General features: G+C 64.0%; 49 protein-coding genes, 1 tRNA gene and 1 pseudogene (2 of these 51 only partly in view). 30 read left to right on the top strand and 21 right to left on the bottom strand.

The annotated features are described in order from the left end of the window. A protein-coding gene (locus tag THIX_RS22295; RefSeq protein WP_112488562.1) for an MFS transporter crosses the window boundary here: on the bottom strand, positions 1–112 show its 5' portion. It extends 1,229 nt beyond the left edge of the window; only the first 112 of its 1,341 coding nucleotides appear in the window; its start codon is at positions 110–112; the stop codon falls past the left edge of the window. A 135-nt stretch (positions 113–247) separates the two neighbouring features. Between THIX_RS22295 and THIX_RS22290 the strand changes: the two genes are divergently transcribed. Beyond that, positions 248–985, top strand: coding sequence for a helix-turn-helix transcriptional regulator (locus THIX_RS22290; RefSeq protein ID WP_094159768.1), 738 nt, complete (start codon positions 248–250; stop codon positions 983–985). 40 nt (positions 986–1,025) lie between these two features. On the opposite strand, the gene THIX_RS22285 is transcribed toward THIX_RS22290, so the two are convergent. After that, positions 1,026–2,201 (bottom strand): YbfB/YjiJ family MFS transporter, encoded by a 1,176-nt coding sequence (locus THIX_RS22285; protein WP_013123620.1) that lies wholly within the window; start codon positions 2,199–2,201, stop codon positions 1,026–1,028. A 125-nt stretch (positions 2,202–2,326) separates the two neighbouring features. Then, on the bottom strand, positions 2,327–2,827 hold the full coding sequence (locus tag THIX_RS22280; RefSeq protein ID WP_013123621.1) for a nuclear transport factor 2 family protein: 501 nt from the start codon (positions 2,825–2,827) through the stop codon (positions 2,327–2,329). 111 nt (positions 2,828–2,938) lie between these two features. On the opposite strand from THIX_RS22280, the gene THIX_RS22275 reads away from it, so the two are divergent. Further along, entirely contained in the window at positions 2,939–3,820 is an 882-nt protein-coding gene (locus THIX_RS22275) for a LysR substrate-binding domain-containing protein (RefSeq protein WP_013123622.1), read from the top strand. Positions 3,821–4,069: 249 nt separating this feature from the next. Here THIX_RS22275 and THIX_RS22270 read toward each other — a convergent pair whose 3' ends face one another. Continuing rightward, on the bottom strand, positions 4,070–4,990 hold the full coding sequence (locus THIX_RS22270; protein ID WP_013123623.1) for a LysR substrate-binding domain-containing protein: 921 nt from the start codon (positions 4,988–4,990) through the stop codon (positions 4,070–4,072). Between the two features lie 951 nt (positions 4,991–5,941). On the opposite strand from THIX_RS22270, the gene THIX_RS22260 reads away from it, so the two are divergent. Further along, a complete protein-coding gene (locus THIX_RS22260) occupies positions 5,942–6,802 on the top strand; it encodes a GyrI-like domain-containing protein (protein WP_112487940.1) in 861 nt (286 codons plus the stop codon). Positions 6,803–6,831: 29 nt separating this feature from the next. Here THIX_RS22260 and THIX_RS22255 read toward each other — a convergent pair whose 3' ends face one another. Beyond that, positions 6,832–7,770 (bottom strand): LysR family transcriptional regulator, encoded by a 939-nt coding sequence (locus THIX_RS22255; protein WP_112487939.1) that lies wholly within the window; start codon positions 7,768–7,770, stop codon positions 6,832–6,834. Between the two features lie 96 nt (positions 7,771–7,866). Here THIX_RS22255 and THIX_RS22250 point away from each other — a divergent pair, with 96 nt between their 5' ends. From THIX_RS22250 to THIX_RS22240, 3 genes are all read left to right on the top strand, one after another. Beyond that, positions 7,867–8,286, top strand: a complete 420-nt coding sequence (locus tag THIX_RS22250) for a 4-oxalocrotonate tautomerase family protein (protein WP_013123627.1) — start codon at positions 7,867–7,869, stop codon at positions 8,284–8,286. Positions 8,287–8,586: 300 nt separating this feature from the next. Continuing rightward, positions 8,587–9,906 (top strand): OprD family outer membrane porin, encoded by a 1,320-nt coding sequence (locus tag THIX_RS22245; protein ID WP_158540984.1) that lies wholly within the window; start codon positions 8,587–8,589, stop codon positions 9,904–9,906. An 11-nt stretch (positions 9,907–9,917) separates the two neighbouring features. Then, entirely contained in the window at positions 9,918–10,979 is a 1,062-nt protein-coding gene (locus tag THIX_RS22240; RefSeq protein ID WP_112487937.1) for an ABC transporter ATP-binding protein, read from the top strand. Between the two features lie 42 nt (positions 10,980–11,021). On the opposite strand, the gene THIX_RS22235 is transcribed toward THIX_RS22240, so the two are convergent. Continuing rightward, the gene (locus THIX_RS22235) at positions 11,022–12,059 is read right to left on the bottom strand and encodes an IS630 family transposase (protein ID WP_112488561.1); all 1,038 of its coding nucleotides are present in this window, start codon (positions 12,057–12,059) and stop codon (positions 11,022–11,024) included. 63 nt (positions 12,060–12,122) lie between these two features. On the opposite strand from THIX_RS22235, the gene THIX_RS22230 reads away from it, so the two are divergent. The 7 genes from THIX_RS22230 to THIX_RS22195 all read left to right on the top strand — a co-directional run bounded on the left by THIX_RS22230 (position 12,123) and on the right by THIX_RS22195 (position 18,541). Continuing rightward, complete coding sequence (locus tag THIX_RS22230) at positions 12,123–13,109, top strand: ABC transporter substrate-binding protein (RefSeq protein WP_112487936.1); 987 nt, start codon at positions 12,123–12,125, stop codon at positions 13,107–13,109. 39 nt (positions 13,110–13,148) lie between these two features. After that, entirely contained in the window at positions 13,149–14,768 is a 1,620-nt protein-coding gene (locus THIX_RS22225) for an iron ABC transporter permease (RefSeq protein ID WP_158540983.1), read from the top strand. A gap of 180 nt (positions 14,769–14,948) precedes the next feature. Continuing rightward, positions 14,949–15,518: an NADPH-dependent FMN reductase gene (locus THIX_RS22220; protein WP_112487934.1), complete on the top strand. Its 570-nt coding sequence runs from the start codon at positions 14,949–14,951 to the stop codon at positions 15,516–15,518. A 528-nt stretch (positions 15,519–16,046) separates the two neighbouring features. Then, on the top strand, positions 16,047–16,661 hold the full coding sequence (locus THIX_RS22210; protein WP_112488560.1) for a gamma carbonic anhydrase family protein: 615 nt from the start codon (positions 16,047–16,049) through the stop codon (positions 16,659–16,661). Continuing rightward, on the top strand, positions 16,648–17,193 hold the full coding sequence (locus tag THIX_RS22205) for a MarR family winged helix-turn-helix transcriptional regulator (RefSeq protein WP_158540982.1): 546 nt from the start codon (positions 16,648–16,650) through the stop codon (positions 17,191–17,193). Before THIX_RS22210 ends, THIX_RS22205 begins: the two co-directional genes overlap by 14 nt. A 243-nt stretch (positions 17,194–17,436) precedes the next feature. Then, the gene (locus THIX_RS22200) at positions 17,437–17,982 is read left to right on the top strand and encodes a DinB family protein (RefSeq protein ID WP_112487932.1); all 546 of its coding nucleotides are present in this window, start codon (positions 17,437–17,439) and stop codon (positions 17,980–17,982) included. After that, positions 17,975–18,541, top strand: coding sequence for a DUF2867 domain-containing protein (locus THIX_RS22195; protein ID WP_112487931.1), 567 nt, complete (start codon positions 17,975–17,977; stop codon positions 18,539–18,541). The genes THIX_RS22200 and THIX_RS22195 overlap by 8 nt, the downstream gene beginning before the upstream one ends. 139 nt (positions 18,542–18,680) lie before the next feature. Here THIX_RS22195 and THIX_RS25045 read toward each other — a convergent pair. The 8 genes and pseudogenes from THIX_RS25045 to proC all read right to left on the bottom strand — a co-directional run. Then, positions 18,681–18,807, bottom strand: a pseudogene (locus THIX_RS25045) (Tn3 family transposase); the annotation flags it as partial. Between the two features lie 111 nt (positions 18,808–18,918). After that, complete coding sequence (locus THIX_RS22185; protein ID WP_112487929.1) at positions 18,919–19,530, bottom strand: LysE family translocator; 612 nt, start codon at positions 19,528–19,530, stop codon at positions 18,919–18,921. An 84-nt stretch (positions 19,531–19,614) separates the two neighbouring features. Next, entirely contained in the window at positions 19,615–19,827 is a 213-nt protein-coding gene (locus THIX_RS22180; RefSeq protein ID WP_371412976.1) for a hypothetical protein, read from the bottom strand. A gap of 118 nt (positions 19,828–19,945) precedes the next feature. Continuing rightward, positions 19,946–21,244 (bottom strand): hypothetical protein, encoded by a 1,299-nt coding sequence (locus THIX_RS22175; RefSeq protein WP_013123638.1) that lies wholly within the window; start codon positions 21,242–21,244, stop codon positions 19,946–19,948. Further along, on the bottom strand, positions 21,223–21,663 hold the full coding sequence (locus THIX_RS22170; RefSeq protein WP_013123639.1) for a hypothetical protein: 441 nt from the start codon (positions 21,661–21,663) through the stop codon (positions 21,223–21,225). The genes THIX_RS22175 and THIX_RS22170 overlap by 22 nt, the downstream gene beginning before the upstream one ends. A gap of 346 nt (positions 21,664–22,009) precedes the next feature. Further along, positions 22,010–23,188, bottom strand: coding sequence for an integrase arm-type DNA-binding domain-containing protein (locus tag THIX_RS22165; protein ID WP_013123640.1), 1,179 nt, complete (start codon positions 23,186–23,188; stop codon positions 22,010–22,012). 160 nt (positions 23,189–23,348) lie between these two features. Next, a tRNA-Ser gene (locus tag THIX_RS22160) sits at positions 23,349–23,439 on the bottom strand. A 62-nt stretch (positions 23,440–23,501) separates the two neighbouring features. Next, positions 23,502–24,314 (bottom strand): pyrroline-5-carboxylate reductase, encoded by an 813-nt coding sequence (gene proC / locus THIX_RS22155; RefSeq protein ID WP_112487928.1) that lies wholly within the window; start codon positions 24,312–24,314, stop codon positions 23,502–23,504. A 343-nt stretch (positions 24,315–24,657) separates the two neighbouring features. Here proC and THIX_RS22150 point away from each other — a divergent pair, with 343 nt between their 5' ends. The 6 genes from THIX_RS22150 to THIX_RS23255 are packed head-to-tail and all read left to right on the top strand — an operon-like array spanning position 24,658 to position 31,601. Further along, positions 24,658–25,122 (top strand): type IV pilin protein, encoded by a 465-nt coding sequence (locus THIX_RS22150; protein WP_112488558.1) that lies wholly within the window; start codon positions 24,658–24,660, stop codon positions 25,120–25,122. A gap of 1 nt (position 25,123) precedes the next feature. Then, positions 25,124–25,630 carry a GspH/FimT family pseudopilin gene (locus tag THIX_RS22145; protein ID WP_112487927.1) on the top strand — a complete coding sequence of 169 codons (507 nt, stop codon included), beginning with the start codon at positions 25,124–25,126 and terminating at the stop codon, positions 25,628–25,630. Then, positions 25,627–26,151, top strand: coding sequence for a pilus assembly protein PilV (locus tag THIX_RS22140; RefSeq protein ID WP_112487926.1), 525 nt, complete (start codon positions 25,627–25,629; stop codon positions 26,149–26,151). Before THIX_RS22145 ends, THIX_RS22140 begins: the two co-directional genes overlap by 4 nt. A 1-nt stretch (position 26,152) precedes the next feature. Further along, positions 26,153–27,433: a PilW family protein gene (locus THIX_RS22135; protein WP_112487925.1), complete on the top strand. Its 1,281-nt coding sequence runs from the start codon at positions 26,153–26,155 to the stop codon at positions 27,431–27,433. Then, positions 27,421–28,032, top strand: a complete 612-nt coding sequence (locus THIX_RS22130; RefSeq protein WP_112487924.1) for a hypothetical protein — start codon at positions 27,421–27,423, stop codon at positions 28,030–28,032. Before THIX_RS22135 ends, THIX_RS22130 begins: the two co-directional genes overlap by 13 nt. Then, positions 28,029–31,601, top strand: coding sequence for a PQQ-binding-like beta-propeller repeat protein (locus THIX_RS23255; protein WP_146748661.1), 3,573 nt, complete (start codon positions 28,029–28,031; stop codon positions 31,599–31,601). Before THIX_RS22130 ends, THIX_RS23255 begins: the two co-directional genes overlap by 4 nt. 63 nt (positions 31,602–31,664) lie before the next feature. Here the strand turns inward: THIX_RS23255 and THIX_RS22115 are convergent, their stop codons facing one another. Beyond that, complete coding sequence (locus THIX_RS22115; RefSeq protein WP_233224787.1) at positions 31,665–34,961, bottom strand: proline dehydrogenase family protein; 3,297 nt, start codon at positions 34,959–34,961, stop codon at positions 31,665–31,667. Between the two features lie 491 nt (positions 34,962–35,452). Between THIX_RS22115 and THIX_RS22110 the strand changes: the two genes are divergently transcribed. Beyond that, complete coding sequence (locus THIX_RS22110; RefSeq protein WP_112487922.1) at positions 35,453–36,190, top strand: acetoacetate decarboxylase; 738 nt, start codon at positions 35,453–35,455, stop codon at positions 36,188–36,190. A gap of 151 nt (positions 36,191–36,341) precedes the next feature. Next, positions 36,342–36,818, top strand: coding sequence for an Lrp/AsnC ligand binding domain-containing protein (locus THIX_RS22105; protein WP_112487921.1), 477 nt, complete (start codon positions 36,342–36,344; stop codon positions 36,816–36,818). 129 nt (positions 36,819–36,947) lie between these two features. Here the strand turns inward: THIX_RS22105 and THIX_RS22100 are convergent, their stop codons facing one another. Continuing rightward, positions 36,948–37,916: a hydrogen peroxide-inducible genes activator gene (locus tag THIX_RS22100; protein ID WP_112487920.1), complete on the bottom strand. Its 969-nt coding sequence runs from the start codon at positions 37,914–37,916 to the stop codon at positions 36,948–36,950. A gap of 109 nt (positions 37,917–38,025) precedes the next feature. After that, positions 38,026–40,215, bottom strand: a complete 2,190-nt coding sequence (gene recG / locus THIX_RS22095; protein WP_233224685.1) for an ATP-dependent DNA helicase RecG — start codon at positions 40,213–40,215, stop codon at positions 38,026–38,028. A 155-nt stretch (positions 40,216–40,370) separates the two neighbouring features. Between recG and THIX_RS22090 the strand changes: the two genes are divergently transcribed. The 4 genes from THIX_RS22090 to THIX_RS22075 all read left to right on the top strand — a co-directional run bounded on the left by THIX_RS22090 (position 40,371) and on the right by THIX_RS22075 (position 46,586). Then, entirely contained in the window at positions 40,371–40,835 is a 465-nt protein-coding gene (locus THIX_RS22090) for a hypothetical protein (RefSeq protein ID WP_112487919.1), read from the top strand. 122 nt (positions 40,836–40,957) lie between these two features. Then, positions 40,958–42,052, top strand: coding sequence for an efflux RND transporter periplasmic adaptor subunit (locus THIX_RS22085; RefSeq protein ID WP_112487918.1), 1,095 nt, complete (start codon positions 40,958–40,960; stop codon positions 42,050–42,052). After that, complete coding sequence (locus tag THIX_RS22080; RefSeq protein ID WP_112487917.1) at positions 42,049–45,180, top strand: efflux RND transporter permease subunit; 3,132 nt, start codon at positions 42,049–42,051, stop codon at positions 45,178–45,180. The genes THIX_RS22085 and THIX_RS22080 overlap by 4 nt, the downstream gene beginning before the upstream one ends. Beyond that, positions 45,180–46,586: a TolC family protein gene (locus tag THIX_RS22075; RefSeq protein ID WP_112487916.1), complete on the top strand. Its 1,407-nt coding sequence runs from the start codon at positions 45,180–45,182 to the stop codon at positions 46,584–46,586. Before THIX_RS22080 ends, THIX_RS22075 begins: the two co-directional genes overlap by 1 nt. A gap of 35 nt (positions 46,587–46,621) precedes the next feature. On the opposite strand, the gene THIX_RS22070 is transcribed toward THIX_RS22075, so the two are convergent. Further along, positions 46,622–48,991 (bottom strand): heavy metal translocating P-type ATPase, encoded by a 2,370-nt coding sequence (locus THIX_RS22070; RefSeq protein WP_233224684.1) that lies wholly within the window; start codon positions 48,989–48,991, stop codon positions 46,622–46,624. An 88-nt stretch (positions 48,992–49,079) separates the two neighbouring features. On the opposite strand from THIX_RS22070, the gene THIX_RS22065 reads away from it, so the two are divergent. The 3 genes from THIX_RS22065 to THIX_RS24715 all read left to right on the top strand — a co-directional run bounded on the left by THIX_RS22065 (position 49,080) and on the right by THIX_RS24715 (position 52,173). Beyond that, positions 49,080–49,532 carry a Cd(II)/Pb(II)-responsive transcriptional regulator gene (locus THIX_RS22065; protein WP_112487915.1) on the top strand — a complete coding sequence of 151 codons (453 nt, stop codon included), beginning with the start codon at positions 49,080–49,082 and terminating at the stop codon, positions 49,530–49,532. A 517-nt stretch (positions 49,533–50,049) separates the two neighbouring features. Further along, the gene (locus THIX_RS22060) at positions 50,050–50,973 is read left to right on the top strand and encodes an ice-binding family protein (protein WP_112487914.1); all 924 of its coding nucleotides are present in this window, start codon (positions 50,050–50,052) and stop codon (positions 50,971–50,973) included. Positions 50,974–51,027: 54 nt separating this feature from the next. Beyond that, positions 51,028–52,173 (top strand): OmpA family protein, encoded by a 1,146-nt coding sequence (locus THIX_RS24715; protein ID WP_146748660.1) that lies wholly within the window; start codon positions 51,028–51,030, stop codon positions 52,171–52,173. A 191-nt stretch (positions 52,174–52,364) separates the two neighbouring features. On the opposite strand, the gene THIX_RS22050 is transcribed toward THIX_RS24715, so the two are convergent. Together THIX_RS22050 and THIX_RS22045 are read right to left on the bottom strand one after the other, a co-directional pair. Further along, a complete protein-coding gene (locus THIX_RS22050; protein WP_233224785.1) occupies positions 52,365–53,819 on the bottom strand; it encodes an ATP-binding protein in 1,455 nt (484 codons plus the stop codon). Beyond that, the gene (locus THIX_RS22045; RefSeq protein WP_112487911.1) at positions 53,819–54,541 is read right to left on the bottom strand and encodes a response regulator; all 723 of its coding nucleotides are present in this window, start codon (positions 54,539–54,541) and stop codon (positions 53,819–53,821) included. The genes THIX_RS22050 and THIX_RS22045 overlap by 1 nt, the downstream gene beginning before the upstream one ends. 221 nt (positions 54,542–54,762) lie before the next feature. Between THIX_RS22045 and THIX_RS22040 the strand changes: the two genes are divergently transcribed. Next, positions 54,763–55,335 carry a Spy/CpxP family protein refolding chaperone gene (locus THIX_RS22040; RefSeq protein ID WP_112487910.1) on the top strand — a complete coding sequence of 191 codons (573 nt, stop codon included), beginning with the start codon at positions 54,763–54,765 and terminating at the stop codon, positions 55,333–55,335. A gap of 73 nt (positions 55,336–55,408) precedes the next feature. Here the strand turns inward: THIX_RS22040 and THIX_RS22035 are convergent, their stop codons facing one another. Continuing rightward, a complete protein-coding gene (locus THIX_RS22035) occupies positions 55,409–56,404 on the bottom strand; it encodes an MBL fold metallo-hydrolase (protein WP_112488555.1) in 996 nt (331 codons plus the stop codon). A gap of 139 nt (positions 56,405–56,543) precedes the next feature. Here THIX_RS22035 and THIX_RS22030 point away from each other — a divergent pair, with 139 nt between their 5' ends. Then, a protein-coding gene (locus THIX_RS22030) for a coniferyl aldehyde dehydrogenase (protein ID WP_112487909.1) crosses the window boundary here: on the top strand, positions 56,544–57,671 show its 5' portion. It continues 291 nt past the right edge of the window; only the first 1,128 of its 1,419 coding nucleotides appear in the window; it begins with the start codon at positions 56,544–56,546; the stop codon falls past the right edge of the window.

Here is a 57,671-nt window from a genome sequence, read left to right as displayed (position 1 = left end):
CATGCACCGCGAGGTTGACCACCGAGGTGTCCACCTGGGCGATGAGCACGGCCAGGCAGAGAATGAGCAGGATGACGCGGCGATCGGTGGGTGCAGCATGGGCGTTGGTCATGGCATCGGAATCGAGTGGCGATGCCGCCATCATCGGCGATACGCATGCGCCATGCTTCGGCGCGCACCGAAGTGTGCCGCGCGTGTTGCGGCCACAATCACGGCATCGCCAACCGCATGCCGCCGGAGACACACCATGACCCACGACATCGACATCGCCCGCATCGCCGCGCTGGTGGGCGAACCCGCGCGCGCCAGCATGCTGCTGGCGTTGGGCGATGGCCGGGCGCTGCCTGCGGGCGAATTGGCGGCCTGTGCCGGGGTGAGCGCGGCCACCACCAGCGGGCATCTCGGCGCGCTGCGCGAGGCGGGTCTGCTGGAGGCGAAGCAGCAGGGCCGCCACCGCTACTACCGGCTGGCCTCGGCGCAGGTGGCGGCGCTGCTGGAATCGTTGATGCTGGTGGCGGCGCAGAACCCGGCGCGCGCGGCAAGCTCGCGCGTCGATCCGCTGCTGCAGGCCGGGCGCACCTGCTACAGCCACCTCGCCGGGCGGCTGGGGGTTTCGATCTGCGATGCGCTGATCGCGCGTGACGGCCTGCACATCGAAGACGACCTCGCCCGCTTCAGCCCCAGTGGCATCCACTTGCTGGAAGACTTCGGCCTCGACACGCGCGCCCTGCGCCACCAGCCGGTGAGCAAGACCTGCATCGACTGGAGCGAGCGCCGCCATCATTTGAGCGGCCCCGTTGGCGTGGCGATCTATCGCCGATGCCTGGAACTCGGCTGGGTGCGGCATCACCTCGACAGCCGCGCGGTGAGCGTGACGGAAACAGGCGGGCGCGGGTTGCGCGACTGGCTTGGAATCACCTGGCCAGGCGACGCCGAATCCGTGTCGACGCATCGAGCGGGCGCCCGACCCGAGTCACCGCGCTGACCGCCGCCGGCGCTCACGCATCGACGGCAGCAGGAGTCTGTTACTCGCCCACACTGCGGGCCGTGGGAATCCTGGCACCGCGCGTCCGCACCAGGGCAAGAGTGGCCGCGACGAGGAGCGCCAGCGCCGCCAGCAACAGCGGCGCATCGAAGCTGTGCTGCCGCGCAGCCAGCCATGCCGCCGTCAGCGGCCCGACGATCTGCCCGACGCCGAACGCGGCGGTCAGCGCGGCGACTAGGCGGGTGTGGTCATGCGGCATCAGCAGCCGCGCCTCGCGCATCACCACCATGGGGATGGGCATGAGCATGCTGCCGGTCAACACGGTCGCCAGCGCAAGGCCGAGAATGCTCGGCCAGACCAGAATCAGCGTGGTGCCCGCAATCATCGCAACAAAAGCACCCGCCAGAACGGAGCGGTTGTCGATGTGCCGCAGAAGGCGCGGTAACAGCAGGGTCAGAACGACGGTCGCCGCACCGTACAGCGGCCAGAACCACTCGCGCAGCGCGGGCAGGTGCAGATGCTCGCCGGCGATGACCGGCAGAAAGGTGGCGGGGATGACATAGCCAAAACCGAACAGGCCATAGGCGGCGATCAGTGCCCAGGCCGGCCCCATGGGCTGCGCCGGGCTTGCCGCGTCGGCCTGTGCCGAGGTTGCTTCGGGCGCATGGCCCAGCGTGCGCCAGAGCAGCGCCATCACCCCGGCGCAGGCCAGACCGAAGCCGATCCAGCTCGCCGCCGAACCCACCCTGAGGGGCTGCAATCCAGCCACCACCACGCCGCTCGCCACGATGCCGACGCCGGGGCCGGTGAACACCAGTGCTTCGAGCAGAGGATGCGCCACCGGTGCGGATACGCGACGCATGCTCCAGGCGATGCCGTGCACCATCAGCACCGCCGCCGCGACGCCTGCCAGCAGGCGCCAGGCCAGCCACGGCACCATGCCATGGGCAAGTCCCATGCCCGCGGTGGACAGCGCAATCGCCACCAGTCCCCAGCGCAGCACCTGCCGCTGCGGCAAGGCCACCACGGTGCACAGCAAGGCCCCGGCCAGATAGCCGATATTGTTCACCGAGGCCAGCCAGCCGCCCCCGACCAGACTCAGCCCGGCATCGGCCTGCATGATCGGCAGCAGCGGCGTGAGCAGAAACCGGCCGATGCCGATGCCGATGGCGAGCACGGTCATGCCGGTCAGGGCATTGCGCAGAGGGGTGTTCATGGAGGTGTCCACAGGGGAATTGCAGAATGCTCTGGTTCAGCGGCGTGCCGCGCAGCGGACCGTCGCCGCAACCCGTTGGTTGGTCCGCTCATTGCCAGGGCGGAGTCAAGGTGCACGCGCGTCGATCATGCCCCCCGGACAGCCTGCTGGTACCGCGCCAACGCCTCGGGGTCATCGATCGATCCATGATGGTGTACCTGCCGCCAGCCGAGTGGGCCACCGAAATACTGGAACACGCGACTGGTTCGTATCGCCAGGGGTACCGTGCGACCGTCACGCGTGAATTCGCCTCGCTCGCGACCCGCGAACACGACGGTGTCATCGCCCACATATTCGACGACATCGTGGAGCTCCACCCACACCTGCGCGGGGCCGCTGAAGATGCGCCGGTACAGCGCGCGGATGTCGTCGAGCCCGCGCATGATCCCGCCCAGCGGATTGTCCAGCGAGATCAGCGTACCTGGCGCCCATACGGCCTCCAATGCGTCCAGCGAGCGCTGGTTGAAGGCGAAGTAGAAACATTCGAGCGCGGCACGCGCGCCCTCAAGGGATGGCTCACGCGCCTCGATTCGACGGTCGGCTGCGCCGCGGCCGTAGGTTCGCGACAGCATCTGCGATGTTGGCATGGCTGCTTCCTTTCTTTGACCCGATGTCTTTTAGGGTTGACACCATATTAGGTGCCAGAATTCAGCTATAAAAGCGAATAATTCAGAGCGTACACATCGGAAAAAGCGATCATGGATTTGCGTGAACTGGAAGCCTTTCAAGCCGTGGTCGACGCCGGCGGAATCGGCCGCGCGGCGTTGCGCCTGCACCGCGCGCAATCGAGCATCACCGCGCGCATCCGCCAGTTGGAAACCTCGCTGGGCGTGGCGCTGTTCGAACGCGAGGGGCGCGTACTGCGTCTGACTGCGGCCGGCGATGCGCTGCTGGGCTATGCTGGGCGCCTGCTCGACCTCGCCGAGGCCGCCCGTGCCGCGGTGCGCCAGGACGGCATCGGCGGACGACTGCGGCTGGGCGCAATGGAAAGCGTGGCCGCGAGCCGCTTGCCGTTGCCGCTGGCGGAGTTCCATCGCCGTCATCCCGAGGTCATGGTCGAACTGCAGACCGCGCCCTCGCGCGAATTGATCGCCCGCGTGCAAGCCGGCGCGCTGGATGCGGTCATCGTCGGCGAGGCCGTGGACGCTGCACGCTACGCGAGCGTGCCGCTGTATCGCGAGGAACTGGTGCTGGTCGGCGCGCGCGACAACCCCTCCCTGGCCAGTCCCAAACTTCTCGACGGCAAGACCGTGCTGGTGTTTTATGGCCAGGGCTGTGCCTACCGCCGTCGTTTCGAGCAGTGGCTGCAGACGTTGCGCGTGGTGCCGGCGCGCATGCTCGAATTCGCTTCGTATCACGCCTTGCTCGCGGCCGCGGCGAGCGGTGTCGGCGTGTGCCTGATCCCGCGCTCGGTGCTGGCGATCTACCCGCAGCGCGAGGCGCTGGCCGTGGCCGCGGTGCCCAAGCGCGTGGCGCGGCTGCAAACCCTGCTGGTGACGCCGCGCGCCTTGCACACCCCGGCGCTGACGCGACTGGTCGAAGCCCTGCGCGTCGATGCGGGCGCGAGTAGCGCCGCCTGAGCGCCGCTGCACGGTGCTTCGCAGGGTTTGCGCGGGATCGAGCCGCGCTGCCCGCGGCAAACCCGCGCCTATCCGGGCTGTAGCGCCAGTACCGCGCGTTGCAGTTCTGTCCGTGCGCCGCGGATCGCGCCGGAAACTAATGGCGAATCCACCATGCCGCATTCCATCGGGTTCACACCGAGCAGCGAGATGCTGATCGAAGCCGCATCATGACTGTGTCAGTCGGACCCTGTTCACCCGACCCACCCTTCAACTCCCCCTATTGAGAAGCCCGACGCGCGTCGCGCTGGCTTCTTCTTCAAGCCAGTCCAGAAACTCGCGGATGGGCGTTACGCGCTCCCGCCCTGGCCTGCACAAAGCCACGTAGCGATCTCCAGGGAGGCGGACCGACGGCAGAACAGGTCGAAGCGCTCCCGCCATGACTTGGTCATTCACAAGCACGGAGCTCGCAAGTACGGCACCCCGCCCATGCAAGACGGCTTGCAAGGCGTAGTGTTCGTCGTCAAAGTGGCGTAAAACCGACCGCCGCAACCAGTCCTGTTTTCCTGCCCGCTCGCACCAGGCTTGCCATGTCACGGATTCAGTGTTTGGAGTCGAGGTGTCCCAGCGCACGGCGATCAGTTCAAGCCGTCCGCTAGGGCGGTCTTCATCGAAATCGGGGGACGCGAACGCCCCGAAGTACTCGTCAAAAAGCTCCTGATTGACGAGTGCCGGATAGCGCTCGGAACTGCAGCGAATGGCCAGATCCACCCTCGCTTCGCGCTCCAGATCGACCACGGTGTCGCTCGTTTCCACCGCGATATGAAGATGCGGGAACCGCTCGTGGAATCGTTCCAACCGCGGGATCAGCCACGCGGCGGCGAATGACGGCGTCGTGGTCAGCACCAGAGTCTCTCCCGGCGCTACTGGTTGGATGGCTTCGAGCGCATCGCCGAGCCGCCGAAATGCCTCATGACTGGCGGCATAGAGTTGTTGGCCGCTCAGCGTCAGGCTTACGCCTGACGGCTTGCGTTCAAACAGCAGCAAACCCAGCCAGGTCTCGAGGGTTTTGATCTGATGCGAGATCGCCGTCGGCGTGACGGCAAGTTCGCTGGCCGCCGTCTTGAAGCTGCCCAATCTCGCCGCGGATTCGAAGGCCCGCAACGCCGTCAAGGGAATTTTTGAGAACACGCTGACATTCAGGAAACGAAGGAAGCGCTTGGATCCGGTTCACTGCATCCTGTCGCTCGCTGCTGTAGAAGCGGCGCAAATTCGCCGGGCCCGTTTGGACCTCAATGGTAGAGGTATCAGGAGCCCGGATGCGCCCCGAAAGGTGGGTGATTTCATTTCATCCGGCAAGAGATTTGTTCATTTGAGAACGCTGGGATGGTTCCATAAATTGTGCCTGCAGCTCACCCAGGCTGGTGCTTGTCTTGATCATCACCAGAGACTCTTCACCATCCTCCCAGGACATCTTGAATGGACATCAAAATCATCGCTCGAGAGCTGCGGCCAAGGAAGTTCGCGTCAGGAACTCAGCGCGGCCAGGACCCCACTCGCCCCGGCAAATTGGCGTTGCCGTGGTGGCGAAAATCCGTGAGGAGGTGTGCGTCCACCTCTCCCAATCCGGTCAGGGGCGACACATGATCTGGCCCGGATTTGGAATGGGCGGACAGCTGCGCAATGCTCTTGCTGAGCGGGCGCGACATCGCGCGCTCCATGAACAAAAATTGCCGTCCAACGGGGGACGCTTCGCTGACAACGCTCAGACTCGGCACTTCGAATCAACGGGCTCAGAACTGGATTCGGCGTCGCACTTCCCAATAGACCTGCATAAATCGGTAAACGAATCATCAGGGGCCACCCCATCCTGCCCATGCGCATCGCCAGTAAAGACAACAGATAGCACGGTGAACCCGTCTAAACGCTCATGACGGCACGTCCAATTGTGCCAACCGCTTGAGCACGCGGGCTCTATGGCAGAGCCTTCATGGCAACTGCCCCCGTGAGCCAAGCGCTCGCAAATCGTTATGCCATCATGTCTGCAGTTCGTGCCGCATCAAGAATTTGAATTCCGCAAGGCTGGCTAGGCGCAGAGCCGTGGGTGCGAGCGACCATATCGCTCACCACTCCAGCCAAGCGATGACAACCCACACCGCCTACGCGAAGCGCTTTGACGCTGTGCTCGCCCACATCGATGCCCATCTGGACGGCGATCTGTCCGTGGCGGTGTTGAGTCGGGTTGCCAGCTTCTCGGCCTATCACTTTCACCGCCAATTCACGGGCTATGTGGGGGTGCCGGTCGCGCGCTATGTGCAGATGATGCGTTTGCGCGGCGCCGCGCGACGCCTGGCCTCGCAAAAGCGCTGCACCGTCCTCGACGCCGCGCTCGATGCCGGGTTTGACAGCCCCGAGGCCTTCAGTCGGGCGTTCAAGCGGGCATTCGGGCTGACACCCAGTCAGTTCCGTCGTCGTCCCAGTTGGCAGGTCTGGAGTGCGTCTTTCGTCATCCCTCACCTTTCAAGGAAGCTGTCTATGCAAGTTCAGATCATCAATTTCCCCGAGACGCGCATTGCCAAGCTGGAGCACCGCGGTGCGCCCGGCCTGCTCAACGCAAGCGTGCGTCAGTTCATTGAGTGGCGCATGCAGTCCGGGCAATCGCCCGTGGCGTCCAGTCGCACCTTCGGCATTCCCTACAGCAATCCCGAGACCACGCCGCCGGACTCGTTTCGCTTTGCGATCTGCGGGGAAATGCAGGAGCCTGTCGCGCCCAACAGTGTGGGCGTCTGCGAGGACATCATTCCCGGCGGACGATGTGCGGTCATCCGCCATGTCGGGTCACCTGACCATATCGGCGAGAGCATTTATCCGATCTACCGCGACTGGCTTCCGGGCAGCGGCGAGGAGTTGCGCGATCATCCGCTGTTCTTCCACTACCTGAGCGTCTATCCGGAAACGCCCATGGAAGACTGGCAAACCGATATCTACGTGCCGCTGGTGTGATGAGCTGGGACGGGCAGCCTTTGGCTGCATCAGGTCCAGTTCGGACTGGTCTGTGCCGTCGCGCTGGAGGCGTCCCCCGAAAACGCGGCCCGCAAGACGGACAACGTGCCCTCCACCAGCGCATCGGCCTTTTCATGGGGCACGCACAAGCTGAACTCGACATCGGGCAAATCCGGCAAGGGGCAATCCGCAGATGGGTCCATCCGGCGCATTCCGGCTGGAATGGCCGATGCATTCAGACAGGAGATGCCAAGCCCTGCCGCCAGAGCGAGCTGCAAGCCAAGAACGCCGGAGGCACTATGGGCGATGAAGTAGGGCATGCGATTGGCGTGCAGCGTGCGCACAATGAATTGCTGAAGGGCACAGGTCTCGGGGAGAACGACCAGGGGTAAAGGTTTGCCCCCTTCGTGTACCCAAGAAGGTTCGGCAATCCATGCCAAGGGTTCACGCAGCACGTGCAGACGTTTCGCCTTCGACGTTTGCGACCTGCGCGCCGCGTGGCTGTCCAGTATGCGCATGGATAGACCGATGTCGAAGTCCGTATCCGCCTGTCCGCTTTCGATGATTTCGCTCTTTCGGATCGAAACATGCAAGCGGAGGTGCGGGTATCGCATGCGAACCTGGCGCAGCAGCTGTGCAATGACTGTGGGGCGGAAGTAGTCGGTGATCGCCAGACGCAGGTCGCCTGCCAGCTGGATACCCCGCATCTCCTGGTAAACACGTTCGTGCTGGGCCACCAGCTGGCGGGCATGCCCGAGTAGACGTTGTCCTGCGGGCGTCAGGGAGATTCCCTTCTTGCCCCGATGAAACAAGAGCGCGCCGCAGTGCTCCTCCAACTTACGGATTTGTTCGCTGACGGCCGATTGTGAACGGCACAGCCGCGGGGCCGCCGCGGTAAGGCTGCCCGCGTCTGCAACTGCAATGAGAGCCTGGAGGAGAGTAATGTCGAAATGGTGCATGGCATCCATCGGCCTATCCGATGGATGCCATCATAAGTTCCCGCTTTTGATGTGAATGGATTCCTTCTAACCTGCGGGCATCCCTTCACGATTCGGAACTGCCCCATGCCCTTCATCACCCTGCATCTTTCTGGAAGCCCTGACCCTGAACTGAGCCGCGATCTGAGCAAGAGGATTGGCGCACTCGCCTGCAAACTGTTGCGCAAGGATCTGAGGCGTACCTCTGTCCTCGTGCGCTACGTCCCCCATGCCGATTGGTTCATCGCAGATCAGTCGCTGCAAGAGTTGGGGCGCAATGCCTTCCGCCTGGAAGTGACCGTCACGGACGAAACCAATACGCGGGACGAGAAGGCCATCTTTCAGCGCGAGGCATTCCAAGCGCTCTCGACCTGGATCGGCAATGTGCACCCGCATTCGAATATCCATGTCATCGACTGTCGTGCGACCGCCTATGGTTACGGCGGCGTCACGCAGGACAGACACTATCAGGCCTTGGACTTGGGTTCCGCCCCCAACGGCCCTTGATCCTATAGCTGCCGCTGTTCCTGGCGGCCTTCAGCGCCACGCCCACGACACCCTGATGCCGACCCACCGCATGGCGCCAACGATCAGCGGTGCTATCGAGCCACCGCTGAAGTGACCCCGCTTCCACCGAAACTGCTGGAGGACTATACGAGTGAAAATAACGGGCATAACTGCAACCGAGCGAAACGTTTAGTGACAAAAAATTAATTTCATCGTTTCGTCATTTCTGTTCAGTAGCATGAAACCCTTTACGGTCAGCCACGAATGCTCGGCCGGGTTCATAACACCAACATCCCTGAAATGACGACCCATCCCTTCACCTTTCGCAAGCCCTTGTTGGCTCTGGCCCTCAGTGCCGCTTCGGTACTCAGCCTGCCAACGCCGTCCCAGGCCGCATCACCAGCGAGCTTCTTTCATGTTTCGGGATTTGTGCGCCTCTATGGTTTCAACAAGAACTACGGCGCACCGACCAAGCCGGATCAGCGATCCTCGGCCCTAGGCGAAGGCCTCAACATCACCACAGATCCCTTTCTCGGGGGTTTCGGACTCGGGCTGAGCGTCTACAACGCCAATGCCATCGAAACCTTCCCGGCTGGAGACAAGGCGCACGAGACCACACTGATGGGCGCCAAGTCCTCACTGACCACGGTCGGACAGGCCTATGTCCAATACGCGCGTGACGGCGCACTGATTCGCGCCGGGCGTCAGATCATCAACACACCCTGGATGGGGGCGCGGGACTCCCGGATGATCCCCCAGACCTTCCAGGGGGTATGGGCCTCGATCGCGCCCATGAAAGGTTTGCAGTTGATGGCCACGCGCATCAACGCCTTCAAGAGCCGGACCTCCGATGGTTTCACGCACGACAACCTCTACTACCCCAACGGCTACGAAGACGATGAGCTGTACGGCACAACCACGGTGTTTCCTAAGAAAACCGTACTTCCCGAAGCCAGCGGCACCAGCGTGATCGGCGCACGCTATCACTCTGGCCCCATTCATGGGGAGGCCTGGTTCTATGACTACACCGACTTTGCGCGCAGCACCTATCTGAATGGCGGCTACGCTTTCGGCAAAGCCCACGACGCTTTCGCCCCCTACGTCGATGCGCAGTTCATGCATCAGACGGGCGGCTCGATGTTTCAGAAGTACAAGGCAACGCTGTTTGGCAAAGGCGGAGCGGTCGATTCCACGCTCTGGGGCTTGCGCGGCGGCGTCAAGTTCTCGGGCAACAATGTCTCCTTGGCCTACAACAAGCTGGAAGATCACGCCAATTCCTTTGGCGGAGGTTCCATCGTTTCGCCCTATCGCGATTCCTCGGCGATGTATACCGCAGTCATGCACGTCGACCTGTTGGCCTACGGACCGGGAGATGCCACCGAGTTGGCGTATAGCCGAAGCTTCCTCGACCATCAGCTCAAGCTGAAGGTGGCCGCGTTGAAGTTTCATACAACCTACAGCGGCAATCCGCATGCCGTCTATTTGGATGCGACCTATGCCCTGCGCGGCAAGCTCAAAGGGCTGTCTATTCGTGAGCGCTTGTTGATCAGCAATGGGGCGTCTTCTGCGGCCTATCGCTCGCTGGTCTACAACCGCCTGATGCTGCAATACCGATTCTGAGAGCAGCAGGCATGACAGCATTGCGCATCCGTGGGCTGCAGGCGGACTACGGAGGTCAGCCCGTTCTGCGTGACATTCAGTTCGATCTGGAGCCGGGCGACTATGCCTGTCTCCTGGGACGATCCGGATCGGGCAAGAGCACACTGCTCGCGGCGGTTGCGGGGTTTGTCCATCCCCATGCGGGGCAGATCGCAATCGATGGCGAAACGGTCTGCGATCCAACCCAGTCGATCGACCGCCCGCCGCACCAGCGCGGTCTGGGCATGGTGTTTCAGGATGCCAATCTCTGGCCGCATCTCGACGTCATGGACAACATCCTGTTCCCCTTGCGCGCACGCAAACTGCCGGCCGATCACCGATGGGCCGAGGAATTGCTGGATCGCGTGGGTCTGGCCGGGTATGGCCGACGCAAGCCCGCCACCTTATCTGGAGGCCAAAGGCAACGTGTGGCCATTTGCCGCGCGCTGGTGGCTAAGCCCAGCTTGGTGTTGCTCGACGAACCTCTATCTGCAGTCGACGGCCCGACCCGAGAAGAATTGCAGAGCTATCTGCAGACCCTGTTCGGCGAAACCCGCACGACCGCGCTTCACGTCACGCACGACCCCTCCGAGGCGTTCGCCCTCGGACGGCATGTGGCCGTTCTCGAGCAGGGACGCATCGTGCAATGGAGCACGCCAGCGACGGTGTACCGTGAGCCGTCCAGTGAGGTCGTGGCCGGACTGACCGGCAGTTTTCGCAGCGTGCCGGTCAACGTCGATTTCCTTGAGCAGAACGATCTCGCTCGATTCACCTTCGACGGCAGGGCTTGGCAAGCCCCCGCCCACTCCTCGCTCCGAACCGGGCCTGCGCGCCTGCTGCTTCGTCCTGAGGCGGTTCGCATCCACGCCCAAGCGGGCGCCTGGCGGGTGCACAAGCGCCGCTTTGAAGCTGGGCTCTTCCACGTTGAAGTCGAACACCCCAACGGCGATCGCATCCAGGGCACCAGCCCGCACGATCTGTCCCAGGATGCGGTGTCCATCGACCTCGTTTCGGAGCACTGCTGGCTCCTCCCCGCCGACAACCATCCCGCCTGAGCCTTTCGTCCTTTCTCATTATTGCTCCGGCCCTGTGAAGTATTAAGCTGCGTAGCGAACGCGCCGGTCCTGGAAGTAGCTCATCACACGCTGCGGGTTTTGTTCCAGCATCGCCATATGGTCGTTCGCAGCTTCGCGTAATTTGGCCTTGGTTCGCACCGGCACGCGTTTGCCCATTTCCTGTTTGAGATCGGCGTTGAGCCTCTCCTCAGGGTTGAGTTGGGGGCTGTAACTGGGCAGGTAAAACAGCTCGATCTGCGCGTTGTGCAAGGCGACCCACGCCTTCACCAACTTGCTGTGATGCACCCTCAGGTTGTCCAGAATCAGGAACACCTTCCTGCCTGCATCCTTGATCAACGCCTGCAAGAACTCGATCAGCTTGTCGGCGTCAAACGTCTCGTCGATGATCATCCAGCGGGTCTTGCCCTGGTTCGTGACCGTGGCGATCATCGAGAGCTTCTGGCGCGTCCCGCCCACCGCCATCGCCACCGGGGTTTTGCCCGCAGGGGCAAAGCTTCTGCCGCGCACGTCTGTGTTGACCAGCGCGGTTTCGTCTCCCCAGTGAATTTCCGCGCCCTCAGCCCTGGCGCGCTGCTCGATGGCGGGGTATTCCCCCTCCAGCCAAGCCTGCACCGCCGCAGGGCTTTGCTCATAGGCTCGCTTGATGGGCTTTTGCGGCGTAAAGCCCCAGCGGGTGAGGTACTTTCCAACGCTGCGCACCTGTAGTTTGATGTCAAACTCTTGTTCAATGAGTTGCATCACCGCAGCGCGGCTCCACAGATGGAAGTCCATCTTGAGTTGCTCGGGACGTGTGTCAATGATCATGCGCTGGATCGTCTCTTCTTGCGCTTGACTGAGCACCCGACCGTCGCCTCTGGCGCGTCCCCGCCGAGTCGGTCGGATGGCGCTCCAGCCGCCGGCCTCGTACAAGTCGATGGCCGCTCGAACGGGCGGGTAACTCAGCCCCGTCATGTCCACGATCTGCATGATCTTGACGCCCCGCTTGTGCAACCTCACGACTTGCTTGCGTCGCTCGTGAAGTTGCTCCAGTGTTTGCTTTCTTGCGTTTTCTTTTTCCACCATCAATGGATCAAAAAACTTGCTGAGAGTTCATATTTTATTGGGCCTTATCTATAGTCAGCCATGAAACACAAACTCCTTTTTGCCTTCTCCCTCGTCCTCGCTGCGTTGTGCGCCCGTATGGCGAACGCCGCCGACCTTGTGGTCTACAGCAGCGCTCCCGCCTCCCTGGCCAAAGCGCTGGCTGCTGGATATGCCAAACAAAGTGGTCAGCATGTGGATCTTTACACCGCCAGTACCGGGAAGATCATGGCGCGATTGGCTGCTGAAGCTGCCCAGCCTCACGCGGATGTGGTCATTCTCGCGGACTGGACGGCGGGACTCGCCTTGGCCAATCAAGGTCTGGTGCTGCCGTACCGGCCCGACGCGATCCTCAAGACCCTGCGTCACCAGGTGAATGCGCCCGGCCCCTTCCTGCCGGTTGGCGCCGATGTCGTCGGTCTGGTCGTCAATACGCATCTGGTCGGTGACAAACAGGCGCCGCAGGATTGGTCCGATCTCACCAACGCGAAATGGAAGGGCCAGCTCACCATGCCCGACCCCACGCTCTCGGGCACCGCCTCTGACTTTGTCATCGCCTACGCCGCGCATGAGGGCCAAAAAGGCTGGGCCTGGCTCGATGCCCTCATAGCCAATGGTTGCATCTGGCCCGGCCCCAATGCCAGCGCCTTGCGCCCGGTGGAAATGGGTGAGCGCAGCGTCATGGTGGCAGCGGTCGGCCATACCGCCCTCAAGGCCAAGCTCGCGGGCAACAGTCTTGATCTCATCATTCCCAGCAGCGGGGTGCTCCTCATTCCCCGACCAATAATCGTCATGAAGAGCAGCCACCAAGCAGCGGCGGCAGAGCGCTTCGTCGACTTCGCGATGTCCCCTGCGGGCCAGACCGATGTGGCGAAGGCGCTGCTGCTCCCCGCAGTCTCCAGTGTGCCGCCCGCGACGGTCTGGCCCGATTCGGCCCTGTCCCATGTACTGCCGGTGGACTGGGCCGCATTGACGCAGCAACGCAAGACCGTTCTGGCCCGGTTCAGTCATCAGATTCTTGGCCGGTGAATGCAGAGCGGACGATCGTTTCGCCGAACCGGGGAGATCTTGCTGCTCGGCGCGTTTGCCCTGCTGATCCTAGCCCCCGTTGCGGCTCTGCTCTTCGAGGCGGCAACCCCGCTCACGCACGGACAGAGCTGGCATGTCCTGCTGGGTCATGGCCTTTTCGCCAACCTGCTCACTACCCTCAAACTGGCCGCGCTCACTGCGGGGTTGTCGCTGATCGCCGGTGCCCTGCTTGCAGGACTGGTGGAGGCGACGCCGGTCCGCTGGCAACAAGGGCTCGAGCCGCTGCTCCTCGGCTCCTTCCTCATGCCGCCCTACCTCACCGCGGTGGCGTGGTCGCTGATCGCAGGGCCGGTGGGCCTGTGGAACCAGGTTCTCGGTCATGGTGGACTGGCGCTTGCCAAGCTGCTGTACGCCCTGCCTGGCATGGCGATCGTCATGGCCCTGCACTTGACGCCGCTGGTCTATGTCATGGCCAGCGCGGCGCTTCGTGGCGTCGATCATCGCCTCATCGAGACGGCCCAGGTTCATGGCGCATCGCCACTGCGTGCGCGCTGGATGGCCTATCGACCAGGAGTGGCTCCTGCGTTGTTGGCCGCGACCTTGCTGGTGTTCCTCGCCAGCACTGAAGAATTTGGCGTGCCTAAGGTGCTCGGTGATATGGCGGGCGTTCAGGTGCTCAGTGTGGCGGTGGAGCAGGCGCTCGACGTCTGGCCGGTCAACCTGCCTCGGGCTGCGGGCATCGGTTTGCTCCTTGGCACACTGGCCCTGATGATCTGGCTGCTCGCCTTGCCCCTGACCCGGATGACCGCGACGTCGGCACAAAGGCGCGCGGTGAAGACGCGGCGCTGGTGCGCCTTGCCGCCGCTGCTGTTCGCCGTCATCGCCACAGGGCTGCCGCTGGCGGCCATCGGGGTAACGGCCCTGCAGAAGGCCGTCACCAACGGTTTGGCTTCAGGCAATTGGACCTGGAAGCATTTTGCGCAGGTGCTCACACCGGGCGATGGCGGGCTCGCGGCCTTGCAAACCAGCATCGGGCTGTCCGTCGGTACGAGCGTGGCAGGTATGGCGGTGGCGGTGACCGGCCTGTTCATCCTTCAGCGGCTTCCTGAGCGCACCCGAAGATTCCTGGAGGTGCTGGGCTATGCGCCACAGGCGATTCCCGGCGTGGTGATGGCGACTGGGCTGATTCTGTTCTGGAACGCTCCGGGCAACCCGCTGCCGATCTATGGTCATGTGCCCATCATCGGCCTGGCCTATCTGGCGCTCACGCTCCCCTACGCACTGCGCTATGCCGCGAGTGGTTTGCAGCAGGTTCCGGTCGGGCTGAGCCAGGCAGCGAGCGTGCACGGCGCGCGACCACCCCGTGTGCTGACTCAGATCCATCTGCCGCTGGCATGGCCGCATGTTCTCGCAGGCGGCGCGGTTCTGTTTGCGTTCTGCATGCGCGAACTTGCCGCATCGATCCTGTTACAGCCGCCTGGCACTCAGGTGATCTCGACCTATGTCTATGCGCAGTTCGATCAGGGGAATGTCAACGACGGCATGGCCTTGGCGGTCGTGGGCATTGCGTCGACGCTGCTTGTGCTCATCGCGGTGCGCGGCGTGGTTCAAGGTTTGTCCAAGACCCGTTCCGCGGAGGCGCCTGCGTCTGCAAAATAGAGCGCCTTTGATCTTCGACCGAAGCAGTAGGGAAAATCCACCGACTTGTTGTTTGCAACATCGCTCCTGCCCGTTCAAGTGATAACGGACTGTCGCAGCGTCAACTGGTCGCACCGAATGCGCCATCGCTCCGATAGTCCGTACCGCCCCACGTGATGAACACCACCGTAGAATCCCGGCATGCCCCCTGATCTCATGCGCGTCCTGGCCATGGCCGGAAGCCTGCGCGCGGCTTCGATCAATGCCGCGTTCTGCCGCGCAGCAGCTCGCCTGGCACCTGCCGATCTGTCGATATCGGTCTATCCGGGCTTGGGCGACCTCCCCCTGTTCAACCCGGATCGAGAGATCGATCCGCCTCCCTCGGTTCGACACCTGCGGCAGTCGGTTCGACAGGCAGATGCTCTGTTGATCGCCAGCCCCGAATACGCTCATGGTGTATCGGGCATCATGAAAAACGCCTTGGATTGGCTGGTCAGTGACGAAGGGTTCGTGGGCAAACCCGTGGCCCTGGTCAACACCTCCCCCAGGGCCCATCATGCTTACGATGCGCTGCGTGAGACGCTTCTAACCATGTCAGCCGTGATGGTCGAGGGCGCATCGCGCGACATAGCCCTGCTTGGCGCATGTGTGACTGAGGACGCCATGGTGAATTCCGGTGAGGTCGCGGAGTCGATCCGCCACATTGGCGAAGCCTTGAGGGTTTACCTGCTCTCACCAGAATGGCCCGGCCCCTCGGGCAAGACACGATGAACCTGATCCAGTCCAGCCCTCTCCTGGACCGCAGACATGTCTGAGCGTTGATCGGGACCGCTCAAGGAGCCCCGGGGTCGCAGCTCGTCCTCGGCGCGTTTGTCTTGCAATCCTCAGTCCGAACTCCAATGCAGTAGCCTCTACGTCTCATTCGGCAGCGACTGGTGGCCCTACGCGCTGCGCCGTATTGGCGAGAGCCAGGAAAACGCATGGCAGCTTGCGCGCTCTCTACTCGGCGGCAGCTAGCGACGATTGCAAGCCGCGTAGCAATACCCGGCGGCCGGTGCCGGAGTGGAGCTACAGACGGAGTTCGTGAGTGACAGTAGCTGGACCGATGCGGCCGTCGCCCATCCTCAGTACGCTGACTGCTATACGTCAGCGAGCGGGCATCGTCTGCATTCCATCCAACGCGCCCGTTACCGATAGTCTGCGGGCGTCGCGCCCCGACGTTCGGTGCCTCGAACGCTTGGCAATGATGCTCTTGCCCATCTATCATTCATGCATGCTGCATGCAATATGGAGACTCATATGTGGATTCAAAACGATCAAGATCATCCATTCGTTGACCCAAGCGCCAGGGTCGCATCTACCGCTGTCATCTCAGGCGACGTGCACATCGGAGCGAATTGCTCCATTGGCCACGGCGCTGTACTCATCTCTGAAGGCGGACCGATTCGCATCGGCGACAACTGCGTAATCATGGACACTGCGGTTATTCGCGGCGTGCCGGGGCACGTAACGCAGATTGGAAGCTGCGTTCTCGTGGGGCCGCACGCCTACCTCGTCGGATGCTCAGTGGAAGATGAGGTGTTCATAGCAACTGGTGCGGCCGTTTTCAATGGCGCCATTCTCCGGCGCGGCAGTGAAGTGCGAATCCACGCCGTGGTGCATATCCGCACGGAGCTTGCCGCTCACGCAACCGTCCCCATCGGCTGGGTCGCTGTGGGGACACCTGCCCAAATTTTTCCTCCTGGGGATCACGAAAGGATCTGGACCGTTCAGAAGCCGCTCGACTTCCCGCGTTACGTGTTCAACACGGAACGTCCCCCGCAGGGGGAATCCATGATGGCCGCGGTCATGCCGCGCTATGCAGCCGCGCTTCGGCGCATGCATGCAACTGACAGGCTCTATGAACAAGCGTGAGAGAAATCAGGCGCTGCAGGCCAATAAACTGGGCGCCATGTGGGCCGTGCTTGACCGAGCCATTAGCGGGGCGTTGGAAGACTATTCGCCATCCAGCGCGGCAATCCTGCTTTGGCTCTCCTATTGGCCACCTATGAGCGTGAGCGAACTTGGCAAGGTGCTGAGCCTTTCCCAACCCGCTTGCTCGCGCGCAATTGACCGCCTGGCAGCTTCTGGGTTTGTCCGGAAATCCCATAGCGGATCCCGCGAGACTTTGGTAGAAATCCTCGCAGCAGGCCGCGTTGAAGCCATGCGCCTGCAAACCCAGCGCCTTTCGACCCTAAGTGCGATGCTAAGCACGCTGGCCAAGTCAGAACAAGCGGAGTTCACGAACCTGCTCGACAAACTGCTCGCCGGAGCAGTAGAGAACCGAGCCGATGCGCGCCATATCTGTCGCTTTTGTGACCATGGCGTCTGCGACGGGCCGTTTTGTCCAGTGGGTTGTCGCGCAACGCAGATCGAGCAGTCCGCGCAAGGCGAAGAGCGCGGCTGAGCGCCATACACGGGCCGTCAACACAGCCGATATGCGAACTCAGCAGTGCCTTGGCACGATGGTGGCTACGATCGCCAGGGCCACAGCTATCGTATGTTCAATACTAAGGCCTTCCGATTTGTCCGGAGCATATGCGGAGTAAGAAATTGCAAAAACCTCGCCGTCAATGACTTGGCTCGGCATAATCATGGTTCGCTGCGCCGACGTACATTGCGTTAGGCATCTCAGGGAGTAATCGCGCGCATGTCAAGCACCACACTTCGATCGCTGTTCGGGTACAAGTCCTGGGCCAATCAGGAGTTATTCGCCACCCTTGCAGGGCTACCTGCCGAGCACGCAGAACATCTCCACACATGTATCCGAACGCTGAACCACATCTACGTCGTTGATCGCATCTTCAAGGCCCACCTGAGCGCCGAGCCAAGGCCCTTCGACGCCACGAACACCAAGAGCACGCCCACCCTTGCTCAATTGCGGTCCGATGTGGCGGCCACCGATGCTTGGTACGAGCACTACGCTGCAAGCCTGAGCGCAACCAATCTCGCCGAAGTCATCGACTTCGAGTTTACCGACGGGGACAGCGGGCGCATGTCCCGAGAAGAAATCCTTCTCCACGTCATCGCACACGGTGGCTACCACCGGGGTAATGTTGGTCAAGTCCTCAAGTCCATCTCCCCCCCATCGCCTCGCGATCTATACACCAAGTTCCTCCACCAGAGCGAGCCCGCACGAAGGGAGGCTCCAACCCGACGCTCACCCCTCAGTTCACACGTCAAACCGCATGAATGAAGGTCCGCGCGAAACTACTGCACCGCCAAGCAGCCTGGTCGCAGGTCTGCTCGTCGGCTCCGACTTCCACGACTCTTGGTCAGTTGAATCCAACGCAGTCGAACTCCCAGCGCTTGACCACTTCATCGCTGCCATTGGACATACTCCCAAGTGGGTCAATGCGTGCATGGCCTTGCGCAACCGAACGGCGTCCCTGCTGGGGCTCAAGGACCTTGGCCACCTGTCTGCTCTCATTCCCGGCAAGTCGCCCTCAGAGTACCGCCTAGGCGACCGCGTCGGAATCTTCACGCTCTTCGAGAACACCTTCGACGAAGCGCTGCTCGGAGACAAAGACAAACACCTGAACGTCATTCTGTCGGTTCATCGCGCCTTGCTTCCTGGAGAACCCAAGGTACTGATCACCGTCACCACAGTGGTTCATGTGCACAACTCGCTTGGGCGCATCTATATGCTGCCGGTAAAACCAATGCATCGAGTCATTGTCCCCGCGGTCCTCGACGCGATCGGCAATCGAATGAATAGGGGGTCTGGACCGCAATGGGAAAGAGAAGTCAGTTAAACCCCATGAACGCATCTGCAAAATTTCATAAATCAATCCCTGTGGACAACAGGCGTAGCTCTCCACGCGCGTCGGACGCCGACACGGCGCGCGAGTATTTTGATGTTCTTGCGTCGACGGCGTCTGCCGCCCCCCTCCTTGGGCCACACCCGGTAGCCCTCGCTGCGCAACCGCATCAGCACGCCTTCCATGTACCGCGTGTTCCGCAATACGATCATGTTCACAATCAGGCCGAGCGCATTCAACAGGTCTTTTTGTCCTGCGCGACATGCGTTGACACGAAGGAGGGAATCGGCATCGAGAGGGCGACTTGCAATTGAGCAGCCTGGCCTCACCCCGTCGATACACCTGTCGTTCGTCATGGGGTCATACCCGCGCTAATTGCTGATGATCGCCATCACGCCCAGCACGACGAACAGCGTGCCGGCGAGAATTTGGCCGATCCGCAGTGCCGGGCCGCCCGGTGACACGCGGGCACGCAACGGATGGGCGAGCAGGATGCAGAACACGTCGGCGGCGGAAAACAGCAGATTGGCGCAAGCGCCGAGCAAGAACAGTTGCCAGCCGAGCCCGAGCGACGCGTCAGGATTCGTGAATTGCAGCAGAAACGAAAAATAGAACAGCGCTGATTTCGGATTCGACGCCTCGATGAACGCGCTCGAAGACACAACGTTGTTCGGCACCTTGATCGCCGCGTCCTGCCCTACGGGTGCACGGATGCGCTGGATGCCGAGCCAGATCAGATAGCCTCCACCGACCCCCTTGAGCACGTGATACAGCATCGGTGATGTCTTCAGCACCGCGACCGCACCGAGCGCGACGATGCAGATCTGGAAAAAGGCGCCGAGGTGGATGCCGAGCGCGGACAGGAAGCCGACACGCCGCCCGTGCTGAAGCGTCAACGATACGGTCTGTAGCAGCGCGGGCCCAGGAATGAAGCCGAAGCCGAGGCAGGTTAGGCCGAAGAACAGCGCTTTTTCTGGCAACATCAGAAACAGTCTCCAATCACACGGTTCACCGGCTCAAGAATCGCCGGACGGACAACGATCCGCCCGGATTCCACATGGGCCGAGTCATGACAAACGCTGGCGGTTGGTGATTACGCTTTCGGTTGGCTTATCGGTTTGCCACTGTTGATCCAGCCAGTCTGCCCACCACTGCATCAGCCCCCGGCGCTGTTCGAGATACTGCGCCCGGTTGTACGCCGCGCGAACCGCATCAGTCTCCCGGTGCGCAAGCTGGCGCACGATGACATCGTGGGCAAAACCCGATTGTTCATTGAGCACTGTAGACGCGAGATCCCGGAATCCGCACAAACTGGCAGGGAAAGGGCGAAAAAGCCAACTGAGAACGGTTGGCTTTTGGCAACGGCAATTCAGGTAATCTATGCAAGCATGCGCCCAATCACCCCCCATCGAGCTCACTGCGGTCGATCCGCTTGTGGTTGACCAGTAGCGTGCGTATGGTCAGGCTCGAGACTTGGAAGTAGTGGGCGACATCCTGCTGGTTCTCCATCGAGTAGTCCCCATTCAGCATGGTTTCCACAGCTTGAAAGGGGCTAAGGAGTTCGGCTGCGAACGCGCGCTGCACCTTCTGCCTGTAGGTATCCGAACGCGTGGCAGGGCGCATGGGATCGTTAGTTACACGGATCAAGGTATCACCCAGCAGACGGGCTATCTCGAAACGACGACCGGTATCCCACTTGGAGCGTAGTACGACCCGATTACGCTGCTTGGACTCTGATAAGACAAAGGACAGATCGAATTGCGGTTCTAGTGGTTCTGCGGAATTAAAAATATTTCGTGGGGCACCATACATATCCGCAAGCCGATCGTTCGTGATAGCTACACCCTGGTCCATGTTTTCCTGAGCACGCAACAGTTGTGCTGTACGGGTACCAACCTTCCAGGCGGCGTCTAAGTCACCTGGAATGGGAGTGCGCAGGGTTACACAGTCTTGAGGATTTGTGACGGCACCTCGCTCATGACCCAGCTCGAGCAGGCGCGTGACGTCGGGCACAGCTTTACCCGGTATGCGATTGGCGGCGATTTCCTCAAGAGCGGTTTGGCCTGTAGCCTCGCCATTGCTCAGAAAGCGATTCAGCAGAGCTTCATCCACTTCGCCAGGGTCTTCGCTCAACAATGCTTCGAGCTTGCGGTGCATGGACAGAGTTGGATCTTGTCGCTCCTGGAGCACGTGCTGCCAAATATCGCTCAGATTGCTGTCGGCAACTTGGCGAGTTTGCAATCGTTGCAAAACCGCTTCGATGAACAAGTCCACTTCGCTTTCAAAGTCGGCAGCGGTGATGACACTCACGCTGTCAGTGATATAGCGGTAAGGGGTACGTGCACGCTCGGGCGTGGGTTTAGACACGAGCGTGACGGCTTGCCCATCGGAAACGATGTGGATGTTCGGCCAGATGTAGCCCCCGCCGATGCTCGCCATGGCATGTGAGAGTTCCCACTCGGGTGACTTCTTGTGTGGCTCCCAACGCAGGCGCCACCAATTCCAGGCTAGCCATTCGGCAAAATGGTATGCCGACAGATACGGATCTCGCCGGATGCTTTGCAAAAGACGATCATGTCCCTCCGTCAAGCAGGCATCATAGGCATAAATGCCGAGCGCGGCAAAACCCGCTCGCTCTTCTGGCGACCCAGTTTCCAACTGCGCCCACTCGGGCGTTATTGACCAGCGCTCTGGCATCTTTCTATCCAGACGGACTTCACATACTCGTGCATGACATCCTCATCTTCCAGCGGGTACCCATGATATTCACCGGTGCCATGAGTATCTGTTTTGGCTTCAAACACCTCGCCACGTTCCGATACGCTCCAAATGAACTTCGGGAAGCCGTCTTCCCGCGGCTCACTGAACAAACCGCATTGGATGCCGGTCGCCACAAGGTGCTGTGCCTCACTCAGATTAATGGTGCGCTCCAGATCACACAACGACTTTGTGGGCCGGGGGTTTGCTCGCGGCAGCTCGTAATCAGCTGGATTTCGTTTATGGTGACCGCTACCGACATAGCGCACGTCCCGCATCAATTGCGCCTTCTCCTCCTCAGTCAGGCGCTCTGGCCGGACGATACGGCGTTTGGGGTTATTTCCGGGGCGTTGTGCCATAAAAATTTGCCGCCAAGTTTCGTCCTCAGTAGGAATTGTTCAGCATTCTCGCATAGTTAAGGCCGGCAGGCGGGGCCTGTCACATGGGCTCAACCATCTTGGTCCTGGGCTATGCATTGGTCGTCCGGCAGTCCGGTGACACTTAAGGCATGGTCGCAACAATTGTCGAAGTCAGACTCGGACCGTCACGGCGCCATGCGCTGTCGAACTGGCATGAGGTAATCCCTGGCTGACAAGCTTCTCGTGACTGCCATCGAAGGCGCTCACATGCTATCGATGGGCCGCTCCACGTTCTGGCGCGCCGTCAGCGCCGGCATACTGCCGCAGCCCGTGCGGATCGGCAGCCTCACGCGCTGACGGGTGGCCGATCTGATTCGCGCTGTCGATCCAACCAGTCCGCCCACCACTGCATCAACCCCCGGCGCTGGTCCAGATATTGCGCCCGGTTGTACGCCGCGCGAACCGTATCCGTCTCGCGGTGCGCGAGCTGGCGCTCGATGACATCGTGCGCAAAGCCCGATTGCTCATTGAGCACGGTGGACGCCAGAGCCCGAAATCCATGCGCCGTCATCCGACCGCGATAGCCCAGTCGGTAAAGCGCGAACAGGAAGGTGTTCTCCGACAGCGCATGCCCCGGGCGCAGCGGTGAATCCAGCACCAGATTGCGGTCACCTGTGAGCACCCGAAGTTGTTCAAGCACCGCCCGCGCCTGTTGGGACAACGGTACTACGTGCGGCAATCCTGCCTTCATGCGGTCTGCGGGAACTACCCAGACCGTGCCGTCCTCGCGCAACTCTGACCACCGCATACCGCGCATCTCGCCGACGCGCACGAAAGTCAAGGCCAGTAACTGCAGCCCCAGGCGGGTGACCGGCTCCTCATAGCCGTCGATCGCCGCGAGCAAAGCGCCAGCTTCGCCGGGCGGGATGCTGGCCATCGGTTTTTTCACCTTGCGCGGCTGCAGCACTCGCACCAGACCAGCGGCACCGTGGCTCTCGATGTAGCCCACGTCCTGCGCGTAGTCGAATACCGCCGCGATGCGCCCAGCCACCCGATGAGCAGTTTCCACACGGCCGCCCTTCTGCACGGCCTGCACGACTTCCACGAGTTTTGTGCGTGGGATCTGATCGATCGGCAGCTTACCAATCGCTGGGTACGCGAAGCGCTCCAGCGTCCCGGCTACCTGCCCCTGGTGCTTTCCGTTGGACAGGGAGGGAAGTTTGATCTTCAGCCACTGCTCCGTGATGGCCTTGAACGTCGGTGCGACCTTCGCGATCGGCGTGACTGTCGCCGCCTCGGCCGGTGTGCTTTTGGCCTGCGTATGCGCTTCTCGGGCCTGCGCCAAAGTCATGGCCGGGTAGCGGCCGTAGGTCCGCGTGCGCTGTTTGCCGTTCAGCTCGTAGTTGGCACGCCAGCTTTTCAACCCGGTGGGCGCCACAAAGAGGTACAGGCCGCCGCCGTCGGTGAGTTTGTAGGGCCGCTCCTGCGGCTTGGCTGCGTCGACAGCCTTTACGGTGAGACTCATGGTATCGCCCTTCTGGATACCATGAAAAATACCACGATTGGCGGCTGGCTGGCGTGGTATCGCCTCGGATGCAAAGGGACGATTATGGACGCACTCCCCAATGAAAAAGCCCCACCGCAGAGACTGCGTGGGGCTTTGAGGGACTGCTTTGGATCAATTCTGGCGGAGAGAGGGGGATTCGAACCCCCGAAGGGCTGTTAACCCTTACACGCTTTCCAGGCGTGCGACTTAAACCGCTCATCCATCTCTCCGGGAGCCCGGCATAGTAGCAGGGCGTGCTTGGCGGAAGTGTGCGATTCCCGGCTGGCTGCGCTCAATCGAGCAGGTCGCCCAGTTCGGTGGCGCGCTGGGCTGCGGCCTGCAGTGCGGCGTCGAAGGCTTGGGCGACGCGGTGCTGCGCCAGTGTGTCGAGCGCGGCGGCGGTGGTGCCGCCTTTGCTGGTGACTTGCTCGCGCAGCTGCGTGGGCGTGAGCGGCGACTGGGTGGCGAGTGCCGCCGCGCCGGAGAAGGTGCCCAGCGCCAGGCGCTTGGCGATGTTGGCAGGCAGGCCGAGACGCACGCCGGCGGCGGTCATGGCCTCCACCAGATAGAACACATAGGCCGGGCCGGAGCCGGACAGCGCGGTCACCGCGTCGAGCTGGGCTTCCTGCTCGACCCACAGCAGGGCGCCGGTGGGCGCCAGCAGGCGCTCGGCCTCGGCGCGGTCGGCCGGGGTGCAGGCGGCGTTGGCGTAGAGCCCGGCGATGCCCTGGCCGATGAGCGCGGGGGTGTTGGGCATGGCGCGCACGATGCGCCGCGCCCCCGCCCGGCGCGCAATGGCGCCGCAGCGCACGCCGGCCATGACGCTCAGGTGCAAGGCGTCGTCCAGATGCGGGGCGCAAGCCGCGGCAGCCTCGGCAAAGCTCTGCGGCTTGACGGCCCACACCACCCCTTGCGCCGCGCGCAAATCCGGCCCGGCCTCGGCCAGGACGCGCACGCCGAAGCGCTGCTGCAGGCTTGCGCGCTGTGCGGCGAAAGGTTCCAGCACCAGGATGGACGCAGCCGGCGTCCCGGCCTGGAGCAGCCCGCCAACGAGCGCGCCCGCCATATTGCCGCCGCCGATGAAAACGAGGGTTGAGGAGTTCATGCCGGGATTATCGCGGGCGGCTGGTGGCCGGCAAGTTCTGCAGCACCACGCGAACGGCGCACATCTGGCCCCCTCCCCACCTGTGTGCGGGTTGGGGGAGGAGACAACATGCTGTGCACGTGGGGAAGTCCCTGTCGGCCCCTCAAGCACGAGGCCCGGCAGAAGAGATCTGAACTGTGCCGTCAAGCGACGCCTGAGCCTGGAAGGCTCATGTTTCCGGTTGTTACTTTGGTGAGTAAATGTATTTTATTCGCCGTTCATCCGCGAAAAACCACCGTTCATCCAGATTTTGTCGTGCACCATCGATCTCTCCACCAGAATGCAGCACAAGGAGTTCTTGCGCATGAAAACCTCTCGTGGCTTCACCCTGATCGAGTTGATGATCGTCGTGGCGATCGTCGCCATCCTCTCGGCCATCGCCCTGCCGGCCTATAACAGTTACGTCACGCGCAGCAAGCTGGCGGAGGCGTTTTCGGGGCTGTCGGGCGCCAGCGTGGCGTTGCAGCAGTATTACCAGGACAACCGCACCTACGTTCCCACCGCGGCCAACCCCAATGTCTGCACCACCGGCAGCGCCAATGCACCGACATCAACGGACTTCACCTTTGCCTGCAACCCGGCGCCAACTGCCACGCAGTTCACCATCACGGCCACGGGCAGCACGCCCACGCTGACCGGGATGGTTTACTCCATCAACCAGAACGGCACCAAGCAAACGCTCAGCGTACCGACGACCGGCGGCTGGTCCAGCCATAACGTCGGCAGCAGTTCCACCTGCTGGGTGCGCGACCAGTCCGGGGACTGCTGAAATGCGCCACGCGGCCCGCCGCCCAGGCGGCTTCACCCTCATCGAGTTGCTGGTCACCCTCGCGGTGGCGGCCATGCTCGGCATGCTTGTGGTGCCGAACCTGGTGACCATGGTGCAGTCCGGCAAGACCTCGGTTTTGATCAACAAGTTTCCACAGGACGTGGCCTGGGCGCGCAACCTGGCGGTGACGTCGCAGCAGCCTGTGCAAATCGCCTTGTCCAACGGCAACTGCCAATGGGTAGCGACGGTCAATGGCGGTCCCACCGTGGCGGAACATTCCATGACCAATGCAGCGACGGAATACCCCGGCGTCACCTGCAGCATTACGACGAACGCGCCAACCACCGGGAACCTTGACTTTAATTCTCAAGGCTTCATCACGGACGGCGTCGGCGGCCCTCCAATCTCGCCCACCATCACCGTGACCACCGCCAATGGTCAGCAAACCTGGACGATGCAGGTGCTCAGTTCGGGCAGCGTCATCCTCAACAGCAACACCGCGTCATGAGCCTGCCCTTCTCGCCTTCGTCAATCCGCGCGCGAGCCGGCCTTCAGGCCGGGCTGTCACTCATCAGCGTGTTGGTGGCCATCGTCATTTTCAGCCTCGGCATGCTCAGCATCGCGTCCATCTACACCATGGCGGTGCCGGCCGTCACGGCCAACGAAGCCGCCACCGACACCGCCGCATTCGGCAACCAGTTCTGGGCACTGCTGCAGGCCAATCCGGGCTTGGTCAACACACTGTTCGGCGCCTCGCCGGCAAGCGGAACAAAGGTGCAGTATCAGGTTTCGAGCCAAAGTGCTGCCCCAACTTCGCTTCAACCGCTGTTGACGAATATTTTCAGCAATGGGCAAACCATGCTCCCCAACGCCAGCGTCACCATCACCGCCAACAACGGCGCCGACGGCAACGCCTGCAGCGCTGCAACGCCGACCACCACGCTTTGCGGCATCACGCTCAACATCCAGTGGCAGCCCAATTCCACGACCACCCGGTCGCAGACCTACAACTACCAGGTGGGGTTCTGACATGCACGCCACGCCTGCACGCCTCACCCTGCCCCGCCAGCGCGGCCTGACCCTCGTCGAGCTGATGGTGGCGCTGGTCGCGGCCATCATCTTCTCGCTCTCGGTGCTGCTGGTGCAAATCGCGCTGACCAAGGAAAACGTGCAGATGTCCGATGTCAGCCAGCGCGACAACCAGTCCCGCGCCGCGCTCGACCTCATCACCCAGGACCTGAGCAATGCCGGCTTCATGCTCGGTGGCGTGCAGTCGCGCTGCAGCCTGACCCTGGCCTACGACAGCAGTCTGACCAACCCGGCGTTCTTCCAATACCCCGTGTCCGCGGCGTCGCAACCGCTGCCGTTGCCCACCAGCACGGCCGCGGGCAGTTCCACCTACCCCAGCACGACGCCCGATCCAAACAGCTACGGCAGCAGCGCGCAGTTCACCGACATGCTGTTTTTCACCGGCACCACCAGCGCCCTGCAGTTGCCGAGCAACGGCAACCCGAGCACCTATGTGGTTCAGCAAGCGTCGACGACCACCGCGCCCGGCGCGAATGGCGCCATCAGCTCGACTGTTTTGCCGCTACAGACCGTCACCGGCATCAACGCCGGCGACGGCGCACTGCTGCGCATGCCTTTGAACGGCAAACTCGTGTGTTTTCGGGTACCCATTGCCCATGTCAACCCCAGCAACCCGCCGACAATCGACAGCAAAAGCACCCAGCTCTTTCCTGGCAGTGGCTACACGGGCTTTCAAACACAGATGCAGTCGGCCGGCGTCTGGCCAGCCTCGGGACTGGTCAACAGCAACCTGATCGGCTCGCGGCTCACCGACCTCGGCCCTGCGGCCGCCACCGTCGAGCAAACCGTGGTGTATTACGTCGGCACCTATGGCACTGCGGGCACGGCAACCGGCAGTTACCCCATGCTGATGCGCGCCGTGATCAACGCGCAGAACGACACGCTCACCTCCATCAACCCCGTGGCCGCCGGCGTGGTCAGCCTGCAAGCCCTGTTCGGCGTGGATGAAACCAACTCCGGCGGCGTGACCAACTACCTCACCTGGCCCGACGTGGTGAAGGGCAACTACACCGCTGACGTGCGCAGCGTGCTGTTCGCCATCGTCACCAAAACCCTGCAGACCGACCCGAAGTACAACGCGCCCGGCACCATCACCCTGGCCAGCCCGACTGCCGGCCCGGACAGCTTCACCAACTACAGCGTGCCTGCTGCGTATGCCAACAACCGCTTCTCCGTCCTCGAATCCGAAGTTGCCATTCGGAACCAGATATGGCCGCACTGAACCACCGCGCGCAGCGCAAGCCCCAGCAGGGCTTCGTGCTGCTGCTCACCCTCATCACCCTGCTGGTGCTGCTATTCGGCGTGCTGTTCACCATGCGCGGCACGCTGCTGCAAACCGCCATGACCGGCAACACCATGCAACGCCAGAAAGACGTGCAGGCCAGCGACCTGGCGCTGCGGCAGGTGCAGCAGGCCATCATTCAGACCGCCAATAACGCCGGTGACGTGCCGCTGGAAATTGCCGCCACCGGCAAAGCCTGGTTCTACATCCCGCCGAACAACGGCAGCGTCTGGCCCGCGCCGGGCACTGGAACGGGCGCCCCCGCGACGTATTGGCAAACCTGCCAGGCATCCGGCACCTGCGACACGGTGGCCAACGTCGCTTCGGTCATCAACCCCGCGCCGCCCGCCCTGCCGGGCGGCTACACCGCCCTCGCCACCGTGGTCCCGACCAACCAGCCGACCGATGCCTACAGCTGTGGCAACACGGGGTTCACCGCGACGTATTACGACATCTTCCTGCACACGCAAGAGGCGAACGCCACGACCGCCGCCACCACCGAAACCGTGTTCAAACTCTGCACCCCGACAACATCATGAAAACTGTCCACGCCTCAAGAATCATGCTGCTGCTTGCGGCTGTTGCATTTCTACTTGGAGCTTGCTTCACACTAGCGCCATTGAGTTTTGCGAAAAAAAGGGGTGGAACAGGAACAGGCAGCACAACGAGCACCAGCCTGCCGCGGCCGCAAATCGTCATCGCCATCGGCAATTCGCAGTCGATGGACGGCGACTTGAGTGGAGCCATCATGACGGGATCAGGTTCACTTGTCGGGGCTGGGCTGGGGTTAAGCGGCCTCCAAAACTCAAGTTCCCCTGTAAATTACTCAGTTCCGCTTGGTTTTACCCCCCCAGTGACCGCCACAAGCGCGCCAACCGCCCCCTACACCCGACCATTCACGGGGCCCAACGGCGGATCTGATTTGGTCGATAACAGCGCGAGTCGGCTGAATGTTGCTAAGGCTGGGATCACCTCGGTATTAAATCAATATTTGCCGAGCATGGATTTTGCCTTAGAAGATTACGATGTTGGTGAAAACCAGCTTCCAAGCACCCTGTACAACACGTGGGTTTATTACATGTCGAATCCCGGAGGATTCACATTCACGAATACCGGGCCTGCCAGCACAACATCACCTTCTTCTACAGTTATCAATCCCTGCTATGGCTATAATAACAGCAACCCAACGACGACCCTTGACTATCAATGCTCTCAAGTTGACAGCTCGGGTTTATATAACCCGTACAATAGCATCTCCACCTATAAATACATGTCAGTGAGCGCATCATCCGATGATGCCGACATCAATGATGTTCTGTATGATAATAGCGGCCAGTTGAGCGGACTATCCATTGTCTATAATGCAAGCGGGAACGCGCCGGCGAGCCCATACTCCACATTCACACTATCTCAATATCATACACCCAACACAATTACCGTCAGCTACGACAGCCAAATCAATAGCAGCGCCCGAACAACAGGTCCAACCAATGCTGGTTATGTGCCGTTTTCGACTCAGGTCATGTATGCACAGCGCGGCTTTGGCTTTTATCAATCTGCCATCCCGACAGACGGATATAACATTGTACCAATGACGACACTTGGGGCCAATCCAACTAGTTCACAAATTAGCACGGCATTAGCCCCATTTCAAACAGCGTTGGCTCCAGAAACGAGCAGCCTGAATACACATGAAATCAAAGCATTAGCCGTTCAGTCACCTCTGGCAGGTCTGGTGCAAGGTGCAGCCACCAGTTTCACAAGCGCAAGCTCATCTTGTGCGGGGAAGTATCTCATTCTTGTGACAGATGGTTTACCAACGCAAGATTTGAGTAATAACTTATGGCCTCCGCTTGGCAGTGCTGCCGGCGCTGCAACGCCAAATGGTTATGGTGTTAATGCTGCCTTTTACGGAGTCGCAGGTAATGCAGCCTATGGCATCAATAACGACTCTGGCAATACTGGAGGCCCCGTCGGCACGCTTGATGCGTCCAACACCAATGACCAAGCTCTAATCGACACTATCACCGCCATCCAAAATCTGAACAGTGGCTCGCATCCGATTAAAACCTACGTCATCGGCCTCGGCGCTGGCGTTGACTCCACCGCCAACCCGGCTGCCTATGCCGCACTCAATGCCATGGCTATTGCAGGGGGCACGGGGCAGGAATATCCGGCAAACAATGTGTCGGCTTTCAATTCCGCGCTGAGCAGCATTGCCGGACAAATTTTCAGCAGCATCGCGGTGTCAGCCCCCGTGGCGCCCACCAGCATCACCGGCGGCTCGCTGATTTACACCGCCACCAGCGACAACAATCCCGGTGCCATCGGCGGCCACATCCAGGCTTACGGCACGGTCGCGCTTCCGAGTTCGAGCGCCAGCGCGCCAGTGGGTACGGCCAGCGGGCCAGCGGTGTGGGATGCGGGCGCACCCTCGCTCATGTCAGCCGCTACGCGGCAAACCGCACTGTTCAGCACCACGGGCACTGCTTCCGGCTCCGGGCTTGGTTCGGGAACGATCGACACGCTGAACAACATCGGCAACAACAGCAGCAGCCCGAATTACAGCCCAAGCGCGTTCGCCCTCTCGGCAACGACCTGCGTGCCCAATATCTCCACGATTCTGGCCTACACCTTCGACCCGTCGTTCAACACGGCGGGGGACAGCACACCCAACATCAGCGGTCTGGGCTTTCCAAGCGGCGTTGCGGGTTGTTCCTACCTCGCCGGGCGGCAGTTGAACTGGATGCTGGGCAGCTTGAGCCCGAACGACCATGTGCAATATCTCGGCCCCCCGGGCAATGCGAATTTGCTGGGCATCGGCGGTTATGTATCCTTCGCGCGCAACAACAGCGGCCGTGAAAAACTGGTGTTGTTCACCAGCAATGACGGCTTCCTGTACGCGGTGGATGCGACCACGGGCAACCTGGTCTGGGGCTGGATGCCGCGGTCTTTCCTTGCCAACTTGCAGTACTACACCAGCTTCCAGACCGGGCAGTATTTCGATGGCGCCTTCACCACCACCGATGCGGCAGACACCTCGACCAGCCCTCAGGCGAGCGACTGGGCCAGCTACGTGGTGGGCGCGGCTGGCGGCGGGGCGTATCACTATGCACTGAAGCTGAGCAGCAACGGCAGTTCCACGACCACCACAGCGCCAACCCCCTCGGCCCAGACTTGGGGCATCAACGTGGCCGGAGGGAGTTCGCCGCAGGAACAGGCGCCCATCATCGTCACCGTGGGCGGCATGCAATATGCGGTGTTCGTGGTCAACACAACCACGGGCAGCGGCAGTTCCGCGGTGACCAAGAGCACGCTGTACGAGGTGAACGTGGCGACCGGACAACCGGCCACCGGCACGGCGCTTTCGTCTTCGCTCACCACACTGCCTTCAGGCACCTATGTCAACAGTTCTTTGACCTATGTGCCGACGACCGGCACGCTCTGGCTCGGCGACAACAATGGCGGGGTGTGGAGCCTGAACATCTCCGGCTCGGCGCCGAGCGACGCGGGGAATGCCACACAGGTGGCAACGACCAGCCCGGCGGCAGCCATCAACTATGTGGGTTACACCGAGATCAGCGGCTTGCCCTATATCTGGGCGGCAACGACCAGTGAAATCACCACGTTTGCCCTGTCGGGCGGCAGCTCCAACATTCTCTGGGCCAGCAGCGGCACGAGCGGCTACCAGCCCGACAGCAGTGGAACGTTGACGGCCGTTTCCTCGACCACGGTCATGCCCTTGCAAAGCGGCGGGCAGATTTCCGCTGCCCCCGTCCTGGTGAATGGTGTGCTGGTGGTGCCGGTGTATGTGCCACCTCCGGGCAGCACCTGCGGCGTAGGAACCGGCTACTACGACTTGTTCGACCTGCTGACGGGCAACAAGCCGAAAATCACCATCACCTACAAGAACAACGCCGTGTTGAATGGAGTCATCGCGCTGGGTGCGGGCATCCCGCTGTCGCCGGCGGTTTACGTCACGCCCACGGGAACGGTGATCTACCCGGGCAGCAGCACGCCACCCAATACGACGACACCGAACTCGATCAGCCCGATTCAATTCGGCGGCAACGTGATGAACAAGCCCATCGCCTGGCGGCAGTATTGATGCCGTTGTTCGATAGCGCCTCCCTGGAATGCCCCTGCTCGGGGAGATTCCAGGGCCTTCGCCTCACACCGCCGCCTGCGCCAGCAGTGCCGCGTTGCCGCCAGCGGCTGCGGTGTTGATGGTGAGGGTTTGTTCGCTGCAAAAGCGCAGCAGGTAATGCGGACCGCCGGCTTTGGGGCCGGTGCCTGAGAGGCCTTCGCCGCCGAAGGGCTGCACGCCAACCACGGCGCCGATCATGTTGCGGTTGACGTAGACGTTGCCGCAGCGTGCGCGTTCGGCGATGCGCAGGGCGCGGCCGTCGATGCGCGTCTGCACGCCGAGCGTGAGGCCGTAGCCGAGGGCGTTGATGGCGTCGACCAGGGCGTCGAGCTCACCCGCCTTCCAGCGCACCACCTGCAGCACCGGGCCGAAGATTTCGTCCTTGGCTTTGGCCACACCAACCACGCCGCCAATGTCGAACAGGCTGGGAGCGATGAAGTGCAAAGTTCGGGCAGCGGGCTGTGCGCCGGGGAGCAGCGCGTCCTCGGGGATGCGCAGCGCGAGCGCAGCCTGTATCGCGTTGGCAAGCTCCCCACCCCAGCCCTCCCCACCAGTGGGGAGGGAGCCAAGCTCTGTTCTCATCGCGTCAGTGCGTAGTGTGCTTGACTCCTCCGCCATCATGGCTGAGCGAAGGCGGTTTTGCTCCTCCCCCATCGCATGGGGGAGGTTGGGAGGGGGAGCCGTCCGTGCGGCTTCCAGCATGTCACCCGGCCACGGCGTGCGCGCCAGCAGCCGGGCGTCGCGCTGCAGGCGCTCGGTTTGTGCGCGCAAGCCCTTCCAGGCGTCGGCGTCGATCACGGGCGGCACATCGGTGGCGAAGTCGCAGGCCTGGCCGATGCGCAGTTCGTGCATGGCGCCGGCCAGCATGACGAGCATGGCGTCGGCGACGTCGTCCTGCACGCACAGCAGGCGCAGCGCGGAGCAGCGCTGGCCGGCGGAGCGGAAGGCGGAACTGACCACGGCGTCGACCACCTGCTCGGGCAGGGCGGTGGAGTCGACGATCATGGCGTTGACGCCGCCGGTCTCGGCAATCAGCGGCGCAATCGGCCCGTCCTTGGCGGCCAGCGCGCGGTTGATGCTGCGCGCGACCGCGGTGGAGCCGGTGAAGGCCACGCCGGCGGCGAGCGGGTGCGCGACGAGTGCCGCGCCCACGGTTTCGCCGGGGCCGTGCAGCAAGGCGAGCACCCGGCGCGGCAAGCCGGCTTCGACCAACAGATTGACGAAGGCTTGCGCGGTGGCCGGGGTTTGCTCGGCGGGCTTGGCCGCGACGCTGTTGCCGGCCACCAGCGCCGCCAGCACCTGGCCGGCGAAGATGGCGAGCGGGAAATTCCACGGGCTGATGCAGACGAACACGCCGCGCCCGTTGCTGCGCAAGGCGTTGCGCTCGCCGGTGGGGCCGGGCAGTTCCTGCTCGGCCAGCAGGTGGCGCGCTTGCAGCGCGTAGTAGCGGCAGAAGTCGGTGGCTTCGCGCACCTCCGAGAGCGCGTCGCCCAGGGTCTTGTGGGCTTCGCGCTGCATCAGGGCGATGAAGGCGTCGCGGCGCTGCTCCAGCAGATCGGCGGCGCGCAGCAAGACGGCGCAGCGCTCGGGCAAGGGCGTGGCATTCCACGCGGGCCAGGCCGCGTGCAGCGTGCGCATGGCGGACTCGACCGCCTCCGCACTGGCTTCGGCCACGGCGGGCAAGGGCAAGGCGCGCGCGGCGGCCAGCACGGGCTCGCGCGCCGGAGCGTCGGCCACGTCGAAACCCAGCGGGTTGGGGCGCGGCTCGCCATGCAGCAGGCCGTAGAGGTTGCGCGGGGCGGGCAGCGTGCTGCGGTCGGCCAGCCACAGCGGGTCGTGCAACAGCTCTTGCGCGGGCACGGAGGTGTCGGCCAGCAGATGCACGAAGGAGGAGTTGGCGCCGTTTTCCAGCAGGCGGCGCACCAGGTAGGCGAGCAGGTCGCGGTGCTCGCCCACGGGGGCGTAAACGCGGCAGCGCAGCGCCTTGTTGTTCAGCACCTCGCGGTAGATGCCCTCGCCCATGCCGTGCAGGCGCTGCAGCTCGAAGCGCGCCGTGGGCCGCTGCGCCGCCAGATGCAGCACGGCGGCGATGGTGCCGGCGTTGTGGGTGGCGAACTGGGGGTAGATGGGGGCGTCATGAGAAAACGCTGGGCCGCCCCAAGTTTTCACATCCCCCTCGGGGGGCGGCTGATGCAAGGCAGCGGCCTGGGGGCGGTCACTGGCCGCGGCGGCATCGAGCATGATCCGGGCGCAGGCGAGATAGCTGGCATCGGTGTGATGCTTGTGGCTGAACACGGGATAGCCGGCCAGGCCGAGTTCCTGCGCGCGCTTGATTTCGGCGTCCCAATACGCGCCTTTCACCAGCCGCACCATGAGACGCATGCGGTGGCGCCGGGCGATGGCGATCACGGCCGATACGGCCTCGGGCGCGCGCGTCTGGTAGGCCTGCACCGCCAGGCCCAGGCCGCCCCAGGTGGCGGTGCTTGGCTCGGCCGCCAGGCGGGCAGCGAGGGCGTCGAGCAGGTCGAGCTGCAACTCCAGGCGCTCGCTCTCCTCGGCGTCGAGGGTGAAATTGACATCGGCCGCGGCGGCTTCGCGCGCCAGTTGTTCCACCAGCGGCAGCAACTCCGTGAACACGCGCGCGCGCTGCGCCTCTTCGAAACGCGGATGCAGCGCCGACAGCTTGATGGACATGCCGTCGCGCAGCTCGGGGCCGCCCGGCGTGCGCTGCTGCGCCAGCGCCGCCAGCGTGGCGCGGTAGGAGGCGGCGTAGCGCGCGGCGTCGTCGGCCGTGCGTGCGCCCTCGCCCAGCATGTCGTACGAGAAGGTGAGGTTGGGCTGCTCGCGCCGCATGGCCTGGGCGCGCTTGGCCGCAAGCTGCAGGTTTTCGCCCAGCACGAACTGCTTGCCGAGCAAGGCAATGGCGCGCACCGCCGCCGCCACCACGGTGCCAGCGCCCAGGCGGGCGATGAGGCCGCGCGTGGCCGAGTCGTCTTCCGGCAGCAGGCGGCGTGAAAAACCAAGCAGGCGGCCGGACAGGGCTTTGAGGGTGGATGGGTCGTCGTCCTTGTCGAACTTGGCCTGGCCCAGTTGATCGGCCGCGAGCAGGGCCGCCGTTCCGGTGTCGGGCACGCGCAGCAGGGCTTCGGCCAGGCGCATCAAGGCCAGGCCCTCGCTGCTGGCGATGGGGTATTCGCGCAGCAGCGATTCCAGGGCCCAGAACGGCGCGGGCTTGGTGCGCACGGCCGTCACCCAGGGCTCGGCCACGGCGGTGGCTGCGGCCCAGTCGAAACCGGCAAGGCGGGCGAGCAATTGGCGCATCACCACGGCTTCGTCACGCACGGGCTGCGGCAGACGCGGGATGGCGGAAGGTGAGCAAGCCTGCGAGGAGGCAAGGGAGCGGAGAGCGTTCGAGGTGGGCAGGGCGGACATGGTTTTTGAGGGGATGGCAGGGGGCTGTGCAACACCGATAACTTTAGGCCTCTCCCCCCAAAATGGGTGTTGTATTTGGGCTAGCCTGACCGATCATTCTTTGGTTAACCAATAATTTTTAGCGTTTAATTTTGCTCCAAGGCCTTGCTATTTGGATGCCATGCTGAACCGCAGCGGCATCAGCTGCTGTCGTATTTTGCCGCCATGACCGGATGAAGCCAAACTGAAACCGGACGATTTCCGTGAACTTTCCAGCTTTGCGCTGCACAGACTGAATACTGTCTCTCCTGGATCGCTCCAGGGTCAAGCCGCCGGGCCCGTCCATTGGGGGTCAGAAAGATTCGAGAATGACCCATCGTTTTCTTGAAAGGATCTCAACCATGCAAGCCAAACAGGTCGTGAAGTCCGCTTTTTCCATGCCGCTGTCGAGCCCGGCCTATCCGCGCGGGCCGTATCGCTTCATCAACCGCGAATTCCTCATCATCACCTACCGCACCGACCCCGCGCTGCTGCGCGAACTGGTGCCGGAACCGCTGCAGCCCGCGGGCGATACGGCCAAGTTCGAGTTCATCCGCATGCCCGATTCCACCGGCTTTGGCGACTACACCGAATCTGGCCAGGTGGTGCCCGTGACCTACAAGGGCAAGCCGGGCACCTACCAGGTCGCCATGTTCCTGGACGACGAGGCGCCGCTGGCCGGTGGGCGTGAAATCTGGGGCTTCCCGAAAAAGCTGGCCAAACCCCGCCTGGTTGTGGAGAGCGACACCTTGCTGGGCACGCTGGACTACGGCTCGGTGCGCGTGGCGTCCGGCACCATGGGCTACAAACACAAGGTGCTGGACACCGAACAAGTGCGCAAGAGCCTGCTGGCGGCGAACTATCTGCTGAAGATCATTCCCGATGTGGATTGCACGCCGCGCATTTGCGAACTGGTGACTTACAACCTGGAAGACGTGGTGGTGAAGGGAGCATGGACCGGCCCGGCCGCGCTGGAACTGCATGCCCACGCGCTGGCCCCGGTGGCCAGCCTGCCGGTGCTGGAAGTGCTGAGCAGCGTGCATCTGGTCTCCGACCTCACCCTGGGGCTGGGCAGGGTGGTGCACGACTATCTCAAATAAATCATGGGCAAAGCCGCGCAGCTTGTGTAAGCTTGCTCGGTTTTTCAACGACAATCGGCACGCTCGTTCAGTTCACGATTCTTGACATCCCTGTTTTAATTTGTCTATTGAATTCGACAAACCAATTCCTAGATTGCTCGGAGGCTCGACCATGAAAGACCCCGCAAACGCCCTCGACCGTGTCGATCGGCGCATCCTGGCCTTGCTGCAAGGCGATGGCCGCATGTCGAATCTGGCGCTGGCCCAGGCCGTGCACCTTTCGCCCACGGCCGTGCTGGAACGCGTGCGCCGCCTGGTGCGCGAGAAGTTCATCCTCGGCTACGAGGCCAGGCTCAACCCCCAAAAACTGAGCGCGGCATTGCTGGTGTTCATCGAAGTCGTGCTCGACCGCACCACGCCCGATGTGTTCGAGCAGTTCAAGACCGCCGTGCAGGCGCGCCCGGAAATCATGGAATGCCATATGGTTGCCGGTGGCTTCGACTACCTGCTGAAAACCCGCGTGGCCGACATGCCGGCCTACCGCGAGTTTCTCGGCAGCGTGCTGCTGAGCCTGCCCGGCGTGCGCGAAACCCACACCTACGCGGTGATGGAAGAAGTGAAGAACTCCCAGGCCCTGCAGGTGGAGTGAAGCGGCCGCGGTCTGCCGCGGTTCACTTTGGCCTCCCGGTTTCGACGCGGCTTTGACGCGACTTCGGCTCCGCAACAACACAAAAGGCGCTCTCGGGCGCCTTTTGTGTTGTTGCGCGGCGCTTCCCGCTCAGGCCGCCTGGGCGGCCGCTTGCGTCTGATGCAGCTTGATCACGCCGGGCAGATCGCAGTCGAGCACGGCGCGGCGCAATGTCTCGACCGCTTCCAGCCGCGTGAAGCTCTTGCGCCACACCAGCACCACGCGGCGCGTGGGCACCGGCTCGCAAAACGGCACATAGCAAATCTGCCCCGGCCCTTCGGGCGGCGCCCTGCCTGGCTCGAACGGCACCGACAGCTTGGGCAGGATGGTGATGCCCATGCCCGAGGCCACCATGTGTTTGATGGTTTCCAGCGACGAGCCCTCGAACGTCTTGCGGATGCCCTCCGAGCCCGGCGAGAAGCGCGCGAACTCGGGGCACACCTCCAGCACATGGTCGCGGAAGCAATGGCCCGTGCCCAGCAGCAGCATGGTCTCTTCCTTGATGGCTTCGCTGCTCACCGGCTTGCCATGCGCCAGGCGGTGACCGTGCGGCACGGCGACGAGAAAGGGCTCGTCGTAGAGCGGGGCAATCGCCAGGCCATGCTCGGGGAAGGGCTCGGCCAGAATGGCGACGTCCAGCTCGCCGTTGCGCAGCATGTCCAGCAGCTTCACCGTCAGTTGCTCCTGCAGCAGGAGCGGCATTTGCGGCGCGTCGCGGATGATGCGCCTGACCAGCGGCGGCAGCAGATAAGGCGCCACGGTGTAGATCACGCCCAGGCGCAAGGGACCAGCCAGCGGGTCTTTGCCGCGCTTGGCGATTTCCTTGATCGCCGCCGACTGCTCCAGCACGCGCTGCGCCTGCTCGATGATTTCACTGCCGATGGGCGTGATGCTGACCTCGGTGCCGCCGCGCTCGAAGATTTTCATGTCGAGCTCGTCTTCCAGTTTCTTGATTGCCACCGACAGCGTGGGCTGGCTGACGAAACAGGCCTCGGCGGCACGGCCGAAATGGCGCTCGCGGGCGACGGCGACGATGTAGCGAAGTTCAGTGAGTGTCATAGCTTCGATTGAAGCAGATTATCAAAGGCATGGTTCGGCGCTATGGATCGCCGGGGTTCATCCTCGGCATTCACCGGCCCAATGGTTGGGTCCTGCGCGAACCCAACCCTCACGCCGCCAGCCAGTCCAGCCGCCCGCCCAGCCAGCGCTGCAGGTGCTGCTGCGCCGCTGGCGGATCGTGGCGCAGCAGCCAGATGGCGGCGTCGCGCGCGGCCTCGAGCAGTTCGGTGTCGGTCTGCAGGTCGGCATGGCGCAGCGCCGGCAGGCCGCTCTGGCGCTGGCCGAGCAGTTCGCCCGGGCCGCGCAGTTCCAGGTCTTTCTGCGCCAGCACGAAACCGTCGCCGCTGTCGCGCAGCGCCTGCAGCCGGGCGCGCGCCAACTCCGACAAAGGCGCGCTGAACAGCAGCAGGCATTCCGAGGCCTCGGCGCCCCGCCCCACCCGGCCGCGCAACTGGTGCAGCTGCGACAGGCCGAAGCGCTCGGCATGTTCGATCACCATCAGCGTGGCGGCGGGCACGTCCACCCCCACCTCGATGACGGTGGTGGCCACCAGCAGGCGCAGGCGTGCGCTGGCGAAATCGGCCATCACCAGGGCTTTCTGCGCGGCCGGCATGCGGCCGTGCAGCAGGCCGACGCGGCTGTCCGCACCTTCGCCCGTGGCACCCACCCCAGCCAGCGCCGCCTGCAACTCGGCGTAAGTGGCTTCGGCGTTGCGCAGGTCGAGCACCTCGCTTTCCTCCACCAGCGGGCAGACCCAGTACACCTGCCGGCCGGCGGCCACCAGCTCGCGCACGCGGGCGATCACCGCGTCGCGCCGGGCGTCGCTGAACACGCGGGTCTGCACCGGGCTGCGGCCGGGCGGCAGATGGGCGATGGTGGAGACGTCGAGATCGCCGAACACCGCCATCGCCAGGGTGCGGGGAATGGGGGTGGCGCTCATCATCAGCAGATGCGGCTCGCGCACGGGCTGGCCGGTGTTGGCGGCGTCCGACACCTCCGTACCCTGCGCCCCCTTGGCGCGCAGGCTCAGGCGCTGGGCGACGCCGAAGCGGTGCTGCTCATCGACGATGGCCAGGCCGAGGCGGGCAAAACGCACCTTGTCCTGAATCACGGCATGCGTGCCCACCACCAGTTGCGCCGCCGCGCTGGCGGCAGCGGCCAGCGCGGCGGCGCGCTCGCGCCTGGTCTGCGCGCCGCTGAGCCAGGCCACATGCACGCCCAGCGGCGCCAGCCAGTCGGCCAGCTTGCGCAGATGCTGGCTGACGAGGATGTCGGTGGGCGCCATCAGCGCGCATTGAAAACCGGCATCGATGGCCTGCGTCGCCGCCAGCGCCGCCACCACCGTCTTGCCGCTGCCCACATCACCCTGCAGCAGGCGGTGCATGGGCTGTCCGCGCCCCAGGTCGGCGGCGATCTCAGCCACACAAGACTGCTGGTCCGGCGTGAGGGTGAAGGGCAGAACGTCCAGCAGCCGCCGGGTGAGGCTTTGCACGCCGGCCTGCGCCGCCATGGGCCAGGCACGCAGGGTGGCGCGCTTGGCCCGCGCCTGTTGCTGCGCGAGCTGCTGAGCCAGCAGTTCGTCGAATTTCACCCGCTGCCACGCCGGGTGGCTGCGGTCTTCCAGCGCCGCCAGCGACACCTCGGGGGTGGGCGCGTGCAGCATATCCAGGGTGCTGGCGATGTCGGGCAGATGCCGCTGCGCCAGCAAGGCCGCCGGCAGCCATTCGCGCACATCGAGCCGGGCGCGCGCGCTGGTGATGGCCTTGCGCAGCCACGCCTGGCTGATGCCGGCCGCCGCCGGGTAGACGGGCGTCAGGCGGTCGGGCATGGGCTCGTCGGGGCGGGCCACGTGGCAGGTGGGGTGCACCATCTCCATGCCGAACAGCCCGGCGCGCGGCTCGCCGCGAATGCGCAGCAGTTTGCCCGTCGCATATTGCCGCGGCCAGTTGGCGTAAAAGTGGAAAAAACGCAGCTCGAGTTGGCCGCTGGCGTCTTCCACCTGCACCCGCAACTGCTTGCGAGCGCCGCCCGCGACTTCAGCCAGCACCACCCGCGCCTGCACCACGGCAGCATGCCCTTCGCGCAGCGCGGCGATGGCGGTGATGCGGGTTTCGTCGATGTAGTGCAGCGGCAGGTGCAGGGCGTAGTCCCAGTCGCTGCGCAATCCGAGGCGCTCGCCGGGCGAGGTGGGTTTGGGTTCGAGTTTGGGCCGGGAGGCCGGCGATGCGCTTGGCGCAGCCTCGGCAGCCGCCGCCATTTTGGCGGCGGCTGCTGCTGGGCGGCGCGGGCGGGAAGGCATCGGCGCATTGTAGGAAGGGGCTGTTTTGGGGTTTGTCGGCCTTCGGCTGGGCTGGCCAACTGGCCACAGGCGCGCCGGGCGCCAGCGGCAAATCCCCGAACCTGCACAATTGCCATCTTTTTGTTAGATTTCGTTGCACTTCGCTCCAGCCCACCATGAACGCCCGCGCCATCATCCACAGCATCCGCCTGGTCACCGTGACCATGCTGGCCCTGCTGTTGACGCTGGCGCCGTTCGTGCATGGGCATCTGGGGCAACCCGTGCAGCATGGCTGGCACATCCATGTCGGGCCGCTTGAAGTCGGCGGCAGCGGCAATGCACCGCCGGCCGCTGCCGGCGCGCAGCGGGCCGGCAGCGGCCTGTTTGCGCACGAGCCGCCGGAGGTCGGAGTCTTTGTCGGCCCGAACACGATGCGCGTTTTGCGCATCGCCTCGGCGCACATACCGGCTCCCGCGCCTCAACCCTGGTTGCACGCCGGCCCGGCGCATGCCCTGGTTTTGGCCCGGCAAACGGCACCCGAGCTCGTCGTCCACATCGACCCGCGGCCCATGACGCCAGCCTCGCGCGGCGTTGCCGGCCTGCCGCCCCCGGGCCACGCGCCCCCTCTCCTTCTGGCCTGACGCCTACGCGCGGCTACCGCCGCGCAACGCATGACAACAGGCGTGAAACACAGGTGAAACCTGTGGACGCCAACGTTGCGCCATCCAGCCATTGAAGGAGCCCGGCACCGCCGGGATGACAAATGTCTCACATCGTCTTTTCGCGCACGCCGCTTGCGGGCTCCCTGTCCGCTGCCCTGTTGGGCCTTGCGCTCACTGCCTTGCCCGCCACGGCCACCGCAGCCTCTCCCGGCGTCATCGCCATCTCCGCCGACCAGCAAACCGCGCTGGGCGTGCGCCTGGCGCTGGTGCAGGCCGCCACCGCCGCACAGATCGATCTGCCCGCCCGCGTGACGGTGCCGCTGTCGCAGCAGGCCGTGGTGGCCGCGCCCGCCGCCGGGCTGGTCACCCGCCTGCTGGTGAACCCCGGCGACGCGGTGACAAGCGGCCAGCCGCTGGCCGAACTCAGCAGCCCGCAAATCGCCCAGTTGCAACGCGAGCGCAGCGACGCGCAAAGCCGCCGCGATCTGGCGCAGCGCCAGCTGCAGCGCGACACCGCGCTGGTGAACGAAGGCATCGTGCCCAGCGCCCGGCTGGACACTGCCCGCGCCCAGAACCGCGAGGCGCAGGCCATGCTGGCCGAGCGCGATCTGGCGCTCAAGCTGGCCGCGGGTGGCGCCGGGCTGAATGGCGTCGCCGTGCTGCGCGCGCCCATCACCGGGGTCATCACCGAAACCAGCGCACTGCCCGGGCAGCGGGTGGACATGGCCGCGCCGCTGTTCCGCATCGCTCAGCAAGGCCAGCTCTGGCTGGAGATCGACGCCAGCCCGCAGCAGGCCGCGGCGCTGCAGGTCGGCGCGGCGGTGACCGTGCCGGAGCTGCAGGCGCAAGGCGTGGTGCGGGCCAAATCCACCGCGTTGAATGCAGGGCAGAGCGTGCTGCTGCGGGTGCGCGTCACCCAGCCCGGCGGCTTGCAGGCCGGCGCCGTGGTGCTGGCGCGCCTGAGCCTGCCGGCGCGAGCCGGAGTGTGGCGCGTGCCCCCGGCAGCCGTGACGCAGATCAACGGACGTGACGCCGTGCTTGTCTCCGACAAGTCGGGCTTTCGCATCGTGCCCGTCACCGTTGCCGGACGCTTGAATGACGCGGTGATGGTCAGCGGCGCGCTCAAGGCGGGCGACAAGGTCGCGGCCACCGGCGTGGTGGCGATCAAGGCGGCTGCGGGCGAGGTGGCCTCATGAATCTCATGTCATTGACGCATGGCGCGCTGCGCCAGCGCCTGCTGACCATCGGCGCCACGCTGGCGCTGGTGGTGGGCGGCATCTTTGCCTGGCGCGCGCTGCCCATCGACGCCTTTCCCGATGTCTCGTCGCCGCAGGTGAAGATCATCATGAAGGCGCCGGGCATGACGCCGGAAGAGGTGGAGACGCGCATCGTCCTGCCCATCGAGCAGGAGGTGCTGGGCATCGCCAACAAGCGCATCGTGCGCTCGGTGTCGAAGTACGGCATTGCCGACATCACCGTGGACTTCGCCGAAGGCACCGATGTGTACTGGGCGCGGCAGCAGGTGGCCGAGGCGCTGGCCAATGTGCGTGGCGACCTGCCGCCCTTGGCGATGGGCGGGCTCGCACCGATCACCACGCCCTTGTCGGACCTGTTCATGTTCACCATCGCAGGCGATGCGACGCTGGAGCAAAAGCGCAGCGCGCTGCAATGGCTCATCCGCCCTGCGCTGCGCACCGTGCCCGGCGTGGCCGATGTCAACATGCTCGGCGGCGACGTGCGCGCCTTCGCCGTGCAGCCCGACCCGGCCAGACTCTCGGCCTGGGGACTGTCGCTCAACCAGTTGCGCACTGCGCTGCAGACCAACAACAGCAATGACGGCGCGGGCCGCCTGGACGAGGGTGAAGAAACGCGCATCGTGCGGGTGCAAGGCGCCTTCGCCAATGCCGACGACATTCGCAACAGCGTCGTCGCCAACGTGCGCGGCACGCCCGTGCGGGTGAGCGACGTGGCGCAGGTGAGCGTGGACAGCAGCACGCGCTACGGCATCGTCACTGCCGATGGCAAGGGCGAAGCGGTGGAAGGCATCGTGCTCGGCCTGCGCGGCGCGAATGCGCAGCAGGTGATTCACGGCGTGAAATCGCGCCTCGCCGAACTCGAACCGCGCTTGCCGCAAGGCATGAAAATCCAGGTGTTCTATGACCGCAGCCAGTTGGTCGAGCGCGCCGTGGGCACGGTACTCGAAGCGTTGGGCGAGGCCGTGGTGCTGGTGGTGGTGATGCTGCTGCTGTTCCTCGGCAACTGGCGCGCGGCGCTGGTGGTGGCCATCACGCTGCCGCTGTCGGCGCTGGCCACGTTCATCCTCATGCGCTGGGCGGGTTTGAGCGCCAACCTGATGAGCCTGGGCGGGCTGGCGATTGCGCTGGGCATGCTGGTCGACGCCGCCGTGGTGGTGGTGGAAAACCTGGTCAACCACATGAGCCACGACCCGGAAAAAGCGCCTGACCGCAACCCCGGCGCCGCGACCACCGACCGCCTGGGACGCATCATGCGCGGGGTGTCGGAAGTGTCCGGCCCGGTGCTGGCGGGCGTGGCCATCATCGCCATCGTGTTCCTGCCCCTGCTCACCCTTGAAGGGCTGGAGGGCAAGCTGTTCCGCCCGGTGGCGCTGACCATCGTGTTCGCGCTGGGCGCGTCGCTGCTCATTGCGCTCACCATCGTGCCGGTGATGGCGTCGCTCTTATTGAAAACCATGCCGCACAGCGACCCCTGGCTGGTGCGCAAACTCTCCGCGGGCTATGAGCGCGTGCTGAACTGGAGCTTCGCCCACAGCCGCATCGTGGTGGTGGTGTCGCTGCTCTCGCTGGTCGCCGCGGGCTGGGCCTATACCCGCGTCGGCAAGACCTTCATGCCCACGCTCGATGAAGGTGACGTGATCGTGCAGTTGCAAAAGCTGCCCTCGGTCAGCCTGGGCGCAACCGCCGCGCTCGACCTGCGGGTACAGCAGGCGCTGCTGAAAGAGATACCCGAGATCAAGTCCATCGTCGCCCGCAGCGGCTCGGACGACCTCGGCCTCGACCCGATGGGGCTGAACGAGACCGACACCTTCCTCGTGCTCAAACCGGCGTCGCAGTGGCGCGGCAGCAAGAACGACGTGATCGCGGCCATGCGCAAGATCCTGGAGCGCTTTCCCGGCGTGAACTTCGGCTTCACCCAGCCGATTGAAATGCGCGTGTCGGAAATGCTCACCGGAAGCCGTGGCGATCTGGTGGTGAAAATCTTCGGCCCCGACATCGCCCATCTCGGCGACTTGTCGCAACAAGTCGCGCAGGTGCTCAAGAACGTGCCCGGCGCGCAGGAAGTGCTCGCGGCGCGGCCCGAAGGCGTGCAATACCTCACGGTGCAGGTCGATCGCCTCGCCGCGGGCCGCGCCGGCTTCGACGTCATCACCCTGCAGCAAGACCTGCGCGCACTGGTGGAGGGCCAACCGCAGGGCATCGTGCTCGAAGGCGTGCGCCGCACGCCCTTGCTGCTGCGCGGCGGCGCCGATTTGCGCAGCAATCCGCAGGCCTTCTCGCACGTCATGATCACCGCGCCGAGCGGCACCGCCTATCCGCTGTCGCAACTGGCCCGGCTGATGCCCACGCAAGGCCCGGTGCTGGTGGCGCATGAGGACGGCAGCCGCTTCGCCGCGGTGCAGGCCAATGTCAGCGGGCGCGACCTGGTGAGCTATGTCGCCGACGCCAAGCAGGCCGTCGCCACCAAGGTGAAGCTGCCCGAAGGCGTGCGCCTGCAATGGGGCGGCCAGTTCGAGAACCAGCAACGCGCCGCCGCCCGCCTGGGGCTGGTGGTGCCGGTGGCGCTGGCGCTCATCTTCGTGCTGCTGATGACCACCTTCGGCTCGGTGCGGCAATCGGTGCTGGTGTTCGCCAACATCCCGTTCGCGCTGGTGGGCGGGGTGATCGCGCTGTGGGCCAGCGGGCAATACATGTCGGTGCCCGCCTCGGTCGGCTTCATCGCCCTGCTGGGCATTGCGGTGCTCAACGGCGTGGTGCTGGTCAGCCATTTCAACGAGTTGCTGCAGCGCGGCCTGCCACTGCCGCAGGCGGTGCGCGAAGGCTCCATGCGCCGCCTGCGGCCGGTGATGATGACCGCCACCATCACCGCGCTCAGCCTCATCCCACTGCTGTCGGCCACCGGGCCGGGCTCGGAAATCCAGAAACCGCTGGCCATCGTCGTGGTCGGCGGGCTGCTGAGCTCCACCGCCCTGACCCTGGTGCTGCTGCCCCTGCTGTTCGCCCGCTTCGGCCTGCCGCGCAAGGAGCGCGAAGCCGAAGTCGCGGCCAACCCGACGGAGAACGTCTGATGCACTTCACCTCGCAACCCTTCGCCCTGCGCGCCCTGGTGGCCGCGCTGGCGCTGCTGTTCACCACGTCGGCACCGGCGCTGGCCGGTACGCTCCAGTCTGCTTCGCCCGTCAAGCCGTCGGCGCAAACGCTTCCTGCCACGATGTCGCAGGACATGCTGCCGCAGTTGAGCGCCCTGCCGCGCCCCACGCTGCCGCAATTCGCCCAGCTCGACCGGCTGCTGGCCGACACGCCCCTGCTGCACGAGGCGCAGGCCATGCAGCAGGCCGCCTTGCAAAACGGCCAGGTGCTGCGCTCCGGCACACAGGAGTTCACCGGCCAGGCGCAGGTGCAGCAGCGCCGCGTCGACGCCCCGCCGGACAACGGCAACTACGCCGAATGGCAGTTGCTGCTCAACCGTCAGATCCGCCTGCCCTCGCAGGCGCAGGCCGACATCCGCCTGGCGGACGCCTTGACCACATCGGCCAACGCCGGGTTGGTCGGCGCGCGGCAACAGCTGTTGACCGATGTGCTCGCCGCCTGGTTCGCCGCGCAGCGCGCCCAGGCCGAGGCGGCACTGGCGCAGCAGAACCTCAGCTTGATGCAGGGGCAGGTGCAGGCCTTGCAGCGCCGCAAGGCGCTGGGCGACGCCAGCGTGCTCGAACTGGAGCAGATGCAGGCCGAGGAAGCGCGCGCGCAGTCGGCGCTGTTGCTGGCGCAAGGGCTGGCGTCGAGCAGCCGCGCCGCGCTGGAGGCGCGCTATCCCGCGCTCGCGGGCGACACCACCCTGAGCGGGCAGGCGGGGAGCACGGCGCAGCTCGCCCTGCCCGATCAGCCGGCCGACGCCCTGCGCGCCCTCGTCGAACAAAACAGCGTCACCCTCGCGCGCAACCGCGCCGCGCTGCAACAGGCGCAGGCAAAGGCTGGGCAGGCCACCGCCGCGCGCACCCCGCAGCCAACGGTGGGAGCCTACGTTGGCTCCGATCGCGGCGGTCGCGAACGCATCATCGGCCTGCAGTTCTCCATGCCCTTCGGCGGCCCGGCGCGGGTTTCGACCGAGCGCGCCGCACTGGCTGAAGTCGATGCCGCGCAATGGCGCTTGCGCGACACCCAGGCCGTGACGCTGGCCGAATTCCAGCGGCTCTTGGCGACCGCGCAATCGCAGGCTGCGGGCGTGAAGGCGATGGATCGGGCCGCGCAGGTGCAGACTCAGGCCAGTGCCCGCATGCTGCGCGCCTACCAGTTGGGCGAAGCGGGCATCTCCGACTGGCTGCTGGCCCGCCGCAGCGCGCTCGACGCGGTGCGGCAGGCGCTGCAATCACGCTTCGACGCCGCCCAGTCGGCGGCGCTGCTCAAGCTGCAGGCCGGGCTGCTGTTCGATGCGTCATCCAGCGCAGCAGTGATGCCTGCGGCAAACCCCGACTGAGCCCGATTGACGTGTTCTCCATGCGGATCAGCCGGTCAAGACCGCTGCGCCACCGTGAGGCCAGGTGGACATATTCGCGGCGTCTGGCGCAGCGAGGTCTCGCGCAGCAATCGCATGCCGTTGAACACCACCAGCAGGCTGGCCCCGGTGTCGGCGAACACAGCCATCCACAAGGTCGCCACGCCGCTCAGGGCCAAGGCAAAGAACACCGCCTTGATGCCCAGCGCCAGGGCGATGTTCTGCTTGAGAATCGCGGCGGTACGCCGGCTCAAGCGGATGAAGTCGGCGATCTTGCGCGGGTCGTCGTCCATGATGGCGACATCGGCGGTTTCCAGCGCGGTGGCGGTGCCGGCCGCCCCCATGGCGAAGCCGATGTTCGCGCGTGCCAGCGCCGGCGCATCGTTCACGCCGTCGCCGACCATGCCGACGGAACCGTAGCGCGCATGCAGTTCGGCAACGGCGGCCTGCTTGTCCTGCGGCAGCAGATTGCCGCGCGCATCCTTGATGCCGAGCTGGGCGGCAATCGCCTGTGCCGTGGCCGGGTTGTCGCCAGTCAGCATGACCGGTTCGACACCCAGCGCCTTGAGGGCCGCAACGGCCTGCGCGCTCTCCGGCCTGAGGGTGTCGGCGACGCCAAACACGGCCACCGGACCGGCCGCGTCGCACAGCACGATGGCGGTTTTGCCGGCATTTTCCAGGATGGCAAGCCGCGCCTCCAGCGCTGCCGAACACACCCCGATGTCTTCGGCCAGGCGGTGATTGCCCAGATGCCAGAGCTGGCCGGCGACGCTGCCCTTGACGCCGCGCCCTTGCAGCACGCCGAAATCATCGACGGGCATGACTGTGGCACCCGGCTGCTGCTCGCGCCAGCCGGCAACCAGCGCCTGGGCGACCGGATGGGTGCTGCGATCGTCGAGGCTGGCGGCGATTTGCAAGGCCTGCGCGATGGGCATGGCGCCAAGCGGGATGGCGTCGCTCAGCGCGGGCTTGCCGCGGGTCAGCGTGCCGGTCTTGTCGAGCGCCACGGCTTTGAGCAGCCGACCGCCTTCCAGATAAACCCCGCCCTTGATGAGGATGCCCCGCCGGGCCGCCGCCGTGAGGCCGCTGACCACCGTGACCGGGGTGGAGACCACCAAGGCGCAAGGGCAGGCGATGACCAGCATCACCAGGGCCTCGTACAGCCAGGAATTCCAGTCGCCACCGCTCAGCAGCGGGCCGAGAATGGCCACGGCGATGGCGAAGACCACCACCGCGGGGGTGTAGCAGCGCGCGAATTGATCGACGAAACGCTGGGTCGGCGCGCGCTGTGACTGCGCGCTCTGGATGGCCAGGGCGATGCGGGCCAAGGTGCTGTCACCGGCCGAGGCCGTGACGCTGGCTTCCACCACGCCATCGGCAACGATGCTGCCGGCATACAGCAGGTCGCCCGCTTGCTTGTCCACGGGCAGGCTTTCGCCGGTGATCGGCGCCTGGTTCAGCGCCGCGCGGCCGGACGCGACGCGTGCGTCCAGCGGCACCCGCGCGCCGGTGCGCACCCGGATGCGGCTGCCGACGTCCACCTCGGCCACCGGCTTGGTCTGCCAGGCCTCGCCAGCCTTGACCTCGGCGGTTTCCGGCGCCATGGCCGTGAGCGCCCTGATCGCGTTGCGGGCGCGCTCCAGCGACAGCGCCTCGATCGCCTCGGCCGCGGCGAACAGGAACACCACCATCGCCGCTTCCGGCCACTTGCCGAACGCCACGGCCCCGGCCACGGCGATGGACATCAGGAAGTCGATGTTGAGGGTCAGGTTCCTGAGCGCGATCCAGCCCTTTTTGAGGGTGGGCAGACCGGCGCTGAGGACGGACAAGGCGGCAAGCGCCATCACCATCCACGAGGCCTCTTGTCCGCTCGACCAGGCGATGACCTCGGCCGCGACGGCGGCGGCCCCAGCCACGGCGAGCAGACCTTTTTGCCGTGGACTGAGGGCGGGGGGAAGCACGGACGCCGGCGCATTGGCTTCAAGCAGGCTTGGCGCCATGTCCAGCTTGTTCAGCGCTGCGGCAATCTCCTGCGGCTGGTCCAAACGGTGATACACCGTGAGTTCCCGTTGCAGGAGGTCGAAGTCGAGCTGCACGACACCGGGCAAGGCCTCCAGCCTGTTGCGGATCAGGCGCTCCTCGGTGGGGCAGTCCATCTTGTCGATGCGGTAGCGAACCCGGCTCGTCCCTTCGGGTGGCGGATTGGTTTTGCACGCCCCCGCGGGGCAGTCGGCCTGCGTCGCCGGGGCGCAGCAGGGATCGGCCGCGGCATGGGCATGGGCTTCAGGGCCGTGGTGGTGACCATGATCGTGGCCACAGGCGTGGCCATGTTCGGGTGTTTGAACAGGCAGGCGTAACGCTGTGCTGGTGGGGTCGTGCGGGCTCATGGCGGCGGATCTCGGTGAACAGTGCGATCATTGAACAGCCTGTACCTGCTACAGGGTCAAGTGCCTTTACACGACAGGGGAATGCATCATGCGAATCGGCGAGTTGGCGCAGCGCGGCCACTGCGACGTGGAGACGGTGCGTTTTTACGAGCGCGAAGGCTTGCTGGACGCGCCCGCCCGCGAGGGCAACGGCTATCGCAACTACAACAGCGACCACCTGGTGCAGCTCAACTTCATTCGCCACTGTCGCTCGCTGGGCATGGGCCTGCCGGATGTGCGCGTGTTGCGCAGCTTTCAGGAGCATCCTGAATCGGCTTGCGACGCCATCAACCATCTGATTGACGAGCAGATCGCCCGCATTCACCATCAGGCCGAGTCGCTGCGCCAACTGGAGCGGCTGTTGCACGCACTGCGCGAGACCTGCCAGGCCAACCAGACGGCGAGCGCATGCGGCATCCTGCAGAACCTGCAGCACGCTGCGGCTGGCGAGCCCTGCGAATGCCAGGCGGAACCCGTTTCAGAGACTGTCCAACAGGCGTAATCCACAACGCCATGGACCTCGCCTCGACCCAACCGATTGTGGCGACATGAGCTTTTCATCGGCTCCACCCAGTGGTGCCAAGGCCGCCAAAGACCAGGTTCAGGTTTGCGGCCGCCAAAATCCCCCGCCGATGCCACGGCGGCGAGCTGCCTGACCAGCCCGCGCGGATTTTTCGCAGCGGGCCGCTGTGGGACAAATCCGACTGTCCACTGACAGCCAGGAATCACTTGCATTGCGACTTGCTCGCCCATATTGCGTGTAGCAACGCATCTCGGCGTCACAAAACTCACGCAAATCAAGCTCGACCCAGTTCATCATGCCGTCATTCAACACGATTGCCTATTGTTTCAAAAATGCCGCAGACAAAGCGCTCAACGCGGCTTGGATGATTGTGAGCTGACGATATCCGCTATGTGTTCTACCGAACAGACGGATTATTTTTTTCCAAATAGAATTAAAATGTGACCGAAAATAATGAATATTTTCTTATTTCAATAAACACATTGGGTGGACAGCGATGATTAAGACTCATTTTAATTTCAATTTCGCCGGATGGCTTTTCGTTGTGATATTCGCAACGCTGCTCTCCGGTTGTGGCGGAGGCGGGGGGAAAGATCCCATTTTAGGTGCATCTGTTCAACCTGCCGCGAGTGGCGGCGCTGGTGCTCCAGGGGCAACCACACCAACGAACACGACCACCCCGACAAATACGACCCCTCCAACCACTTCAGCAAGCATACTTGGAACCGCTGCAGCTTTCGGTGCATTTGGCGGTGGGGCTGGAGTCACGAATCAGGGAATTAATACCATCGTTGCTGGCGATCTTGGCACAACGGCCGCATGCACCCTGATCACTGGTTTCCACGATAGCACGGGTACCGTCTATACCGAAACACCCCTGAATATAGGACAGGTCACGGGAACCATTGATTGCGGTCCCCCGGCGCCAGGAACAACGCAAACCCTTGCGATCGCGACCCAAGCACAATCGGATGCACGCACTGCCTATAATTATCTGCAATCCTTGGCGCCAGGCCCTAGCCCTGGAGCTGGTGAACTTGGTAATTTGACTTTAGCGCCCGGTGATTACACCGCTGCTGGTGGAACATTCTCGATTACTGCAGGCAATTTGACGCTTGACGGCCAAGGCAATAATAATGCCACATGGGTTTTCCAGATGGCCAGCAGTTTGACGGTTGGATCCCCGACATTTGCCCCCAAGATCCTGTTGATCAACAATGCACAGGCGAAAAATGTTTTTTGGGCCGTCGGCAGCGCGGCCACGATTGCGACCGGAAGTGCCATGGCCGGGACCATCATTTCAAACTCGGGCATCACATTTTCGACAGCCGGTACGACGATCCAGACAAGTTTGATCGGCAGGGCCTTGAGTTTGGTTGCATCCGTGACCATGGTTAACACCACCATCACGCTTCCTTGATGAGCAGAAATAAAGCTCCGCATCAATCATTCTTGGGGAATTAAAATGAGACTTATGAGAGTCACGGCATTGACTGGTTTGTTATGCCTCGAAGGCCTTGCATTTCAAGTGGCTCACGCGGATGGGCTTCCCAATCTGTATGGAATCGGAGGCATTGGCCACTCCAGGGCATCGATCGATGACCCGCGCATCATTTCAGGCCTTAAAGCGTCAGGCTTCGGGGTTAATGGAATCAACAATAGCCAAGGGGATACGGCATACAATTTATTCCTGGGCTATCGCTTTAACCACTATTTCGCACTAGAAGGCGGTTATTTTAATCTTGGTGAATTTGGCTACAACGCCAACACAAATCCTGCGGGAACACTATCTGGAAATGCCAAGTTTTCAGGGCTGGCTCTTGATGCCGTCGGGCTTTGGCCAATCACTCCGCGCATGACTCTTCTCGGCTTCATTGGCGGCCAGTACACGAGAACGCAAGACAGCTTTTCGAGCACAGGCAGCGTTCACACCATACCGACTGCCAATAACAATGGCGGAGGCTACAATTTCGGCTTGGGCGCTCAATATAAAATCAATGATTGGGTTTCTTTGCGCGCAGACGCAAAGCGTTACCGCGTGAATGATGCAGTCGGAAACCATGGTGATGTTGATGTTTATTCAGTCAGCTTGGTTTTTCCTTTCGGCCGGGAGTCACAACCAGCGCCGCCTGAACCAAAACCAGTTGTCATGACGCCAGAGCCAGTTGCCAGCACACCGGCGCCGACACCGATCATGGCAGCCCCAGTCGTGATGGCGCCTGCGCCGAAACCGACTCGCGTTACGTTTCTGGCTGATTCATTTTTCGGTTTCGATCAATCCAAGCTTATGCCCGAAGGCAAAGAGCAACTTGATCAATTCGCACAAAAACTGAAAGGAGCGCAATATTCAGATATTTCCGTAACCGGCTATTCTGACAGGATTGGTGCACACCATTATAATATGCTGTTGTCAAAGCGTCGTGCCGAAGCCGTCAAGAAATATCTCGTGGATGTTGACGGCATAGACGCAGCGAAAATAACTGCAATGGGCAAGGATGGAGAAGATCCAGTAACAAAACCCGATCAGTGCGTGGGCAATAAAATTACCAGGCAATTAATCGCCTGCCTACAACCAGATCGTCGCGTCGTCGTTGAGGTTACGGGATTGCAAAATCCGTAAGCCACCTCGGACCTTTTAACGCGATTGTTTCGCCTGCGAGCCCAATGGCTTCAAGGCGCGTCTGGTTTTGAGCCTTGGTGCCCACCAGGGCTCTTTTCCGTGGCGCAGACTCGAGCCTGATGATCAGGCTCACGCTCAGCCGGGCGCCGGGAACTCGATCAACCGGCCTGCGGACAGGGCGCCATCGCGGTTCATGGAAGGCCGGGTTTGCGCGGCAGATGCAACGTGGCCTCCAGGCCGCCATCCGGGTGGTTGCGCAAGGTCACATTGCCACCGGCTGCGCGCGCGATGTTGCGGGCGATGCCGAGCCCCAGGCCGGTGCCGCCGGTCTCGCGGCTGCGTGATGCTTCGAGCCGGTAGAACGGCTCGAACACCTTGCCGAGTTCGTCTGGCGCGATGCCCGGCCCCTGGTCCCGGATGCGAAGAGTGAGGGCCGCGGGGCTGTCCTCGACGGTGATGCGCGCCTGCCTGCCGTAGAGGATGGCGTTGTCGATCAGGTTGGAGAGGCAGCGTTTGAGCCGCTCGGGATCGCCGACGTAGGGGGCCAGTGCCTGGCCTTCGATGGCCACCTCGCGGTGCATGTCCTGGTTGTCCGCCTGCAGGCTTTCGAGCAGCGCCGTGATGTCGATCGGCCGCGCCACTTGCGGCTGCTCAAACCCGCGCATGAAATCCAGCGTGTGCGTCACCATCAATTCCATCTCGCGCAAATCCTTGTCGAAGCGCTGGCGCAAGTCGGCGTCTTCCAGCAGTTCGGTGCGCAGGCGCATGCGGGTGATGGGCGTTTTCAGATCGTGCGACATGGCGGCGAAAATGCGGGTGCGGTCCTGAATGAAACGCACCAGGCTGGACTGCATGATGTTGAACGCATGCGCGGCGCGCCTCACCTCGGTCGGCCCGGTCTCGGGCAGCGGCGGCCGGTTGATGTCCTTGCCCAGGGCATCGGCGGCGGATGCCAGGACCGCCAGCGGCCGGGTCATCCAGCGCACCGCCGCATACGACAGGACGAGCACCGTCAGCAGCAGCACCAGCAGGGTCAGCAGCAGCCGCCACGGCGTGCTGGCCGGGCCTTGCGGCAGCTGGGTGTCGAAAGCGACCCAACTGCCGTCGCGCAGTTGCACCTGGGTCAGGAACATCAAGCCCGATGACATGAAGGGTCTCATGGCCTGCATATCCGGCATGCCCGGCATGGCTGCCGACATCGCCGCTGCCATGCCCGCATGTTCGCCCATCATGCCCCGGCGGCCGGACTCGAGCCCGGATGGCCTGGCACCCGGCGCGACCTGCCGGACGAAAACCCGCAGCGGCCGCGCATCGCCCAGCGCGGCATGCAGCGCGGCCGAGAACATGGCGGCATGCGAGTTGTCCAGCGCCGCGGCACGCGGCACCCGCGGCGTTGCCTCCAGCTTCACCACCTGCGGCGGCACGCTGAGGATGGTGATGATGCGCTGCCGCTCGGCCGGGCCGAGGGAATCGAGCAGCTTGACGATGTCGGCGATGCGCTGCGCCGACTGCATGCCGCTGCTGCGCAACAGCAGGCGATCGCGCTCGGCGAAATTGATCGAGGCGCTCAGGATCTGGGCAAGCACCAGACCGCTGAACAGGATCAGCATCATCCGCCCGAACAGCGACGCCGGCAGCAGGCGCATCAAGCCATTCCCTCGACCGGGGCCGACAAGACGTAGCCGGCGCCGCGCACGGTCTTGATCAGGGCGGGGTCGCGCGGGTCGTCGCCCAGGCGCTGGCGCAAGCGGCTGACCTGCACGTCGATGCTGCGATCGAGCGGGTCGGCCTCACGGCCCTGCGTCAGATCGACCAACTGGTCACGGTTGAGCACCCGGTTCGGGTGGCTCAGAAAAACCCGCAGCAGCCGGTACTCGGCGCCGCTCAGCGCGACCACCACGCCGGTGGGCGAAATCAGGTGGCGATGCGCGGTGTCGAGGGTCCAGTCGGCGAAGCGCACCTGGCGCACCTCTTCCGGCTGAAGATTGCTCGGCAGGCTGCGGGCGCGGCGCAGGATGACCTTGATGCGCGCCAGCAACTCGCGCGCGCTGAAGGGCTTGGGCAGATAGTCGTCGGCGCCCATTTCCAGGCCGACGATGCGATCGGTTTCCTCGCCGCGCGCCGTCAGCATCAGGATGGGAATGTCCGACTTGGCGCGCAGCTTGCGGCACAGGGTCAGGCCGTCGTCGCCGGGCAGCATCAGGTCGAGCACGATCAGGTCGACGCCGGAGGCCAGCAGCGCGCGCTCCATGGCCTTCCCATCGCCAACAGCCGTCACGCGCAAGCCGTTCTTCTGCAGATAAGCACTCAGCAGGCGGCGAATCTCGGCGTCGTCGTCGACGATCAGGATGTGGTCGGAGGTTTCCATGCGCCGATTTTGGCCGGCGGGCCCGGTGCTCAGGAAAAAACAATGTAACGCAGCATGTCAACGCCAGGGTTGCGCGCAGTGCGATACAAAAAAGTGCTTTGTTGACATGGCGCGCTTACATGCCGAGGCTGAAATGGGAACCGTTGCGAAGGACTTCCTTCCATCTGGCCCGGCGGGATCGTCCCGCGGACCATTCGCTCAATTCAGACAGGAGCAGCACCATGAAACGCAGTCAGAAAGTCATTGTCGGCATCACCGCCGTCTTGTCCGCCGCCGCCATCGGTACGGCCTTTGCGCAATCCGGCGGCATGGGCGCATATCGCATGTCGGGCGTCGCCGCCGGCATGGAGCAGGGGTCCATGATGGGTGGAGGCATGATGGGCGGGGGCATGATGAGCGAGGGCATCATGGGTCAGCGCGGCATGGCCGAAGGCATGAGGCATTGGGGTGATACCGCGGCGATGGTGGACGGCCATCTGGCCGACACCAAGGCCGCGCTGAACATCACCGCCGCGCAGGAACCCGCCTGGCAAGCCTTCGCCACCCAGGCCAAGCAGCAAGCCGAGGCCATGCAAACCATGCGCGGCAAGCTGCGGGAGGCGAACGCAACCGCCCCCGATCGCATGCAGGCGCGCACGCAGTTGTTGCAGCAACGCCTGACCGGCATGGAGGCCATGACCAAGGCCTTGAAGCATCTCTACGCCGTGCTGAGCCCCGAGCAAAGGAGCATCGCCAACCAGCGCCTGGGCATGATGGGCGGACAGCAGATGGGATTTGCCGGCCATGCCGAGTGAGCCGGGTTCAAGGCACCAGCGGCACCCGCTGGATCAGCGACACCAGCGCATCAGCATCCGATGCGCTGGTGATTCAGGCCGGATCGGCGTTGCACACCAGGTGATCGCGGCGGCTTGCGGCACTGGCCAGAAACAACGCGCCCAGGGTTTCGGAAAACAGTGCGTCCAGGGTCAGGTTCGGCCAGAAGTGGCGTGCCGCGCGCGCCACAAGCTCGGCATCGCAAAACCAGGCGCGCAAGTCATCGCGGGCCACGCCTTCGGGCTGTTGCAGCAACTGGAACTTGAGCAGCACGCGCAGGCCGTGGCGGGCATGGCGCTCGGGGCTGGCCTCGAAGACGCCGAGGCGCGAGCGCGCACGCGCCAATGCTGCGGCCACGTCGGTGAAAACGGCGCCATGGCCGGGGATGACTGCGGCGGGAGCGAGGGCCGCGATGGCGTCCAGCGTGCTGCGCGTTGCCGCGAAGCCGCTCTCGCCCACCATCTCGGGAAAGACCACGCCGAAGCCATGCTCCCAGAGCGCGTCACCGCTGATGAGCAGGCGCGCATCCGGCTGGAACAGCATCAGCGCATGCGGATCGTGCCCGGGCGCGGCGTGCACCTGCCAAGACATGCCGCCCAACTGCAGCACGTCGCCCACCGCCATGCCGGCTGCCGCGCTGAATCCGGCGGCCTGCTGGCCGGTGGAGCGAAAGGAGAGCGCGTCTTCGTCCCAGTTGTTCACCGCCTGTAGTTCGCCGGCCGGCACGGTGACGGCGCAGTGCGCGGCGCCGCCGAACGCCGCCTGCAACGCGGCATTGCCGCCGCAGTGGTCGGAATGCAGATGGGTGTTGACGATGCGCGCGAGCTGCCGCCCACCCAGCGCATGCCGCACCAATGCCACGGTCTGCGCCGCGTGCAGCATATAGCCGGTGTCCACCACGCTGGCGCTGTGGTCGTCGTCAAGGAACACGATGTTGTTGGCCGACAGCCAGCCGCGTTCGAGCAGCCGCATGCAGTGCGGCAGGGGAGGCGTGGCCCCGGGTGGGGAAGACGTCGGCAGAGAAAGCGTGTGCAGGGGTTGGCTCGGCATGGTGGAGGCAATGTCAATGCTGCTGGTTGCGGCTGGCACTCGTGCTGCGGCCCGGTGCTGCAAACTTGCCGCAAACACGGGGTGGCGGCTGGTTTCGGGCGGATTTAGCATAAGGCCGATCGCAACCGGAGGAAGCGGCATGGACAGACCCCCTTTGTTCTCCTCGGACTTGCGCGCCGCCTACGAGCACTTGCACGCGGCCAGCCGCGCAGACCCCTATCCCGACTGGTCGGCGCGGCGCGACCGCCTCAAGCGGCTGGCCGCCCTGATCCAGGACCACGAAGCCTTGCTGTGCGACGCCATCTCCGACGACTTCGGCCACCGCGCCATCGCCGAGACGCAGGTGCTGGACATCATGCCTTCGCTCGAAGCCATCCGCCATGCGCTGCGCCACGGTGCGGGCTGGATGCGCCCACGCCGCGCGTCCACCTCCATCTGGTTCTGGCCGGCTCGCGCGCAGGTGCTGCCGCAACCGCTCGGCCTGGTGGGCATCATCGTGCCGTGGAACTACCCGCTCTACCTGGCCGTGGGTCCGCTGGCCTCGGCCTTCGCCGCCGGCAACCGGGCCATGGTCAAGCTCTCCGAATTCAGCCCGGCCTTCGGCGTCCAGTTCTCGCGCCTGGTGCGCGCGGCGTTCGACCCCGCCGAGCTGGCCATCTTCACCGGCGGTGCCGACGAGGCCGCGGCCTTCAGCGCCCTGCCCTTCGACCACCTGCTGTTCACCGGTTCCACCGCTGTCGGCCGTCGCGTCATGGCCGCAGCCAGCGCCAATCTGGTGCCGGTGACGCTGGAGCTGGGCGGCAAGTCGCCCGCGGTGCTGGCGCCCGGATGCGACCTCGCCCTGGCCGCCGAGCGCATCGTCTACGGTAAACTGGTGAACGCAGGGCAAACCTGCGTTGCGCCCGACTATGTGCTGGTGCCGCGCGCCGAGCTGGACGCCTTCGTCGCCGCCTGCGAAAGGGCGGCACGCCGCCTCTACCCCGCAGGCCTCGACAGCCCGGACTACTGCAGCATCGTCGACCTGCGCCACTACAGCCGGCTCACCAGCCTGCTGGTGCAAGCGCGCGCCGCCGGGGTCAAGCCGCATGCGCTGTTCGACGGCGCGCAGCGCATGGACTTGCGGCATCGCCTCGCGCCCACGCTGTTCATCGACCCGCCGCTCGACATCGCGCTGATGCAGGAGGAGATCTTCGGCCCCTGGCTGCCGGTGTTGCCCTACGACACGGTGGAACAGGCCATCGCCCATGTCAACGCCGGCCCACGCCCG

Source organism: Thiomonas sp. X19, assembly GCF_900089495.1.
Classification (GTDB): Bacteria; Pseudomonadota; Gammaproteobacteria; order Burkholderiales; family Burkholderiaceae_C; genus Thiomonas_A.
This window is presented reverse-complemented; position numbering and strand designations above follow the sequence as displayed.

Bases quoted from the DNA above. Each gene is read 5' to 3' on its own strand.
- THIX_RS22290 (WP_094159768.1), top strand. From the start codon at position 248: ATGACCCACGACATCGACATCGCCCGCATCGCCGCGCTGGTGGGCGAA.
- THIX_RS22285 (WP_013123620.1), bottom strand. From the start codon at position 2,201: ATGAACACCCCTCTGCGCAATGCCCTGACCGGCATGACCGTGCTCGCC.
- THIX_RS22280 (WP_013123621.1), bottom strand. From the start codon at position 2,827: ATGCCAACATCGCAGATGCTGTCGCGAACCTACGGCCGCGGCGCAGCC.
- THIX_RS22275 (WP_013123622.1), top strand. From the start codon at position 2,939: ATGGATTTGCGTGAACTGGAAGCCTTTCAAGCCGTGGTCGACGCCGGC.
- THIX_RS22260 (WP_112487940.1), top strand. From the start codon at position 5,942: ATGACAACCCACACCGCCTACGCGAAGCGCTTTGACGCTGTGCTCGCC.
- THIX_RS22255 (WP_112487939.1), bottom strand. From the start codon at position 7,770: ATGGATGCCATGCACCATTTCGACATTACTCTCCTCCAGGCTCTCATT.
- THIX_RS22250 (WP_013123627.1), top strand. From the start codon at position 7,867: ATGCCCTTCATCACCCTGCATCTTTCTGGAAGCCCTGACCCTGAACTG.
- THIX_RS22245 (WP_158540984.1), top strand. From the start codon at position 8,587: ATGACGACCCATCCCTTCACCTTTCGCAAGCCCTTGTTGGCTCTGGCC.
- THIX_RS22240 (WP_112487937.1), top strand. From the start codon at position 9,918: ATGACAGCATTGCGCATCCGTGGGCTGCAGGCGGACTACGGAGGTCAG.
- THIX_RS22230 (WP_112487936.1), top strand. From the start codon at position 12,123: ATGAAACACAAACTCCTTTTTGCCTTCTCCCTCGTCCTCGCTGCGTTG.
- THIX_RS22220 (WP_112487934.1), top strand. From the start codon at position 14,949: ATGCCCCCTGATCTCATGCGCGTCCTGGCCATGGCCGGAAGCCTGCGC.
- THIX_RS22210 (WP_112488560.1), top strand. From the start codon at position 16,047: ATGTGGATTCAAAACGATCAAGATCATCCATTCGTTGACCCAAGCGCC.
- THIX_RS22205 (WP_158540982.1), top strand. From the start codon at position 16,648: ATGAACAAGCGTGAGAGAAATCAGGCGCTGCAGGCCAATAAACTGGGC.
- THIX_RS22200 (WP_112487932.1), top strand. From the start codon at position 17,437: ATGTCAAGCACCACACTTCGATCGCTGTTCGGGTACAAGTCCTGGGCC.
- THIX_RS22195 (WP_112487931.1), top strand. From the start codon at position 17,975: ATGAATGAAGGTCCGCGCGAAACTACTGCACCGCCAAGCAGCCTGGTC.
- THIX_RS22185 (WP_112487929.1), bottom strand. From the start codon at position 19,530: ATGTTGCCAGAAAAAGCGCTGTTCTTCGGCCTAACCTGCCTCGGCTTC.
- THIX_RS22175 (WP_013123638.1), bottom strand. From the start codon at position 21,244: ATGCCAGAGCGCTGGTCAATAACGCCCGAGTGGGCGCAGTTGGAAACT.
- THIX_RS22170 (WP_013123639.1), bottom strand. From the start codon at position 21,663: ATGGCACAACGCCCCGGAAATAACCCCAAACGCCGTATCGTCCGGCCA.
- THIX_RS22165 (WP_013123640.1), bottom strand. From the start codon at position 23,188: ATGAGTCTCACCGTAAAGGCTGTCGACGCAGCCAAGCCGCAGGAGCGG.
- proC (WP_112487928.1), bottom strand. From the start codon at position 24,314: ATGAACTCCTCAACCCTCGTTTTCATCGGCGGCGGCAATATGGCGGGC.
- THIX_RS22150 (WP_112488558.1), top strand. From the start codon at position 24,658: ATGAAAACCTCTCGTGGCTTCACCCTGATCGAGTTGATGATCGTCGTG.
- THIX_RS22145 (WP_112487927.1), top strand. From the start codon at position 25,124: ATGCGCCACGCGGCCCGCCGCCCAGGCGGCTTCACCCTCATCGAGTTG.
- THIX_RS22140 (WP_112487926.1), top strand. From the start codon at position 25,627: ATGAGCCTGCCCTTCTCGCCTTCGTCAATCCGCGCGCGAGCCGGCCTT.
- THIX_RS22135 (WP_112487925.1), top strand. From the start codon at position 26,153: ATGCACGCCACGCCTGCACGCCTCACCCTGCCCCGCCAGCGCGGCCTG.
- THIX_RS22130 (WP_112487924.1), top strand. From the start codon at position 27,421: ATGGCCGCACTGAACCACCGCGCGCAGCGCAAGCCCCAGCAGGGCTTC.
- THIX_RS23255 (WP_146748661.1), top strand. From the start codon at position 28,029: ATGAAAACTGTCCACGCCTCAAGAATCATGCTGCTGCTTGCGGCTGTT.
- THIX_RS22115 (WP_233224787.1), bottom strand. From the start codon at position 34,961: ATGCGCCAATTGCTCGCCCGCCTTGCCGGTTTCGACTGGGCCGCAGCC.
- THIX_RS22110 (WP_112487922.1), top strand. From the start codon at position 35,453: ATGCAAGCCAAACAGGTCGTGAAGTCCGCTTTTTCCATGCCGCTGTCG.
- THIX_RS22105 (WP_112487921.1), top strand. From the start codon at position 36,342: ATGAAAGACCCCGCAAACGCCCTCGACCGTGTCGATCGGCGCATCCTG.
- THIX_RS22100 (WP_112487920.1), bottom strand. From the start codon at position 37,916: ATGACACTCACTGAACTTCGCTACATCGTCGCCGTCGCCCGCGAGCGC.
- recG (WP_233224685.1), bottom strand. From the start codon at position 40,215: ATGCCTTCCCGCCCGCGCCGCCCAGCAGCAGCCGCCGCCAAAATGGCG.
- THIX_RS22090 (WP_112487919.1), top strand. From the start codon at position 40,371: ATGAACGCCCGCGCCATCATCCACAGCATCCGCCTGGTCACCGTGACC.
- THIX_RS22085 (WP_112487918.1), top strand. From the start codon at position 40,958: ATGTCTCACATCGTCTTTTCGCGCACGCCGCTTGCGGGCTCCCTGTCC.
- THIX_RS22080 (WP_112487917.1), top strand. From the start codon at position 42,049: ATGAATCTCATGTCATTGACGCATGGCGCGCTGCGCCAGCGCCTGCTG.
- THIX_RS22075 (WP_112487916.1), top strand. From the start codon at position 45,180: ATGCACTTCACCTCGCAACCCTTCGCCCTGCGCGCCCTGGTGGCCGCG.
- THIX_RS22070 (WP_233224684.1), bottom strand. From the start codon at position 48,991: ATGAGCCCGCACGACCCCACCAGCACAGCGTTACGCCTGCCTGTTCAA.
- THIX_RS22065 (WP_112487915.1), top strand. From the start codon at position 49,080: ATGCGAATCGGCGAGTTGGCGCAGCGCGGCCACTGCGACGTGGAGACG.
- THIX_RS22060 (WP_112487914.1), top strand. From the start codon at position 50,050: ATGATTAAGACTCATTTTAATTTCAATTTCGCCGGATGGCTTTTCGTT.
- THIX_RS24715 (WP_146748660.1), top strand. From the start codon at position 51,028: ATGAGAGTCACGGCATTGACTGGTTTGTTATGCCTCGAAGGCCTTGCA.
- THIX_RS22050 (WP_233224785.1), bottom strand. From the start codon at position 53,819: ATGCGCCTGCTGCCGGCGTCGCTGTTCGGGCGGATGATGCTGATCCTG.
- THIX_RS22045 (WP_112487911.1), bottom strand. From the start codon at position 54,541: ATGGAAACCTCCGACCACATCCTGATCGTCGACGACGACGCCGAGATT.
- THIX_RS22040 (WP_112487910.1), top strand. From the start codon at position 54,763: ATGAAACGCAGTCAGAAAGTCATTGTCGGCATCACCGCCGTCTTGTCC.
- THIX_RS22035 (WP_112488555.1), bottom strand. From the start codon at position 56,404: ATGCCGAGCCAACCCCTGCACACGCTTTCTCTGCCGACGTCTTCCCCA.